Source organism: Pseudoalteromonas maris (assembly GCF_049257235.1).
Lineage (GTDB): Bacteria > Pseudomonadota > Gammaproteobacteria > Enterobacterales > Alteromonadaceae > Pseudoalteromonas.
Window position 1 is genome coordinate 115,344 of record NZ_JBMMUF010000006.1, and the last position, 57,671, is coordinate 173,014.

The 57,671-nt window shown below is 46.2% G+C and carries 48 protein-coding genes, 2 tRNA genes and 1 pseudogene (1 of these 51 only partly in view); 30 read left to right on the plus strand and 21 right to left on the minus strand.

All coding sequences use genetic code 11. From position 1 onward, the window contains the following. The 3 genes from AAEU32_RS10350 to AAEU32_RS10360 all read left to right on the plus strand — a co-directional run. Positions 1 to 727, plus strand: the 3' portion of a protein-coding gene (locus tag AAEU32_RS10350) for a type 1 glutamine amidotransferase domain-containing protein (RefSeq protein WP_421970446.1). It extends 122 nt beyond the left edge of the window; 727 of the gene's 849 nt are visible here — the last part of the coding sequence; its start codon lies off the left edge, out of view; its stop codon occupies positions 725 to 727. Between the two features lie 15 nt (positions 728 to 742). After that, complete coding sequence (locus AAEU32_RS10355; protein WP_421970447.1) at positions 743 to 1,897, plus strand: iron-containing alcohol dehydrogenase; 1,155 nt, start codon at positions 743 to 745, stop codon at positions 1,895 to 1,897. Positions 1,898 to 1,990: 93 nt separating this feature from the next. Further along, a complete protein-coding gene (locus AAEU32_RS10360) occupies positions 1,991 to 6,163 on the plus strand; it encodes a DEAD/DEAH box helicase (RefSeq protein ID WP_421970448.1) in 4,173 nt (1,390 codons plus the stop codon). A gap of 56 nt (positions 6,164 to 6,219) precedes the next feature. On the opposite strand, the gene AAEU32_RS10365 is transcribed toward AAEU32_RS10360, so the two are convergent. From AAEU32_RS10365 to AAEU32_RS10375, 3 genes are all read right to left on the minus strand, one after another. Continuing rightward, entirely contained in the window at positions 6,220 to 7,620 is a 1,401-nt protein-coding gene (locus AAEU32_RS10365) for a fasciclin domain-containing protein (protein WP_421970449.1), read from the minus strand. A 254-nt stretch (positions 7,621 to 7,874) separates the two neighbouring features. Beyond that, positions 7,875 to 8,804 carry a prohibitin family protein gene (locus AAEU32_RS10370; RefSeq protein ID WP_421970450.1) on the minus strand — a complete coding sequence of 310 codons (930 nt, stop codon included), beginning with the start codon at positions 8,802 to 8,804 and terminating at the stop codon, positions 7,875 to 7,877. Between the two features lie 64 nt (positions 8,805 to 8,868). Further along, a complete protein-coding gene (locus AAEU32_RS10375) occupies positions 8,869 to 9,750 on the minus strand; it encodes an MBL fold metallo-hydrolase (protein WP_421970451.1) in 882 nt (293 codons plus the stop codon). Between the two features lie 202 nt (positions 9,751 to 9,952). Here AAEU32_RS10375 and AAEU32_RS10380 point away from each other — a divergent pair, with 202 nt between their 5' ends. Then, the gene (locus AAEU32_RS10380; RefSeq protein ID WP_421970452.1) at positions 9,953 to 11,041 is read left to right on the plus strand and encodes a GGDEF domain-containing protein; all 1,089 of its coding nucleotides are present in this window, start codon (positions 9,953 to 9,955) and stop codon (positions 11,039 to 11,041) included. On the opposite strand, the gene AAEU32_RS10385 is transcribed toward AAEU32_RS10380, so the two are convergent. Further along, complete coding sequence (locus tag AAEU32_RS10385; protein ID WP_421970453.1) at positions 11,034 to 13,289, minus strand: penicillin acylase family protein; 2,256 nt, start codon at positions 13,287 to 13,289, stop codon at positions 11,034 to 11,036. The two genes, AAEU32_RS10380 and AAEU32_RS10385, sit on opposite strands and share 8 nt — an antisense overlap. A 337-nt stretch (positions 13,290 to 13,626) precedes the next feature. On the opposite strand from AAEU32_RS10385, the gene AAEU32_RS10390 reads away from it, so the two are divergent. From AAEU32_RS10390 to folX, 5 genes are all read left to right on the plus strand, one after another. After that, entirely contained in the window at positions 13,627 to 18,030 is a 4,404-nt protein-coding gene (locus AAEU32_RS10390; RefSeq protein WP_421970454.1) for an ATP-binding protein, read from the plus strand. An 86-nt stretch (positions 18,031 to 18,116) separates the two neighbouring features. Then, positions 18,117 to 18,947: an NAD(+) synthase gene (nadE, locus tag AAEU32_RS10395; protein ID WP_421970455.1), complete on the plus strand. Its 831-nt coding sequence runs from the start codon at positions 18,117 to 18,119 to the stop codon at positions 18,945 to 18,947. 162 nt (positions 18,948 to 19,109) lie between these two features. Further along, positions 19,110 to 19,817: a dihydromonapterin reductase gene (gene folM, locus AAEU32_RS10400; RefSeq protein WP_421970456.1), complete on the plus strand. Its 708-nt coding sequence runs from the start codon at positions 19,110 to 19,112 to the stop codon at positions 19,815 to 19,817. A gap of 11 nt (positions 19,818 to 19,828) precedes the next feature. Further along, on the plus strand, positions 19,829 to 20,383 hold the full coding sequence (gene folE / locus AAEU32_RS10405) for a GTP cyclohydrolase I FolE (protein WP_421970457.1): 555 nt from the start codon (positions 19,829 to 19,831) through the stop codon (positions 20,381 to 20,383). 9 nt (positions 20,384 to 20,392) lie between these two features. Continuing rightward, entirely contained in the window at positions 20,393 to 20,755 is a 363-nt protein-coding gene (gene folX, locus AAEU32_RS10410; RefSeq protein WP_421970458.1) for a dihydroneopterin triphosphate 2'-epimerase, read from the plus strand. Positions 20,756 to 20,765: 10 nt separating this feature from the next. Here folX and AAEU32_RS10415 read toward each other — a convergent pair whose 3' ends face one another. Both AAEU32_RS10415 and AAEU32_RS10420 read right to left on the minus strand, forming a co-directional pair. Further along, entirely contained in the window at positions 20,766 to 21,203 is a 438-nt protein-coding gene (locus tag AAEU32_RS10415; RefSeq protein ID WP_421970459.1) for a YqaA family protein, read from the minus strand. Positions 21,204 to 21,245: 42 nt separating this feature from the next. Next, entirely contained in the window at positions 21,246 to 21,611 is a 366-nt protein-coding gene (locus AAEU32_RS10420) for a DUF4870 domain-containing protein (RefSeq protein ID WP_421970460.1), read from the minus strand. A 140-nt stretch (positions 21,612 to 21,751) separates the two neighbouring features. Here AAEU32_RS10420 and AAEU32_RS10425 point away from each other — a divergent pair, with 140 nt between their 5' ends. Further along, the gene (locus tag AAEU32_RS10425) at positions 21,752 to 22,222 is read left to right on the plus strand and encodes a DUF2721 domain-containing protein (RefSeq protein WP_421970461.1); all 471 of its coding nucleotides are present in this window, start codon (positions 21,752 to 21,754) and stop codon (positions 22,220 to 22,222) included. A gap of 79 nt (positions 22,223 to 22,301) precedes the next feature. Further along, a complete protein-coding gene (locus AAEU32_RS10430) occupies positions 22,302 to 22,754 on the plus strand; it encodes a c-type cytochrome (protein WP_421970462.1) in 453 nt (150 codons plus the stop codon). Positions 22,755 to 22,820: 66 nt separating this feature from the next. On the opposite strand, the gene AAEU32_RS10435 is transcribed toward AAEU32_RS10430, so the two are convergent. Together AAEU32_RS10435 and AAEU32_RS10440 are read right to left on the minus strand one after the other, a co-directional pair. Continuing rightward, positions 22,821 to 26,201 carry a S8 family serine peptidase gene (locus AAEU32_RS10435; protein WP_421970463.1) on the minus strand — a complete coding sequence of 1,127 codons (3,381 nt, stop codon included), beginning with the start codon at positions 26,199 to 26,201 and terminating at the stop codon, positions 22,821 to 22,823. Between the two features lie 185 nt (positions 26,202 to 26,386). Continuing rightward, complete coding sequence (locus AAEU32_RS10440; RefSeq protein WP_421970464.1) at positions 26,387 to 27,022, minus strand: cytochrome b/b6 domain-containing protein; 636 nt, start codon at positions 27,020 to 27,022, stop codon at positions 26,387 to 26,389. Positions 27,023 to 27,102: 80 nt separating this feature from the next. Between AAEU32_RS10440 and AAEU32_RS10445 the strand changes: the two genes are divergently transcribed. Further along, positions 27,103 to 27,822: an AzlC family ABC transporter permease gene (locus tag AAEU32_RS10445; RefSeq protein ID WP_421970465.1), complete on the plus strand. Its 720-nt coding sequence runs from the start codon at positions 27,103 to 27,105 to the stop codon at positions 27,820 to 27,822. Continuing rightward, positions 27,819 to 28,118 (plus strand): AzlD domain-containing protein, encoded by a 300-nt coding sequence (locus AAEU32_RS10450; RefSeq protein ID WP_421970466.1) that lies wholly within the window; start codon positions 27,819 to 27,821, stop codon positions 28,116 to 28,118. Before AAEU32_RS10445 ends, AAEU32_RS10450 begins: the two co-directional genes overlap by 4 nt. Positions 28,119 to 28,145: 27 nt before the next feature. On the opposite strand, the gene AAEU32_RS10455 is transcribed toward AAEU32_RS10450, so the two are convergent. Continuing rightward, positions 28,146 to 28,337, minus strand: a complete 192-nt coding sequence (locus AAEU32_RS10455; RefSeq protein ID WP_421970467.1) for a PA3496 family putative envelope integrity protein — start codon at positions 28,335 to 28,337, stop codon at positions 28,146 to 28,148. 374 nt (positions 28,338 to 28,711) lie between these two features. Between AAEU32_RS10455 and AAEU32_RS10460 the strand changes: the two genes are divergently transcribed. Beyond that, complete coding sequence (locus tag AAEU32_RS10460; protein WP_421970468.1) at positions 28,712 to 29,494, plus strand: YggN family protein; 783 nt, start codon at positions 28,712 to 28,714, stop codon at positions 29,492 to 29,494. Here the strand turns inward: AAEU32_RS10460 and AAEU32_RS10465 are convergent. Beyond that, positions 29,491 to 30,939, minus strand: a complete 1,449-nt coding sequence (locus AAEU32_RS10465; RefSeq protein WP_421970469.1) for an aminotransferase-like domain-containing protein — start codon at positions 30,937 to 30,939, stop codon at positions 29,491 to 29,493. The two genes, AAEU32_RS10460 and AAEU32_RS10465, sit on opposite strands and share 4 nt — an antisense overlap. A 94-nt stretch (positions 30,940 to 31,033) precedes the next feature. Here AAEU32_RS10465 and AAEU32_RS10470 point away from each other — a divergent pair, with 94 nt between their 5' ends. Continuing rightward, entirely contained in the window at positions 31,034 to 31,975 is a 942-nt protein-coding gene (locus AAEU32_RS10470; RefSeq protein WP_421970470.1) for a DMT family transporter, read from the plus strand. On the opposite strand, the gene AAEU32_RS10475 is transcribed toward AAEU32_RS10470, so the two are convergent. Further along, on the minus strand, positions 31,972 to 32,847 hold the full coding sequence (locus tag AAEU32_RS10475; protein ID WP_421970471.1) for a diacylglycerol/lipid kinase family protein: 876 nt from the start codon (positions 32,845 to 32,847) through the stop codon (positions 31,972 to 31,974). The genes AAEU32_RS10470 and AAEU32_RS10475 overlap by 4 nt on opposite strands. A gap of 280 nt (positions 32,848 to 33,127) precedes the next feature. On the opposite strand from AAEU32_RS10475, the gene AAEU32_RS10480 reads away from it, so the two are divergent. The 4 genes from AAEU32_RS10480 (at position 33,128) to AAEU32_RS10495 (ending at position 34,722) form a co-directional block, all read left to right on the plus strand. Next, complete coding sequence (locus AAEU32_RS10480; protein ID WP_421970472.1) at positions 33,128 to 33,268, plus strand: hypothetical protein; 141 nt, start codon at positions 33,128 to 33,130, stop codon at positions 33,266 to 33,268. Between the two features lie 159 nt (positions 33,269 to 33,427). Next, a tRNA-Ser gene (locus tag AAEU32_RS10485) sits at positions 33,428 to 33,518 on the plus strand. Positions 33,519 to 33,541: 23 nt separating this feature from the next. Further along, positions 33,542 to 33,634 (plus strand) — tRNA-Ser (locus AAEU32_RS10490). A gap of 602 nt (positions 33,635 to 34,236) precedes the next feature. Next, entirely contained in the window at positions 34,237 to 34,722 is a 486-nt protein-coding gene (locus AAEU32_RS10495; protein WP_421970473.1) for a DUF4124 domain-containing protein, read from the plus strand. Here the strand turns inward: AAEU32_RS10495 and AAEU32_RS10500 are convergent. Both AAEU32_RS10500 and AAEU32_RS10505 read right to left on the minus strand, forming a co-directional pair. Continuing rightward, the gene (locus tag AAEU32_RS10500; RefSeq protein WP_421970474.1) at positions 34,714 to 35,823 is read right to left on the minus strand and encodes an aminotransferase class V-fold PLP-dependent enzyme; all 1,110 of its coding nucleotides are present in this window, start codon (positions 35,821 to 35,823) and stop codon (positions 34,714 to 34,716) included. The genes AAEU32_RS10495 and AAEU32_RS10500 overlap by 9 nt on opposite strands. Positions 35,824 to 35,826: 3 nt before the next feature. Further along, positions 35,827 to 36,999, minus strand: a complete 1,173-nt coding sequence (locus AAEU32_RS10505) for a PrnB family protein (RefSeq protein ID WP_421970475.1) — start codon at positions 36,997 to 36,999, stop codon at positions 35,827 to 35,829. Between the two features lie 122 nt (positions 37,000 to 37,121). On the opposite strand from AAEU32_RS10505, the gene AAEU32_RS10510 reads away from it, so the two are divergent. The 3 genes from AAEU32_RS10510 (at position 37,122) to AAEU32_RS10520 (ending at position 40,167) form a co-directional block, all read left to right on the plus strand. Next, a complete protein-coding gene (locus tag AAEU32_RS10510) occupies positions 37,122 to 37,604 on the plus strand; it encodes an Lrp/AsnC family transcriptional regulator (protein ID WP_421970476.1) in 483 nt (160 codons plus the stop codon). A gap of 64 nt (positions 37,605 to 37,668) precedes the next feature. Beyond that, complete coding sequence (locus AAEU32_RS10515) at positions 37,669 to 39,006, plus strand: alpha/beta hydrolase (protein WP_421970477.1); 1,338 nt, start codon at positions 37,669 to 37,671, stop codon at positions 39,004 to 39,006. Positions 39,007 to 39,012: 6 nt separating this feature from the next. Beyond that, complete coding sequence (locus tag AAEU32_RS10520) at positions 39,013 to 40,167, plus strand: GNAT family N-acetyltransferase (protein ID WP_421970478.1); 1,155 nt, start codon at positions 39,013 to 39,015, stop codon at positions 40,165 to 40,167. Here AAEU32_RS10520 and AAEU32_RS10525 read toward each other — a convergent pair. The 6 genes from AAEU32_RS10525 to AAEU32_RS10550 form a co-directional block, all read right to left on the minus strand. Beyond that, positions 40,144 to 40,737, minus strand: coding sequence for a DUF938 domain-containing protein (locus AAEU32_RS10525; protein WP_421970479.1), 594 nt, complete (start codon positions 40,735 to 40,737; stop codon positions 40,144 to 40,146). The genes AAEU32_RS10520 and AAEU32_RS10525 overlap by 24 nt on opposite strands. Next, positions 40,727 to 42,793: a S9 family peptidase gene (locus tag AAEU32_RS10530; RefSeq protein WP_421970480.1), complete on the minus strand. Its 2,067-nt coding sequence runs from the start codon at positions 42,791 to 42,793 to the stop codon at positions 40,727 to 40,729. The genes AAEU32_RS10525 and AAEU32_RS10530 overlap by 11 nt, the downstream gene beginning before the upstream one ends. 58 nt (positions 42,794 to 42,851) lie before the next feature. Continuing rightward, positions 42,852 to 43,457: a chitin-binding protein gene (locus AAEU32_RS10535; RefSeq protein WP_421970481.1), complete on the minus strand. Its 606-nt coding sequence runs from the start codon at positions 43,455 to 43,457 to the stop codon at positions 42,852 to 42,854. 155 nt (positions 43,458 to 43,612) lie between these two features. Then, positions 43,613 to 46,759: an efflux RND transporter permease subunit gene (locus tag AAEU32_RS10540; protein ID WP_421970482.1), complete on the minus strand. Its 3,147-nt coding sequence runs from the start codon at positions 46,757 to 46,759 to the stop codon at positions 43,613 to 43,615. A gap of 9 nt (positions 46,760 to 46,768) precedes the next feature. Continuing rightward, positions 46,769 to 47,926 (minus strand): efflux RND transporter periplasmic adaptor subunit, encoded by a 1,158-nt coding sequence (locus AAEU32_RS10545; RefSeq protein WP_421970483.1) that lies wholly within the window; start codon positions 47,924 to 47,926, stop codon positions 46,769 to 46,771. A 232-nt stretch (positions 47,927 to 48,158) separates the two neighbouring features. After that, positions 48,159 to 48,773 carry a PQ-loop domain-containing transporter gene (locus tag AAEU32_RS10550; protein WP_421970484.1) on the minus strand — a complete coding sequence of 205 codons (615 nt, stop codon included), beginning with the start codon at positions 48,771 to 48,773 and terminating at the stop codon, positions 48,159 to 48,161. Between the two features lie 305 nt (positions 48,774 to 49,078). Between AAEU32_RS10550 and AAEU32_RS10555 the strand changes: the two genes are divergently transcribed. Beyond that, a complete protein-coding gene (locus tag AAEU32_RS10555; RefSeq protein ID WP_421970485.1) occupies positions 49,079 to 50,227 on the plus strand; it encodes a tetratricopeptide repeat protein in 1,149 nt (382 codons plus the stop codon). Between the two features lie 52 nt (positions 50,228 to 50,279). On the opposite strand, the gene AAEU32_RS10560 is transcribed toward AAEU32_RS10555, so the two are convergent. Next, positions 50,280 to 51,134, minus strand: coding sequence for a D-hexose-6-phosphate mutarotase (locus AAEU32_RS10560; protein WP_421970486.1), 855 nt, complete (start codon positions 51,132 to 51,134; stop codon positions 50,280 to 50,282). Between the two features lie 259 nt (positions 51,135 to 51,393). Here AAEU32_RS10560 and AAEU32_RS10565 point away from each other — a divergent pair, with 259 nt between their 5' ends. From AAEU32_RS10565 to AAEU32_RS10595, 7 genes and pseudogenes are all read left to right on the plus strand, one after another. Further along, the gene (locus tag AAEU32_RS10565) at positions 51,394 to 51,882 is read left to right on the plus strand and encodes a MarR family winged helix-turn-helix transcriptional regulator (protein WP_421970487.1); all 489 of its coding nucleotides are present in this window, start codon (positions 51,394 to 51,396) and stop codon (positions 51,880 to 51,882) included. Between the two features lie 186 nt (positions 51,883 to 52,068). Beyond that, positions 52,069 to 53,385 (plus strand): porin, encoded by a 1,317-nt coding sequence (locus AAEU32_RS10570; RefSeq protein WP_421970488.1) that lies wholly within the window; start codon positions 52,069 to 52,071, stop codon positions 53,383 to 53,385. Between the two features lie 166 nt (positions 53,386 to 53,551). Further along, positions 53,552 to 53,890: pseudogene (locus AAEU32_RS10575) on the plus strand (YbaN family protein); the annotation flags it as partial. Between the two features lie 378 nt (positions 53,891 to 54,268). Further along, on the plus strand, positions 54,269 to 54,694 hold the full coding sequence (locus AAEU32_RS10580) for a DoxX family protein (RefSeq protein WP_421970489.1): 426 nt from the start codon (positions 54,269 to 54,271) through the stop codon (positions 54,692 to 54,694). Positions 54,695 to 54,815: 121 nt separating this feature from the next. Beyond that, positions 54,816 to 55,688 (plus strand): LysR family transcriptional regulator, encoded by an 873-nt coding sequence (locus AAEU32_RS10585; RefSeq protein WP_421970490.1) that lies wholly within the window; start codon positions 54,816 to 54,818, stop codon positions 55,686 to 55,688. Between the two features lie 114 nt (positions 55,689 to 55,802). Next, positions 55,803 to 56,492: a pirin family protein gene (locus AAEU32_RS10590; protein ID WP_421970491.1), complete on the plus strand. Its 690-nt coding sequence runs from the start codon at positions 55,803 to 55,805 to the stop codon at positions 56,490 to 56,492. Continuing rightward, complete coding sequence (locus AAEU32_RS10595) at positions 56,489 to 57,232, plus strand: sulfite exporter TauE/SafE family protein (RefSeq protein ID WP_421970492.1); 744 nt, start codon at positions 56,489 to 56,491, stop codon at positions 57,230 to 57,232. Before AAEU32_RS10590 ends, AAEU32_RS10595 begins: the two co-directional genes overlap by 4 nt. Here the strand turns inward: AAEU32_RS10595 and AAEU32_RS10600 are convergent. Then, on the minus strand, positions 57,182 to 57,616 hold the full coding sequence (locus AAEU32_RS10600; protein WP_421970493.1) for a DUF3703 domain-containing protein: 435 nt from the start codon (positions 57,614 to 57,616) through the stop codon (positions 57,182 to 57,184). The two genes, AAEU32_RS10595 and AAEU32_RS10600, sit on opposite strands and share 51 nt — an antisense overlap. Positions 57,617 to 57,671: the final 55 nt, after the last annotated feature.

Below are 57,671 nucleotides of genomic sequence, written 5' to 3' on the forward strand. Positions count from 1 at the left end.
TGGTGATGGCAGCACCTATGAAACAGGCTATTACCTCAATGAATTTGGCGTTCCCGCTGATGAACTACAAAAGGCGGGCTATGAGTTAGTGCTAGCAACACCAAAAGGCAACGCACCTGCTGTGGATAAAAACTCAGTGCAAGCCATGTATTTCGGTGGAGATGAAGCTGAAATGGCCCGCATCCAAAAGGTGATTGCAGCACTTGATGGCATTGACGATACCCATACTCTTAGTGAGGTGATCGCTAATGGCTTAGATGACTATGCAGGTGTCTTTATCCCTGGCGGCCATGCCCCTTTGATTGATTTAGCCAATAACGCCGACGTTCGTACCATATTGCAACATTTTCATGAGCAAAGTAAGCCAACTGCGGCTATTTGCCATGGTCCAATAGCACTACTTTCAGCCCAGAAAAATCCGGTAGAGTTTGAGCAAAACATAGCTCAAGGTGCCAATGCTCAAGCAGCTGACTGGTTATATAGTGGTTATAACATGACTATTTTCTCAAACCCTGAAGAAGCTATTTTTGAAGGCTCATTAAACGGCAAGAAACTACGTTATTACCCAGCAGAAGCCATGGCAGCTGCGGGTGGCAATATGGAGTTTGCTGAGCAGTGGCAACCGAATGTTGTGGTAGATCGTGAACTCATTACAGGGCAAAACCCGTTTTCAGACAAACAACTTGCAAAAGAGTTAATCTCGGCACTTGAACAACGTAGCCAATAATCAGTAGGAATAACGATGTTAAATTTTGAATTTAAAAACACCACAGAAATTCTCTTTGGCGAAGGCCAAATCAAGCAAATTAAAGAACGCTTAAAGCCAACTGACACCATTTTATTTTTGTATGGCGGCGGATCAATCAAGAAAAATGGTGTGTACGATGATGTGATCAACGCGCTAGATGGCTTCAACTATGTTGAGTTTGCCGGTGTGGAGCCGAACCCAACATACGAAACACTGAGCGAAGCGCTGAGTGTGGTTAAAGAACGCAATGTTACCTTTATCCTCGCAGTTGGCGGTGGCAGTGTAATCGATGGCGCTAAGTATATCGCAGCAGCTGCGCACTATGACGGCGAAGGTTGGGACATTCTTGTCGAAGGTGCACAAGTGAAAAGTGCACTGCCTATCGGTGCAGTGCTCACTCTGCCAGCAACGGGGTCTGAAAGTAATGGCAACTCGGTGGTAACGAAAAAAGCAACTCAGCAAAAGCGTGCGTTTAGCTCCGAGCTTGTACAACCGCAATTTGCGGTACTTGACCCAACTTACACCTATTCACTACCACAGCGCCAAGTTGCCAATGGTGTGGTTGATGCGTTTGTGCATGTGATTGAGCAATACCTAACCTATGGAGTTAATGCGCCATTGCAGGACCGCTTTGCAGAGGGCATTTTATCGACCCTGATCGAAGAAGGCCCTAAGGCATTGGTGGATGCACAAAATTACGATGTGCGCGCAAATGTGATGTGGTCAGCTACCATGGCGCTCAACGGATTAATTGGCAAAGGTGTACCACAAGACTGGGCCACCCATATGATAGGCCACGAACTCACAGCGCTTTACCAGCTTGATCATGCACAAACCTTGGCGATTGTATTACCTGCGTTGATGTTCGAGAAAAAAGCGCAAAAACGCGAGAAAATAATACAACTGGGTCGAAATGTATTCGCCTTGGATAAGGCTGACGAGGATGCGCTTATTGATGCCACAATCAAAGCAGTTCAAGACTTTTTCGAGCAAATGGGTGTAAAAACACGCTTAGGTGATTATGAGCTTGGTGCTGAGGCTGTCGAGGAGGCCATCGCCAGCTTGACCAATAATGGCTTTACTGCCCTTGGGGAGCATGGCGATATTACCCCAGACGTTGCCAAGAATATCCTTACACTGGCACTGTAGTACCCAATCTAAAGGCCGCCTCGCGGCCTTTTCCCTTGCCCATCTCAACGTGCTTTGATAGCGTGTGCCTACTTATTTTAGCTCTCCTTCACCATGCATTTTATTACTGTCACGGCACAAATAAGCGATACCATCGCAGCGCTGCTGCATCGTTTCAATGAATGTACAGCGAAACATCAGCTTGTTGCTCACGTATTAGCGGTGATCTATAAGCCGATAGAGCAACATGCGCTCAACCGTATTCTGGAGCTAGATGAACTGTGCGACCTCGCCACTATCAGTAATAAAGAATTAACTCACCTGCTCGCTGAGTTAGTTGCGTTGGAGGTAGTTCAAAAGAGCCGCCATGGATTCATCATCAACAGAGCGCTCGCCAATACGCTGGTGAAACAATGCATCGCCCAAAATCGCTTTGTTACCCTGCTCACTGCTGCTGAAAAAATAGCACCCGTGTTGAGCAGTTATCAATGGGAAGACAACACTGCCGACAAACGTCGCCTGCTGCGCGACATGTACTTTCTTGGTGAACACAAAAGAGTGGTTGAGTTACTCAACTTACCCAAAAACCCACTGCTGTTAGATTGGCAACAAACACCTGCATTGTGCAGCGTCGTGTTTTATCCGTTTAACCTTGATGAATTCACACAACTGGATGGGCGCTTACAATACCAAGCTTTTGCCACTTTGCTTGCGGCGCATCGTCAGCAAGGCCAAAGTACTGTGCAACTTTTGCAGTGGTTACACCAAGCATGTGATGCATTACCCAACAATACGTGGCTTCGCTACTTAAAAGCGGAGCAATACCTGCTCGCAGGGGAGCTCGATAAACTCGCAGATGAACTCGATGCTACAGACAAATCTGTGTATAGCCTATTGCTACAAGCCAGCAATGCCTTTTTTAATCAACACCTTGCCAACGCGAAGAAGCTGTTTGAACAAGCAATAGAGGCCAAAGGCCGCTATCAAAAGCGTAAAAAGCCTTACCTTGAAGGTATATACGGCATTTTTTACCAACTGACTTTATTAAGCATGGGCAAAGGGCAAGACAAATCATCATGGCAGACATTACTTGATGAGCTAGATAATCAACAGCAAGACAAGCGCAAAGGCGACTTCGCGGTATCAATTGAACTGGTTTTCAGACGCATTTTATTGCACTTGCAAGGTAGTGGAAGCTTTGCATTTCGCCACGATTACTTGAGCTATTGTGAGCGTGGCGAGCTCAATTATTATCTCTATGTGTGCTTTGCGCTCGGCGCATACAGTTGGAGTGTACGTACACCTGAGCCTTGGTTACTGGCATTAAAAGCAGAGGCTATCCGATTTTTTGATCACACCCAACTTTCGCTTTTTTCAAACTTTTTAAAGCAAATAGACGGTGAATCGACCCATTTTCCGTTGAATATTACACATTTACTGAGTGCCAAAGAAAGCTGGGATATCGCCCTTGAACAGTTATTAGCGCTGGACTCACCACAACCAGTGCAGGCACAAGAACCAAGTCGCGTCGTGTGGCAACTTGAGGTTGGCCGCTTTGATGCCCACCTAAAACCCAAAGAACAAAAGCGCACAAAGCATGGATGGAGCAAGGGCAAAGCGTTGAGTTTGAAACGTTTAGTATCCGCGCCAGAGGAATTTCAGTTAAGCGACACAGACAGAGCAATATGCGCTCACATCGACACCATTACTGGCACAGATTACTATCGCACAAAAGAGTATCGCCTCAACCTGAGCCTCGCTCTTCGCGCGGCTATCGGCGCTGATAATATTGTTGATAGCGAAGGGCAACCATTAGCGTTAATCCAGCGAGAGCCAAGCATTCGCATCGTGGCTCATGGTGAAGATTTAAGCGTTAGTATCGCCAACTTACCACCATTGACGAGCCAATCTGAGCCGCCCATTGTGAGCATAAAACACGTACGCGGCGCTTTAGCAGAGTTTTGTATTTTCAATGCAAATCACCTCAAGGTTGCGAAAATTGTTGGTGAATCAGGTTTGATTATTCCACCCCATGCCAAACAAAAGGCGATTGATAGCATTAAAGCCATTGCCCCGCTGATCAATATTGAATCGGATATTGAAGGCATCGGTGAAAGCCTTACACAAACCGAGCCTGATAAGCATCTAGTTATCAATGTGACTCCCCATAAAACAGGACTCAATTTTGACTGTGTGGTAATGCCATTTGGTGAGCAGGGGCCAGCTATGAAACCTAGCCTCGGCAGCCGCCATATCAGCGCTCATATCGATGGCAAACGCGTAGCACTTGAGCGCGATCTTGCATATGAGCAACGCTTATTAGAGCAATTAGACAGCATCTGCCCTGACTTTACAGCCATGCGAGACACGCGCTTAGTGCAAAGTGATTGGCAAAGTGCGCTGGCGACACTTGAACAACTGCAAATGGCAGTGCAGCACCCACATACTGAGTTGCCATTGAAACTTCGATGGCCTCGGGGCAAAGCTATCCACATTTCTAAACAATTGAAAAGTGAGCATATTCAACTAAGCATCACTCAGCGCAACGAGTGGTTTGATATAAGCGGTAGCGCTGAGCTGGATGATGGCAAAATCATGGAGTTAAGGCTGTTACTTGAAGCTATGGCAACAAGTGGCGGGCGTTTTATCACCCTCGAAGACAATCGAATACTGGCGCTCAGTGAACAACTTAAAGAGCAATTAGATGTACTCAGTGGCGCGGCAGACAAGGGCTTGTATCACCCAATGAGTAGCCGCCTCATTCGCGACCATACCACAGGTATGCGCATGCAAACCGTGCCAGGGTGGGAGCAATTACATCAACGCATGAGTGAAGCCAACACGCTCAACGTCGCTATACCCAATACCTTGCAGGCACAACTTCGTGACTACCAAGCAGATGGTTTTGACTGGGCTATGCGCTTAGCGCATTGGGGCGCAGGCGGGTGCTTGGCTGATGACATGGGGTTAGGTAAAACGCTGCAGGCGCTGGCTGTGATAGTGGCTCGCGCTACCAAGGGGCCAACTCTCATCATCGCCCCTACTTCCGTGTGTTTTAACTGGAAGAACGAAGCAGCAAAGTTTGCACCAACACTAAAAATGACCCTTTTTAGCGAGTGTAAGACGCGTGATGAACAACTCGCAGCCATCTCGCAGTGCTCTGCATTTGATTGCTTAGTGATCAGCTACCAGCAGATGCAGCGTCATATTGAAAGTCTAGAACGAGTGCATTGGCACAGTATTGTCGCCGACGAAGCACAAGCATTAAAAAACCCACTAGCAAAACGCACTCGTGCTGCATACGCCCTCAAAGGTGACTTTCGCTTGATCACCACAGGCACACCAATTGAAAACAATCTTACCGAGCTTTGGAGTTTATTCAGATTCGTAAATCCCGGGTTATTGGGTAACTTGAAACGTTTTGCCCAACGCTTTGTAGTGCCCATCGATAATCATGAGCAAGAACCCGCTAAAGCGCTCAAGGCCAAGCGCGCACTCAAAGAGTTAATCAAGCCCTTTATCCTGCGCCGCCTCAAGTCTGAAGTATTGACCGAACTTCCACCGCGAACAGACATAGATCACGTGATCACCTTAAGTGATGATGAGCAACATCTCTATGAAGCCCTGCGCCAAAATGCACTTGCTGAGATCAGCGCACTGCAGCAATTAGATAACCCCGGCGAGCAGCGTATCGCGTTGCTGGCACAGTTAACTAAATTGCGCCAAGCCTGTTGTCACCCGCAATTAGTCAGCGCTAACAGCATAGCCACCAGCAGCAAATTGCAAGCCCTTGGGTACCTGCTCGCTGAGTTAGGCAATAACAAGCATAAAGCGCTTATTTTTAGTCAATTTGTCGGACACTTACACCTTATCAGAGCCTATTTAGAGCAACAGGGGATAAGCTATCAGTATCTCGATGGCGCAACACCAGCATCAGCACGCCAAGCTCGTATTGACGCATTTCAAGCTGGTCACGGTGAGGTATTCTTGATCAGCCTAAAAGCCGGTGGCTCAGGGCTTAACCTGACCGCGGCCGATTATGTCATTCACATGGACCCATGGTGGAACCCTGCGGTTGAACAACAGGCTTCTGATAGAGCCCATCGTATAGGTCAAACACGCCCTGTAACTGTGTATCGACTCATTGCCAAAGGCACCATTGAAGAGAAAATTCTTGCGTTGCATCACAACAAACGCGCCTTAGCACAGAGCCTATTAAGTGACTATGACACGCCACAATCCTTATCTGTTGAGGAAATGATGGCTACTTTGAAAGAGGTATTCTAAACACGAAAAAGCCCGCTGCTAAGCGGGCTTGGTGGTTGGAGTAAAAATGCCGCACATTATTGCATTGGCATCATTACTGTATCGATTACGTGGATCACACCATTATCTGCTGCTACGTTTGCAGTTGTTACTTGCGATTGATCGATATACAGCATGTTATCTTGTATAGACAAGGTCGCCATATCGCCATTAGCCATAGTAATAGTTGGCGTGTCAGAGTTTGCTACTGAAATAGCTGCGTCTGATTGCACTGTTGTATCCGGCAGTACGTGGTATAGCAGTACATTTGATAGCGCATCTGCATCGGCGAACAGGGCATCTACTGTTGCTTGATCCAATTTCTCAAACGCCGCGTCCGTTGGAGCGAATACGGTGAACTCGCGCTCCATGTCAGCCAACACCTCATCTAAGCCGGTGGTTTGCAGTGCCGATACTAAGGTAGTAAAGCTACCATTGCCCACCGCCACATCAACAATTGACATCGCAGGCGCTGGAACTTGAACATCACCTACAACCACAGTATCAAGTACATGAATGATGCCGTTAGTGGTTTGAATGTCAGTGACCGTAACAGTTGCATCACCGAACTTCAGTGTGTCCGCTTCTGTGTCGATCATGATATCAATCATATTGCCAGACAAAGTAGTTGCTTGAGCGCCATTTAGGCTGTAGGCAGTGACAGAGTCAACCGCACCACTCACTACGTGCTGTAGTAGAATTTCAGATAGAACATCGGTGTTTGCAAGCAATGTATCTATCGTCTCTTGACCTAAGGCAGCGAACGCATCGTCTGTAGGTGCGAACACGGTGTAGGTTTCGCTCTCGTCACTCAAGGCTGAGATCAGATTCGCTGCCTCTAGCGCTGCCGCTAATGTTGTAAAGTTACCTGCTGCTACAGCGGTCTCTACAATGTTCATTGTTGGCATCTCTTCGCTTTGAGCCGGTGGCATCAACACCGCGTCGATAACGTGAATAACGCCGTTTGTTGCGTAGATATCTGTTGTTATCACCGTCGCTGTGTTCACTAGCAGAGCGTCACCTGCCAATGACAAACCAATTGATGCGCCGTTTACGGTTTCAACTGTGGAGCCCGCCGCAGATACCGCTGCGCCTGACTCAACACGTGAATCGAGAACATGATAAGTAAGAATAGACGCAAGCGTATCGGGGTCTTCAAGTAGCGCATTTATCGTATCCTCGCCTAAAAGCGCAAACGCGTCGTCTGTTGGTGCGAACACGGTGAACTGGGCATCCATGTTGCTAAGTGTTGCATCTAAACCCGTTGCTTCAAGTGCAGCTACGAGCGTATCGAAATCATCGGAACCAGAAGCTACATCAACCACCGTGGTCAACGGCATTTGGGGTGGTTCAGTTGTCGCTTTATCATCGTCGTCGGTACAAGCAGTAGTAAGTACCAACAAACTGGGTAGGAGCAGAGCTTTCAGTAAACTTTTCACTTTGTAATCCCTCATTTGAGTATCAAGATAGCTTGGTTAACTACGAGGGTGGTGTTAGTAAAAGATCAAAAAATGTTTATTTTTTCTACTTTTGGAACATTTTTGGGGTGCGTATTGCGCTGTGAACGCTTAGAACTGCACTATATGAAGGAGTAAGTGCACGATGGAATAGACTCGAGTGTGCAAGCGATGCTGCTATTTAAGGTGGTGCGCACTGCTCAATTTAGCGAGCAGTGCGTACCTGACTGCCTAGCTTACTTCTCTTTCATGTTCCACAAAATACCTTGGTCTGATCCCATCACTGTTGATGGCATCTGGCCGTTCCATTGCTGTGCACGAATATATTCCACCAAGGTGCCGTTATTTTTAATAGCCTCTGCTTTTTTCTGCATCGCTTCGGCTTCTGCCAAGCCTTTTAAACGGATAGCCTCCGCTTCTGCCTCGGCTTCAATTTTAATGGCATATGCCTGGCCGTCAGCTTTCGCTTTCGCTGCATCGCGCTGAGCCATAGCGGTATTTACTTCACGTTGTGCTTCAAGTTTTTGTCGCTCAAGACGGTGCTTTTCTGCTGCGGCAAGGTTTTTCTCTGTTTGCTTCGTCTCAATTGATTGAATGTACTTTTGTGGTAGCACCAAATCTTCAATTTGAGCCGAATCCAGCTTTACCGGATAGTCTTTCATTTCATCTAACAGCAACTCTTCAATGCGGGCAATCACTTGCGAGCGGTTTTGAATGAGTTCCTCTGCTTTGTAGCGCGCCAGTGCATCTTTGGTTGCTGAGCGAAGTTTTGGATCTAAGATGCGACTTTCGAACTGGGTTAAGCCACCATAACTCTTGAATAGGTCAAATGCCTCTTCTCGGTTAACTGTCCAGTTGATGCTTACTTCTGCGGTAAGCGGCATTTGCTCATGCGTTGCAGCGCGCAGCTTTTCCACATTTTTGCGGGTGCGGATCTCTAGCATTTCGACAGTGTCGACAAAGGGGATTTTGGTGTGTAGACCAGGATTCACTTGTTCAGTCGCTTCACCGAAGCGCTTGATGATACCAACGTGACCTTCGTCCACTGTGTACATACTTTTGAGTAAAACCACAAGCAGCACCAAAACTGCGATGATGACCCCTATCAGTCCTTTCTTTTTACCGACCGTGGCCGAGATGTTGGGTAAACTATTGTTGTTATTCATACTCGTTGTTCCTTTTACAACTCCTTTTTTGGAGCAACGAGTATAAATGAAACAGGTACGTAAGTTAATTAATCTCCCCAGTTAAACTGCGGTAAAACAAGGTTGTCACTCGTTCCTTTGGCAACCATCCGGCATACTCTATCTCTAGTGGACCGAGTGGATCAGCTTCAAGTACCGCTTCGAGCGTTTTGTGCTGTTTGATGGCATCAAGCATCATGCCTTTGGCTTTAGTGATGAGTGCATGGTAAGTTTTCAAGCCCGCTTTATTGCTCATTGGGCCATGTCCTGGGATCACTTGAGTGTCATCGCCAATGCTGTCAATAACACTCTGTACTGCGTTTAGCACGCCATCAACGCTGCCACCGCCATCAACATCGACGAATGGCAATCCACCTAAATTGAAATAAATATCACCCATGTGCACGATATTCGCATCATCAAAAAATACCACGGCGTCACCATCGGTGTGCGCATGAGCAAAATGCACCAAACGCGCATGCTCACCATTGAAGTGTAAGGTCATGTCTTGACCAAAGCTTAAACGCGGCAAAAAGTCAGAGCCTTCGCCATGCTTTTCCTGCAAACGTTTGTGCACATTGTGGTGAGCTATTACGTGAGCACCTGCTTGCGCAAAGACTTCGTTACCACCGGTATGATCACCATGATAATGAGTGTTAATCACAAACTCCGCGGCATTGGGGTTAAGCTCCTTAAGAGCCGCTTTTATTTGCGGCGCCAATTTGGCGAATTGGTCATCGATAATATACGTGCCTTGCTCACCGACATGCGCAGCAATGTTGCCACCGCGACCAAAAAGTACGTATATATTGTCATCTAATTTTTGCGTTTTGATTTGCACTTCTTCTGCATGCAAGGTTGCCGAACTCAGCGCCACAAGCACGCTCGAAGCAAGTGCTGCGAGTCGTGATGTCCTGTTGTTTATCATTGTATTTCATCCTCGTTCAATATTATTCACCAGAGCATTACGCTTGAACGCTCAGTGTAGTTCAAATGCTTTATTTTTCCTTTATTAAACAAATACTCTTAAGCAAGTGCACGTACTTAAGAGGAAAACTTAGTGCCCTTTAGTTCCTTAATTGAAAACGGCTGACTATAATATACACCTGAGCCAATGGAGTGAGTCTCACGTGCAGCAATATATCGAGAATGAAACCGCCGAGAGCCTCTTTACTAGAGTAGAGGTGCTAAAGTTTGCTGTGATCATCAAGGTCGCCTCTTTTGCCGCATTAATCCACCTGCTGCTCATACCCATTTTTTATTACATCGGCGCCAAAGAACTCGCGTTTTTTAACATATTTAGTGCCCTTGCTTGGTTTTATGGGGTATGGCTCATCAACTACAAATCCCCGCGCTGGGGACTGCGCATTTTTACTTTTGAAGTGATCCTGCATTCCATCGCCTGTTGTTATTACCTTGGTACTGAGGCGGGTTTCCAGTTTTATTTGTGGAGCATCTCCTGCATCTTATTAGTCGACTATCGCATGAAAATGAAAAGCGCGATGCTCTACTCAGGGCTGCTCATCATCACCTTTGCACTGATGTATGTGTACTTTGCCGACGTCCATTACCTATACAAATTTTATGATTATATTCAGTATATTGAGGTAGTTAATATTCTCATTGCTGGACTCCCCATGATTTACACGCTGGCGCTCATTCGCAAAATAGCTTTGGAGCAGCGCAGCACCCTCGCGCAAATGGCTACCCGTGATTACCTCACTAATTTATACAATCGTCGTTTTGCCAAGGAGTTAATTTATCGCGCGCAACAACGTTGCTTCGCGCAAGGTGAGAACGTATGTATCGCCATTGGCGATGTGGATCACTTTAAGCAAATCAATGATAAATACGGGCACGAAATAGGCGATGCTGTGCTCAAAGAACTCAGTTCTTTATTACTTCACAATACTCGCCCCGCAGACATTGTGGCTCGCTGGGGTGGGGAAGAGTTTATTATTGTTTTACCCGGCATTTCACTTTCGCAGGCGCATAAACGGATTGAAAAAATCAGAGACCAAGTAAAGCAATTGCGCATCACTCAGTCACCACTGCCAATGACTATCTCCGCGAGCTTTGGTATTACTCAATGGCAATCACAAGATACACTCACCAGTGCGCTTGCCAGAGCCGACGCGGCCTTATATCTGAGTAAAAATAACGGCCGAGACCAAACAACCGTGAAAACGACCAATCTCATTCCAAGCTCTGCTAAATAGCAGGGCGGATCTCAATTCGATGCAAGGCTTGTGACGGCAACAAAGGCGTACCTTGGTGCTGCGCAAACTGCTCAAAACCCGCACGATAGAAAGGCGATAATGGATGCGCAGACTGCCCGCCCGGTAAGGTCATTATCGCGTGTTCTAATCGCCCTGGTTGCGCAATAAAACGCTGCGACGCACCAAATTCTGGTCGCTGTACCGCTGGCATAAAACTATCACCAAAGCCTTGAGTTATCGGCATGTTGAGCCAGTGTGCCAATTGCGGTATTTGTTTCGCAAAAGGGTGTTTCAACGCCATCGCATTGACTTTACCCCACTGCCAATTCTGTACATCGTTGCCATGTTGTTGCTGCAACCTCGCCAATGCCAAATTAAAGCCCTTGAATAACACCTCTTCTTTGTCAGTGAATCCCCAAGCGCTTGGGTCTTCAAGCAACTGCCAAGTGGCAGGCTCCAAATTGCGCTTTATCGGTGCTAAAGACAAACCATGTTCAGATAGTTGATTTTCAATCGGCGCAAACAAGATATCCATTACCGCACTTCTGAAGTAACGCACCAAAGTGTACCCTACAGAATCAGCACACGCACAGCCCTGCCATTGCTCAACCGCTTCAAGGTGTTGATTACCCCGCTGTTTAAGTGAGTTTGCTAATAGCGCCTGCCACTGAGACAAAAATCGCGCTTCATTGTCGAGTTGCAGTGCTAAAAATGCAGACTCATCAAATTGCTTCTGTGCAAATAAGCGATCGCGAATTTGTAGCTGCCTTGCCCCCAAGGCATAGCCTCCATCGCCAAATTTTGCGAGCTCTTGCGCTGAAATAACACGCGCATTGGCGGTCCATAATCGTCCAGAACGCGGATTCATGACCTGTGGTCGCTGTGGCTCATTATCATGCCAGCCCTGCTGAAATTCTCTCGCATCAATTGCGACATCACTGGGGTTAGTGCGTGCAGCAATCGCCCCCATTGGTTGCCAACCAATTTGCCCTTGGCTATCAACAACCATCAAGTTCTGAACAGGCATACCCGCGTTGTTGGCGATTGCAAATGCCTCTGGTACCGAGTGCGCTGTGGCTAACTTCATTAAGTCTAAATTGACCGCATAATCGTAGTGACCGACCCAACTTAATGCATAGCGCTGACCATTTACTTCCCGCACTGGGCCGAAATCACTCATCACTAACTCGTAGGCAAAGTCAGGCTTGCCTTTGATCTGTATTTTTTGGGTGATTGATGTCGTTTTGGACGCGGCGTCTAGGCGCACCCAATCCGAGGTATCCACATACGCATTGGTGAACCCCCATGCTATGTGATTATTGGTGCCAACAACGATGGCAGGAGCACCAGGTAAAGACACTCCTGTAATTTGCATATCGCCCACATTTAATTGCGCGCGATACCAAATAACCGGCACGGCCAGACCTAGATGCATATCATCGGCCACCATAGGATAACCACTGGCGGTTAACTCTCCTGACACCGCCCAGTTGTTACTGCCCACCTCTAAAGTAGGCGTGATTTCGGTGATACCAGCGCTGACTTGCGGCACACTTAACTGCGGGATAGGAAGCGATTGCAGCGCAATTTCGCTGCCATCTAATGCAGATTGGTAGGAACTCGGCTGAGTTAAAAATGCCCGCATAGGTTGACTATACAACTGCTCAATTTGTTCCAGCACCATGTCACGCTCAAATGTGCCCGCTTGTAGATCGAGGTACATGCTGTAGATAACCAGCAAACTATCTTCCTGTCGCCATGGTGTAACGGGCGCCCCCGTCAGCAAGTACTCAAAACTTTTCATTGATTGCGCTTGCAATGCATCGTTGACTCCTTTTGCATACAGGGTCAACAGCTGCTGTTGTTGCTTCGGTAGGGTGGCGTAAATACGCTCACTGCGCATTCGCAGTTGATGAAAACGCATTTTCTTATCAAGGCCTAGAGCTGCCTCTCCAAATAACTCACTGAGCTCACCTGCGGAATTTCGACGCAACAAATCCATCTGGAAGAATCTGTCCTGTGCGTGGGCAAAGCCCAGCGCATAAGCAGCGTCTGTCATACTTTGAGCCGCAATGATTGCCTGACCTAAAGCGTCGCGTTTAATCGTAACCGTTTTTTCAATAGCGTCACTGCGCCCTTGCCCGTCAAGCGCTGGCAGGCTCAAAGAGAGTACAGCATAAACAATGGCCGTTATCGCCAGTAGCATAATCATTGCGCCACCAACTAGGCGCTTTCCCCACTTAAGCATATCGCTCATACCCATCATATATATTGTTGTTATTGTGCCCCGCAGTGTATGACATTTTCATGTGCTCACGCGAAACATTGATATTTTTACTTTAATTTACAGTGAATTATAAGAAATTGCAGCATCGCTAGATGATTGAACTGTGATTTATGATTTGAAAAAGCTATCGCAAGCAACACCCATTTAAGGTACAAATAGGTTTGCGTGCCCATCACTAATTGGCATCTTCTTGGGTATAAATGCATGAAGAAATCAGCAAGTTATATGTTGGCACGAGTAGACAACAAAGAACCGTACACTATATTTTAGAAAGCTAGGATTATTAAAAAACTAATTAATGAGTGCGACACCGCGACAAGGTATTTACGCTATCATCTTCTATTCCTTGGTGCTGGTCACCATAGGTATTTCCGTGGCTATCGATCAAGTCATTTATCAACAAGCTACGCAAAAGTATCGTCAAGATGTCACCACAGAAGCACAGCAATATCGCGCTCAATTACAAGCATTAATGACTGCCAATGTGCAGTTGGTGAGAGGATTAATTCCAGCCATCGCTGCCCAACCTGATTTAAACCAAGACCAGTTTTCATCTATCGCGCGCAGCCTTTTTTCAAGCTCCAACGAACTTCGTAATATAGGCCTAGCACCGGATTTGGTGATCACCATGATTTACCCTTTGCAAGGCAATCAAGGTGCCCTAGGCTTAGATTTTACAACCAGCGAAGTCGATAAAGAGCTAATACAGCAATCTAAATTAACTGGCGAAATAAGTATTATTGGCCCCGTAAATTTAATACAAGGCGGCAAAGGCATTATTGCCCGCCTTCCTGTGTATATAGACGATCAGAAAAAGCCTTTTTGGGGGGTGATATCTGTTGTCCTCGATGCCGATAAAGTATTTAAAAACAGCGGTTTACTTAAGCTATCTAAAAAGTACAACGCGGCGCTTTATCGCACCCTCAGCGACGGTACAAAGCAGTTATTATTCGGTAATGATGCTGCTCTGTCTAACGATGCACAATCTCTGTCTGTTACGGTGCCCTCTCAAGAGTGGCAGTTAGCGGTTATCCCCAAGCAAGGGTGGCAACCACCACAACATCACTACTTTTATTCACGCATTGCCACTATAGGTTCGGCGTGCTTGATTATTTTATTTTTGTTTTGGGTTAAGCGCTTACTCGAGCAATTGCTTGTTAATGAAGATCGATTGCAAGCACTCTATGATTTATCGCCATTGGGGATCGCCTTATGTGATGCGAAAAGTGGCCAGTTTATTCATGCCAACTCAGCCTTACTAGGCAGTGTAGATATCTCCTTAGAACAATTACAAAACCAAAAAATACACCAAACATTTGTACTTAATTCCGGCGAAAAATTGGTTATTGAGAGTCTCAAACATGGTGAGCGCCTCACTCCACAAGAGGGCGCGTGGCGAATGCGCACTGGCCATGCAGTGCAAATATCGGGTGTGCGATTTAATAAATCGTCTAATCGCCGTTACTTTTGGCTTTTGGTAGAAGATCTCCAAGAGAAAAAAGCCACAGAAGCCTCACTGATGGAGAAGTCACAGCGACTCTCCTTGGTAAACGACACCATAGGCGTTGCTATTTGGGACTGGCACATTCAACGAGACGAAATCAAAGTCAATGAGCGCTGGGCCGAAATCATTGGCTATGAGTTAGCTGACATTCAACCTTTTAGCTTCCGCGCTTGGCAACAATACATGCATCCTGACGACGCTAAAGTGTGTCAAATTCACCTGCAAAAACACTGGCATGGTGAAGAGTCTCTGTTTATTTGTGAGTCTCGCCTGATGCATAAGCACGGTCATTGGGTCTGGGTGTTAGACACGGGGCGAGTGATTGAATGGGATGACAATGGCAATGCGCTGCGCATGATAGGCACTCACATTGATATTAGCGCCAAAAAAGCGACCGAATTGGCGCTGATCCAAGCCAAACAAGAAACCGAGAGCTTCTTTGAGCTAAACGCGAACTTCATGGCCATTTTAAATGCAACAGGGGCAATTGAACGTATCAATAATAGTATGTTCAAATGCTTGGGCTACGAAAAAGAAGAGGTGCTTGATAACCCACTGCTCAATTTAGTACACAAGCGAGACAAAGATGCCCTCAGCGCGCACCTTGAAGGCCTTGGGCAGCAATACACAGAAGTCGAATTCAAAGGACGCCTAAGAAAATGTGATGGCCAGCTCATATTGTGCCTATTTAACCTCGCACTAGACCCTAACCGTGAGAAGATTTACCTCGTTGCCAGCGATATTACCCAGCAACAACAAATCAGTGAACAGCTTATAAATCACAAGCATATGCTAGAGGCTATGAGCCAGCAAGCTAACATCGGTGCATGGGAGCTGAACATGCGCAATAACACCGCATTTTGGTCTGCCGTGGGTAGAGAAATACACGGTGTTGGCCAAGACTATAACGTGACTGCTGACAACCTGTTCGACTTGTATACACCCGCATCCCAAGCGCAAATCAGCACCTTGATTCACAAAGCCATTGAAAATCGCACTGAATTTGACTCAGAGCTACAAATAAAAACCTCGGACGCGGGGGTGAAATGGGTCAGAGTAAGAGGTGAGGCTCAGTTTATGGACTCCGAATGCGTACGCATTTTTGGCTCCATTCAAGATATAGACGATGAAAAGCGTGGGCAACTGGCGCAATTCTACATGGCGCAGAGGAACAGCGCATTGGCGGCATTATCTCTTAATGAAGCGGTCATTACCGGTGATTTAGCAAAAGCACGCCACCTCATCACCCAAGTAGTATGTAAAACCTTGCGTGTAGATAGAGCTGCGATTTGGTTATTTGGCGATGACGCCAGCGAGCTCACCTTGTTGTCTTTATTTGATTTTAATACTAACAGCCACAGCGATGGCACCACCTTTGACGCAAACAATTACCCCACTTACTTCAACGCCATTAAAAAACGCGCTGTTCTCAATATTTCTCATGCACAAGAGGATGCTGTCACTGTTGAACTCAGAGACGACTACATTATTCCTACTAATGTGCACGCCATGCTCGATTGCGGTATCCCTGGGCGCGACGGCATTATTGGTGTGGTAAGCGCTGAAAACTGTAACGAACCGCGCATGTGGAGTGAGAGTGACGAAAACTTCATGCTGGCAATAGCCAGTATTGTTGGTGGTGTATTTGCAAACCATGAGCGCCAACTTACCGAAGTGGCACTGCGCAAAGCAAAAGATGATGCCGAGTATGCGGCCAAAGTAAAAAGTGAATTCCTTGCCAGCATGAGTCACGAAATACGCACGCCAATGAATGGTGTACTCGGGATGATGGAGCTGCTCAGCCACAGCGAACTTAACGATACACAGCAACATCAGCTAGAGCTAGCTCGCTCATCAGCAACTGCCTTACTGAGTATTATTAATGACATACTAGACTTCTCCAAAGGAGAGGCTGGTAAGGTAACGCTTGAGCACATTGAATTTGATATTCACCACTTGCTTAGCCAAGCGGTGGAGTCAATGGCACTCAAAGCGCAGCAAAAAGGCAACCTACTGTTACTCGATACCCAAGCAATCGACATGCAAAAAGTATTTGGCGATCCCAATAGAATTAGGCAAATTGTCGCCAACTTGCTTGGTAATGCTATTAAATTCACTGAAAATGGCAGCATCACCGTACGCGCAAAATTAAGTGCTCAAGGGCACTTCACGTGCAGTATTCAAGACTCAGGCATAGGTATCAGCGACGAAGCACAACAGCAGCTGTTTGAAGCATTCACCCAAGCCGATAGTTCCACCACTCGAAAATACGGTGGTACAGGTTTGGGTCTGGCAATCGTCAAGCAGCTTTGTGAATTGATGGGGGGCAGTGTTTGGGTTGAAAGTGAGCTAGGTAAAGGCAGTACTTTTACCTTTATGATAAATCTGAGCATTGAACATGACTCACCCATGAGTGCAGTGCTGGCAAACCAACAGGTGTATATTATTGGCCAGAATCAAGCTCAAGCACAGCTCACTTTTGAACATTGCCAGGCCATGGGAGCCACTCCTTTTGTATTCGAGCAACCGCAAGCCTTATTGGATAAGTTGCAAACGAGCGAACCCATCCACCTGATTATCGATACAGATACACTTTTGGCAGATGACAAGTCGCTACTGAATGAATTGCAAAAGCAACTTCACCCACAAAGCGAGGTGCTGGTCGTTACACACTTTGAACAGGCAAAGCAGGTGAACGAACAAATCAACTTTAGTCATTATCGCTTGGCCTTTTTCCCACTCACTGCTTACGATATTTACAACCGCTCACCGCGTAATGACGAGCGTCCTATAACCACTCACCACCCCTTGTCTGAAGTCCGTTGTTTGCTTGTTGAGGACAACAAGATCAACCAAATAGTGGCGACGTCCCTGCTCGACAAACAGCATTGTCAGTATGTGGTAGCCAACAATGGTCAAGAAGCGATAGACATCCTTAATGACCCTGAGCATGAGCTTTTTGATGTAATTTTGATGGACTGCCAAATGCCGGTGCTGGATGGTTATCAAGCATCACAACAAATCCGCGCAGGGGCTGCGGGAGATTATTATCGCTCAGTGGTGATCATTGCCCTCACTGCCAACGCCATGGATGGAGACAAGGAAAAGTGTTTAAGTGCCGGTATGAATGATTACCTGACCAAACCGCTGACTCCCGATAGCCTCATCGACAAGCTCATTCAATGGGGCACAGCGTAAATACATTAAAAGTCGCCGTGGCGCTTTAACTTTGCCCTAAATGCTTTCATAATATCCGCTTACTATCTGACTCAAATGGGGGAGTTATGCGAGCCGACATCGTTGCCGAAATGAAGGTGCAACCAACTATTGATATCGACCATGAAATTGCGCGCCGTGTGGCATTTATCAAACATACACTGCAGCAAGCGCATTGCCACTCTTTAGTATTGGGGATCAGTGGTGGTGTAGATTCCTCCACGTGTGGTCGTTTATGTCAATTGGCTGTTGATGAACTCAATGCTGAGCATGACACCCAGCAGTATCAATTTATTGCAGTTCGTTTGCCCTATGGTGTGCAAGCGGATGAAGACGAAGCCCAGCTTGCGCTAGACTTTATCAAACCAAGTCAACGTGTAACCGTAAACATTAAACCCGCTGCCGATCACATGCACGAACAAGTGTTGATGGGCCTTGCAGAAACTCAATTAGCGTTGCCTGCGCAAGCTCAAGTCGATTTCGTCAAAGGCAATGTAAAGGCTCGTCAACGCATGATTGCCCAATATGAAATTGCTGGCCTCACTCAAGGTTTAGTTGTTGGTACCGACCACAGTGCTGAGAATATCACTGGCTTCTACACAAAATTTGGTGACGGTGCGTGCGATCTGGCCCCATTATTTGGTTTATCAAAGCGCCAAGTACGCGCGCTTGCTAAGGCGCTGGGCGCTCCGCAAACACTGGTGCAAAAAACGCCTACTGCCGACTTAGAGTGTGACCGCCCAGGTCTTGCTGATGAAGATGCACTGGGGCTGAGCTATGACCAAATAGATGACTTCTTAGAGGGCAAAACTCTCAGCCAAGACGTTGAAGATAAAATCATTGGCATTTATTTACGCACACAGCACAAGCGTAAGCCAATCCCAACTATCTACGACTAAACCTCACCTCATATTAAGGGCAACGCCAGCTTCACTTGCACGGCGTTACCCTTAATATTGTTACCCTCGCACTGATCCTCCGTGTATTTATCTGCGTAAACACTGCAATCCTTTCATCATTTGTTTATAGTTAGTGTTAATTAGCCTAACTAACAGGAAGTTATGTCCTTTCCTATATTGATAACCGGAGCAGGCCAGCGCATAGGGCTTGCCCTAGCAAAACACTTCGCCAATCTAGACCATGAGGTCATCATTACCTACCGCACTCGCCACAGCGCCGTGGACGAGTTAGCGAGTATGGGTGTCACGTGTATTGAAGCGCACTTCGATAGTGATCAGAGCATCAAAGCATTTATCGATGAGCTCAAGCAGTGCACCCCTAAGCTCAGAGCAATTATTCACAATGCGTCAAGCTGGGATTGCGAGGCTAATAACCGTGACTACGCGCAGTTATTCGACAACATGATGCGTATCCATGCCAAAGTGCCCTATTTAATCAATCAATACTGCGAAGACATGTTACACCTTGAAGATGGCCCCGCTGATGTGATCCATCTCACTGATTACGTAGTAGAAAAGGGCAGCCCCAAACATTTGGCATATGCAGCCTCTAAAGCAGCATTAGATAACTTTACCAAATCATTCGCAGCGAAATGGGCTCCCCATGTAAAAGTCAATGCAATTGCACCGTCTTTGATTATCTTCAATGATGATGATGATGCCAGCTACAGAGAAAAAACGCTGCGCAAATCACTCATGGGGATAGAGCCTGGTTGCCAAGAAATTATCGCCGCCGTTGAGTTGTTACTTAACAGCAACTACATCACTGGACGCAGCCTCGCTGTTGATGGCGGCCGTCATTTAAAATAAACGAGAACACTATGCACGACGAATTGAAAAATAGTTACAAAGAAATCATTTCAGCCGTTGGCGAAGACCCGCAACGCGAGGGCTTGCTTGATACGCCAAAGCGCGCAGCCAAAGCCATGGAATATCTCACCAAAGGCTATCGCCAAACACTGGACGAGATCACCAATAATGCGGTGTTTACCTCAGACGCTGACGACATGGTATTGATTCAAGATATTGAGCTTTACTCAATGTGTGAACATCACCTACTGCCTTTTGTAGGTAGAGCACATATCGCCTACATTCCAAATGGAAAAGTGCTGGGTTTGTCTAAGTTTGCTCGCATCGTGGATATGTACGCTCGCCGCTTCCAAATTCAAGAACAACTGACGCACCAAATAGCGCATGCGGTTGAACAAGTCACAGGTGCCAAAGGTGTTGGTGTAATTGTTGAAGCCAAACACATGTGTATGATGATGCGTGGAGTTGAAAAGCAAAACTCCAAAATGCGCACGTCGGTCATGTTAGGCAACTTCCGCACTGATTCAAAAACCCGAAATGAGTTCTTGCAGCTAGTCAAAAATTAAGGGAAGCCGATGACCAATGCCATCATTAATGTCACCAATTTACGCTTGCGTACATTTATCGGGTTTAACCCCGAGGAGCGTGAAAAAAAGCAGGATGTGGTGATCAATATTGAGATTCACTACCCAGCAGACAAAGCCTGTGAACAAGATGCTGTAAACGAAGCGCTGAATTATAAAACCGTAACCAAAGCGGTTATCAGCCTTGTTGAGCAAGGGCAGTTTTTGTTGCTCGAAAAGCTCGTGGCTGAAATTTTAGCGCTGTGTCACACCCACCCAAGCGTGCACTATGCTAAGGTGCGTGTTGATAAACCACATGCGTTACGCTTTGCAGACTCGGTGTCGTTAACACTCGATTGGCATCGCCCAGAATAATGCTCTGGCGCTACGCAAGTAGCGCCTCTAATCCCAAAGCCATGGCAATGACGACAGCGTATCGCAACCCCTTGCCTATGGTCACTAACACCAAGAACAAGGTAAAACGCACCCGAAATACCCCGCCTATTAAGGTTAGTGGATCGCCCACCACTGGCAACCATGCAAACAACAGGCTGTAAACGCCATAGCGGTTGAACTGCTGCTGCGCTTTGTGCAGTGCTTTGGGCGAAACCGGAAACCATTTTCTATCGGCAAAGCGCGTGACCTGAGTGCCCAACACATAATTCACGCAACTACCTAAGACATTGCCAACAGTGGCGCTGAGCCACAGTAGCCACAAAGAATATTCCCCAGTGACAATCAGGGTACTTAGCACCACCTCCGAAGAACTCGGAAATAAGGTTGCAGAGATGAATGCGCTTAACAATAAGCTCCAATATGCCATGGTAGAACATTCACCTTATACACTTTTCAAAACGTCGCTATTTTACAGAAATTTTATACTCAGAGGATAAGAAAACTCTTTTCCTTCATAAGCCTTAATCGACGCAATGACCACCATAATCAACGAAAATAACGCCACAATAGGCAGCAAAATAACGCCGATCACCACAAACACTAAAATAAAGCTCACCACATACGCAATGAGCATGGTCAACTGAAAGTTCAAAGAGTCACGCCCGTGACGGTCCACAATGGGCATTTCGTCTTTTTTGACCAACCACACAATAAGCGGGCCTAATACAGCTCCTAGGGGCACAATAAAACCAGCCAAGGCAGACAGGTGGCACAACATCGCCATGGTGTTTTCATCACCTTGTTTATTATTATTCTCGGGTAGTACCGGTTCCATGCTAATTCCTTTAAAAATTAATCGAGCTTTCAGGATTACCGCTTTAGAATCATTTGTCTAGCATTCGCATCAAACATTCCTATGCGAGTCATCACCTTAGCGATACACTTAAGCATCCACTCATTAGATAAGGAGCCTTTGTGAGCACTGACGTTGTCAACATTCTTACTATGGCAAAAGTAATACAAACAGCCGTTGCGCCTGTATTTCTTATTACTGGCATCGCAGCTACTTTGGGCGTTCTGTCTAATCGACTCGCGCGCGTGACAGACCGAGCTCGCACCTTGGAGCGCAAACTCAAAGTCAGTACTGATGATGAGCTGAATCACTCTTTAACGACCGAACTGCGAGCGCTGTTAAAGCGTGCTCGTTGTATTCATATCGCTTTTAGTTTGAGCGTACTGAGCGCAACCCTCGTGAGCGCCGTAGTAATGTTGCTGTTTATGGCGAACATCCAGTCGATTAACTTAGGTACTGCCATCGCTGTGTGCTTTATGATAGCCATGTTGTTGCTAATATTGGCATTTATCTCGTTGCTAGCCGAGGTATTCTTGGCAACACGCAGCATGCGCAGAGGGATGATCTTTGCTGATGTAGACGTAGGCGAATAGCCTGTTCATCTGTATTAGCTTGTTTTCACAATGCCGCTTAGGTAAAAAGGGCATACATTAATAATAAAGGGCAAATGGAATGAAACTTCACGCAATCATTACAGCAGTGGCACTAAGCGCTGCTTCATCAACAGTTCTTGCAGACTCAGTGTTTGAAAAACCAGAGGACGCAATCGATTATCGCCAATCTGCTTTTTCAATTATTCGCGTACAAATCGGGGATATGGGCGACATGCTCAAAGGTAAAGTACCTTTCGATGCTGAGCGCTTCGCGCAACGTGCAAATAATGCCGCAGCATTGTCGCAAATGCCGTGGGAAGCATTCGTAGCAGGTACTGATCAAGGTGATACCGCAGCACTCCCTGCAATTTGGGAAGACCGAGCAACATTTGATGCCAAGGCAAATGCTTTTGCACAATACGCACAAGAGCTCGCCGTTGCAGCACAAACGGGTGACAAAGAACAGATCGTCCCGGCATTTCAAAACTGGGCGAAAGGCTGTAAAGACTGCCACAAGTCATTTAAAGACTAACAGGCAAACACACCTGCAATAAAAAACGGCGCTATTTAGCGCCGTTTGTATTTCCAACTAGATATATTAGCCCTTACGGCGACGTAGCCATAATGCTGGTGCGAGTAACAATGTGAACCAACCCCATGTGCCTGAGCTAAGATCATTCTTAGGTGACACGATAGGTTGTGGCTGTTCAGACGCCTCATCACGCAGGTTATTCACTTTAACAACAACATGCGCTTCATTTGAGATGTTACCTGTTGAGTCAGTTGCAACAACGGTGAAGTCAACTTGCTCTAAGCCATTATCAAAATCTAACTGCTCTGAATTAGCAACTACCACATCACCATTATCGCTGATGCTAATCGCTGTAGATGTCGAGCTTGTCACGATGAACTCTGAAATAGCTCCTGCTAGCGGCGCATTTCGCATGGCTGCTAGTGAACCAATCACCGTACCATTTGCTGTATTCTCATCAACTGAGAACTCAGCGTCAGCTAGGCTTGGTGCTACAGTCATGTCCTCACGAGGGTTTGTCACTACCGCAGCAGAGCCAGATGTAGACAATACTGTAAAGTTCGCATCAGCAAACAAGAATTGCGCGCTCTCACCTGGCGCTAGGCTAGTTACTTCATCACCTTGGGCATCAACAGCCATTGCGACGATACGCGCAGGACTGAAGTCATAGCTACCGGTCGCGCTATCAACTGCACCCATGCCAGTGCTATCGTAATAACCTTCACCCACACGGAAGCGCACAGTTGCATTCACTGCACCTAAATCTGAAGCGGCAAGACCGAAGTCCTCAATACAGTTTTGTAGAGTTACAAAGTTAGTGCCGGCATCAAAGTATAAATTATTCAATGTGTTTGCTGGCACTGAGTAAGTTACTGGGTATGGAGGAACACCACTACCTGCAAATGAACGATAGCTCAGAGAGTGCGAGCGTGCATCCCATTGGCCATCACTGTCTAAGTCATAATCCGCCGCAAAGTTACCGATAAAGTTCGAAGTAATTGCTTGGTTTAAGACAATCGTCGTGAATACACCATAGCCAGAGCCACAGAATGATGTGGGTACTTGTAGTGTCTCCACACTACCCGCCACAATATCCAGACGCTCAGCATCACCAGCTTCATCTGTTGCTGTGTTTTCAACAATCACAGGAACAAAGTCAGTTGCGCCTTCGTTTGTTACGGTGTAAACCACGCCGTCTTCTGTTTTCTCGGCGCCGAATACAGGCTTTGCAGCAGCACGCGGTAATACATGATAAACCATATGCAATGCATGCTCACCGCCTTCGTTGAATACAAGCGCGCCATCAAGCTCAGAGCTTGTTAGTAATGCACCCGCATCGCTCGACCACGAATTGCTGAAGTCAACTTGCCACTGCGGCAAATTAGCCGGGTCGATGGTTACTGTCACGTCAAACTCAATTGTTTGGCCTGCAGGAACGGTCACTGACGATGGGAATTGCGCTGAAATAGCCCCTGATTCGGCATCATCATCAAAGCGGTGCTGCCATGCCAAATCATATGTTTTCGCTGAGTTAGAGAAGTTTTTCACCTGCACTGTTTTAGTCATGGTGGTCACTTCACTTAGGCTCTGCAAACCGAATGATAATGCAGCTTGGCGCGTGTCTTTCGCCCATGCAGCAACAGGTAAGTTAGCCGCTTTTTCTACATCCACTAGACCCGAGCCAATCAAGCTGATTGGTGCAAGCTCTGCATTTTCATCCAATGCGCGCGGAGTCAAAGTAACGTCTAGGTTTGCCGCATTCATGATAGTGGCTTTTAGCTCAAGCGCGTTACGCTCTGGCAATGCCTCTTTTAGAATACTCATCGCACCTGCTGTAATAGGGCCAGAGAAAGAAGTCCCTGATGCACCGGTTAAAGCAGTTCCGGTACCCGGTGAAGCCGTCATAATGTTCACACCCGGAGCTGTGATTTCAGGCTTAAGAAGGCCACTTACAGAAGGGCCTCGTGAAGAGAAGCCTGCTACCGCACCAGATGTTACAACCGGCTCAATGCTCACACTGAAGCTCGCACCGTCTTTAATCTGCATGCCCGTTGCGTAGCTGACGCCCACAGATGGAATGGTTACATTACTGTCAAAACCGCCCATAGGTGCTGGTGTGCCATCGTCATTGTTATTAGCAATGATCACAAATGCCGCGCCCTTGTCTTGCGCTGCAAGTACTTTTTGGGTGAATGCACAGCCGCCACGGTCAATAATTACTGCTTTACCGGTAAAGTCGATGCCATCAGCAAACGCAGCACACGCTGTTTGGTTTGCATCTGGATAAACCACTTCTGTGTCATCGCTGTTAAAGCTGAACGCGTCCATTGGGCCAAAGCTCGCCGCTTGGAAAGTTGCCTCTTCTGAGTTTACAGTACCAGTCGCGTTTAATACTTCATCGGTTGGGTGAGTCATTGCGCCAACAGATAAAGCATGCTCAGTGGTACTTGGACCACCAACGATAAAAGGAATGTCGTTGTCATTACCCGCAGAGATCACGAGGTTTGTGCCAAGCGCAACAGCACGGTTGATAAATAGACCTACCGCAGTTTCTGCGATATCGCCATAGTCTCCACCAAGAGACATATTCACTACATCTACGCGATCAGAAATATCTAAATCGCCATTAGGGTCCATGGCCGCCTCAAGCGCACTTAATTGCGCAGCACCTGAACAGAATTGCGCACATACAGAGTACACGTAGAGGTCCACATCAGGTGCGATACCAGATACAGAGTGAGATACGTGCGTGCCGTGGCTTGTGCCGTTATCAATTGGATCTGGGTCCATGTTAACGAAGTCATAACCACCTTGCACAATACCTTGAGGCCACGTTACAGACTCATCAGCAATCGCTGCTGCATAAGCCGCGGCTGTACCCTCACCACCGAACGCTGCGTGAGTGTAGTCAATACCCGTATCAAGTACGGCGACTTTAACGCCGCTTCCGCTTGCTATGCCATTAGCAACCAACGGCGTCGCTTTTACATAATCAGCACTATCTGCAACACCTAGCTCGTAGTTGTACACAGGGTAGATGGCTTTCACATCTTCGTGTTGTTCAAGCTGACGGATTTCATTTTCATCACCATCAACAACAAGCGCATTAGCCAACTTTGAAGTACGGAACAAAACATTAACGTTTAAGTCCATGTTTTGCATGTCGTTCATTACGCGCTGCTGAAGATCATTAATTTCTGAACTTGCAGCCGCCTGCTGAGGCTTGCTCACGCTGTATAGGTGCTGGCCGTTTAACTCTACGAGCCAGGCTTCAGCCTGCTTTTGTTGTTCTTTAAATTCAGCAACTTGCCTTTCTACTAGAGGCTTATTTTGTGGGTCGAATAGTTTGGTTTGTTCACCTAGGGTTGCACTGGCTGCTTGGGCGCTTACCAATGCAGATGAGATGCCCAACGCGAGTGCGCTAAGACGAATATTGTTGTTATTCATGTTTCACTTCCTAACTAGTTGTTCCATTTTTGTTTTATCCCACGTGTACTATAAACAAAAACAAAATCGTGACAACATGACACACATGTAAACAGGGAGTTAAATACCGTTCAGCACCATGAAAACTAATTAAAAAGCATTAATATCATAAGCTTATAGATTTGTAACAAATCTTTACAAACGAGCTAAAACAATGCGATGAACGGTTGATAGCCCCATGTGAACATAATGAGTGCAAAAATAGCAACAAAGATAACAAATGCAGGCCAGCTTGGTTTAATTACAACCTTTTGATTTATTTGGCTATTACGCCCAGTAACCATGGCAGGTACCAGCTTCTTCCCGCGCAGAGCATAAAATACAATCGCCGCAATATGCAGACCGATAGCAATCAGTAGCAGATCAAAATTCTGTTTATGCCAAGACGATGCCCACTCTACCCATGCGTAAGGCACATATTGCACCAGCGGTCCATCAGTGAGGATATCGTCGGTAGTCATAAATCCCGTCGTTACCTGCACTAAAACAAGCACAAAGAACAGCAATACCATATAACCACCAGCAGCATTATGACCTGCGTTCACATCACTCGAACGTAATGCCTGCACCACCGCTTTTGGACCATTAAGTAATGCCGATAAACGCGCTGTGTCACTACCAAATACGCCCCAAACAAGCCGTGTAACCAGTAATGCGGTGGTTGTATAGCCAAGTACAAAGTGCAGCTCCATTAACCCTTGCTCAGCAGAGACATATAGCCCCGCTAGGCATGCCACTAACGCCCAATGAAAAAACCGTACAAACCCATCCCAAACTTTCATAGTCACTCCGTCTCTTTTTAAACGCCACTGATTATGCCAAAATCTGGGAACAGAGCGAAATATACGCGGTCAGTTTTTATATGTCTCACAATAATAATGGCAAGAACCAACGCACGCTGCATCGCGCCGCGTTTATAAAGGGACAGCTCGATATGATGCCGCTCAATTTAGCCGTATTACCTTGGGGTATTTTGTGTGGCTCTTTGGCGATGCAAAATGGCTTTAGCGCACTCGAAGCCCAACTTATGTCCTTACTGGTTTTTGCAGGTTCAGCACAGCTGGTAGCAATTGAACTCATAGCCAACAACACGCCATTGCTCACCATTGCTATTACCACATTCATCATCAGCTCACGGCATTTTTTATATGGCCTCGCGGTAAGACAAAAAGTCATCGCACAGCCGCTGAGGTGGCGGCTCCCTGTTAGCTTTGTGCTTACCGATGAACTCTTTGCTTTTTCCCACCACCGCAAAGCGTACCAAAATAAAACGCGCCTTATTTATGCACTGAGCGCGGGCTTTAGCTTCTATGTTTTTTGGAATATCTGGACATTGCTAGGCATAGTGGCAGGTTCACTGTTGCCTGATTTAACTGATTTAGGTCTCGACTTCGCCATTGCGACCACCTTCATTGCATTGGTGATCCCATCCATTAAAAATAAAGCGACCTTAGCGTGTGTCATTGTCTCGGGCGTGTGCGCCGCAACCTTAAAGTTTTTAGGGGTAGACATGTGGCTGGTGTTCAGCGCTTTGTTGGGAATGAGCTGCGGCTACGTTTTATCTAAAGGTGCATCATCATGATCACTACCATTTTGATGATGGCCGTCATTACCTTCTCTAGTCGTTATCTATTTCTGCATCGCTCATTGGGCTTTAGTGTTGGCCCAAAGCTGCAGCGGTTTTTAAGTTTTAGCGCCCCAGCCGTACTCACTGCTATTTGGGTGCCTATTGTATTGTTGCCTGATGGTCAATGGCACCTCAGCTATACCAATCCCTATCTCATAGCGGCAACAATAGCGATTATTACCGCTTATAAAACAAAAAGTATCTATGCCACAACCATACTGGCTATGGCAGTGTTTTTCGTGCTGCGTTAACGGAAAAAGGGGCATAAAGCCCCTTTTTTATTCTTCATTCAGATAGTCGTCAAAATCATCATCGCCGAGATTCTTTCTGAGCCTGCGCTGCTCTAAATAATCATCAAGCTTTTTTTTCACTTTGCGCTTACGACGGTCGTTTTGATTGCGTCCCATCGCTTCGTATTCATCTTCAACAAACTCGTCTTCAAACGCATCATAGGAATAAGTTTTACCCACAATACACTCCAATAAATCAAAACAGAGATCAATGCAGCTACGGTGTAGCGCACCGAATACAGGGCATCGCCCTATCGAGTGAATTAATAGCTGTTAAAGATAAATGTTGAAAGTGAGATCTTTTTATCGTTTCCATAAAATTTTTCGATGAAACGATAGCGTTTATCTTCTTTTCGGACATATCCACGAATATAAAGCCCAACGACAGCCGTAACCAATAAGTGAAATTTTGACTAAATATTAGCTAATTTAACTAAGTTCACAAACTGCACTTACCCGACAAAAATCATAAATCGCTGAAATAAAACAAATAAATTAATTGGCACCGAAATTGAATTGTCTAGCTCGTCAATACTTCAACAGGAATTTTAACAATGAAAACGACCACATTAGCTGTTATCTCTGCATTGAGTGTTTCTGGCGCAGCATTTGCCAAAGATGATAATTCAATTTCTTTTGGCTCAGAACAATGCAGTATCGAATTTACCAATGACGTTCGCATCGAGCCTCAACGCCTACAAATCACCAACGCCAATAACCAGCACCTAGTCTTTGAAAATGGTCAGTTGGAAATTGATGGCGAAATAATGAACCTGACCTCAGAGCAACAAGAAGCGGTTGCAAACTACGTTGATAGTGTGCGCACGCAAATGCCGGAAGTAGCTCAAATTGCCCTTGATGGCGTGAAAATCGCGGGCGTAGCCATTGAAGAAGTTGGCGCAGCGTTTGGCATTCAGCACAACGACGCACTAACAGAGCTCGTCGATCAAATTGGTGTAAACATTGAAGACACTTTTTATCAAAACGGCGCCTTTGTTATGGGCAAACAAAGTTTTGAGCAACTCGGTAATGATATTGAAAACCAGTTCGATGAAGACTTTGAACAAGCCATGGAGCAAGCTGTATTGCAATCTATCGGTGGCATTCTCGTATCACTTGGCACACAAATGATTGGTGCCGGTGGTGATATGGATGAATTCGAGCAACGTATGGAGCGTCTTGGTGAGCAAGTTGAGCAGCGTGTTGAACTGCAAGCTGCAAACATTGAAAAGCGTGCCGACGCCCTATGCATTACCTTCACTGAGCTAGCCGCACAAGAACAACAGCTGATCACCATGATCCCTGAACTTAAGAGCTATCAGCTGCTTAGTAACTAATTACCCTTTCGCACTTGCTGGCAGAGCGCGCCCAACCGCGCTACTGCCTTTTCTACTTCATCACTCCAAACCAAACCAAAGCTTAACCGCATGCATTGGCGGTATTTATCAGTGGCACTGAATATAGCACCCGGCGTGATACTAATGCCGTTATCCAAAGCAACATGAAATAGCTCAACCACATCAAACTGTGTAGGTAACTGTAGCCACAGCACACAACCGCCCTGCGGATTAGTCATGCGTGTACCTTCAGGAAAATGTTTTTGCACCAAAGCCCTCATGCGCTCTTTGTTAAGTGCTAAGCGCTGGCGCAATACTTTAAGATTTTTGTCATAGTCGCCGCTGTTAAGAAATTCACTTAATGTCCATTGGTTCATGAGCGACGATGAGCAGCTCATTGCTCGCTTCAGTCGCCTTGCCTTAGGTGCATATTTGCTCGCGATAAGCCAACCTATACGGTAACTTGGAGCAGCCGTTTTAGAAAACGAAGAGCAGGTAATCACATTTCCCGTACTTGAGTAATATTGAGCTGGTTTAAGGTCGTGATTCTCATACGCCAATTCACCGTATACATCATCTTCAATGAGTACTGCTCCATGACTTTCGATTACCCGCACTAATTGCTGTCGTCGCTCATCATTCATTCTTGAACCGAGCGGATTGCTGATCGCCGTGGATACAATACATGCTTTGATGTCATGTTGGGCGAATGCGCGCTCTAAGTCCTCTACACACATACCTTCTTGCGGGCACAATGGGATCTCAATCACTTTTACACCTAAACTTTCCAACATTTCGACAATGCCGAAGTAGCAAGGTGATTCGATAGCTACGATATCGCCCGGTGAAGTCACACAACGAATCGCAATATGTAACGCTTCTTGAGCACCGTTAGTAATGATCAATTCGTCACTATTGACGCCTAGGGCACAATCCAAGTAGCGATTAATGATCTGCTTTTTTAAGGCACCAAAACCGTCGGAGGGGCCATAATTTATCGCTTTGTGCCCTGCCAAATTCATTACTTTGCGCATGGTGCGACTAAGCACTTTATCAGTGGGGCTGGCTGCAACTGGATTAGCAATACCTAGCGGCACGACACCGGGTCGATGCAACCCCTCAAACACCTGCTCAATCAAGGCTTGCTTGTTTACTTCAACCGGACTCTTAGTCACTGAGGTGCGCCGAGGCTGACTGCAGGCCTTATCCAACGCATTAAGGTAAAAGCCCGACTTTTCGCGGGCACTGATCACACCTTGGCGTTCCAGTTCTTGGTAAGCTTGCTGCACAGTAGGAATACTGACAGAAAGTTTTTGTGCCATATTGCGCAAAGATGGCAGCTTTTCTCCTGCACTTAGCGTTCCATGCAATTGCATATCTTTTATTAAATCAATTACTTGCTGATAAAGGTAGGTTGCGCGTTGTTTGTTGACGATCCGTGACATAACAATCTGTATAGGTATAAATAGTTAAATTCTGTTTATGTACAGTATACAAAATAGTCGTAGAATACCAGCTTTAAACATGTGGAATAGCGCCATGAAAAATGCCTTACTCTATTTTTTTACTGTCTTAATTTGGGGTTCAACATGGCTCGCCATTGAATTTCAACTTGGGGATATCGACGTTCAAGTGTCTTTATTTCTGCGTTTTGCGATAGCGGCTTTGATCATGTGGGCATTTGTTTTAGTAAAGCGATTACCAATGAAATATAGCGCTCAAGATCATGGCTTTTTTGCTCTGTTAGCCTTGTGTAACTTTGGTGCGAACTATCTCATTTTGTACTGGGCGCAACATTATTTAACCTCAGCAATGAGCTCTATTGCATTTAGCACCTTGTTGCTGATGAATATCCTCAATACCCGCTTGTTCTTCAAAAAGCCCATCGCAAAACGTATCTACTTTGGCGCACTAATGGGTATTGGTGGCATCGTGATCCTTTTTTGGCCTGCCATTGCAACATTGGATTTAAACAACGAGATACTACTTGGTCTGTTGTTGTGCCTAGGTGGTACTTTGGTTGCGTCAATCGGCAATATGGTCAGCGTACGTAACTCACGCGCACACGTTGGCATCTTACAAGGCAATGCCTGGGGGATGTTCTACAGCACATTGGGCTTGCTAGCGTTTGTACTATTTAGCGGCGTAAGCTGGAACCTTGATAGCGCGCCAACAAGTTATTGGATATCACTATTGTACTTAAGCACCTTCGGTACAGTGATAGCGTTTGCTTGTTATTTTGTCTTGTTGAAGAACATAGGACCAGAAAGGGCTAGCTATGTGATTGTCCTATTCCCGCTCGTTGCAGTCGTACTCAGCACCCTATTTGAAGGGTTCGTATGGCAACTTAACACAGTATATGGCTTTGCATTGGTGTTACTAGGAAACGCCATAGTCTTAACGCCATTTGATGAAATAGCCGCATTTTTTGCACGCTATAAAGCAACCAGAGCGGTACCTCGTGCAACCACCGCCCCTTAGGGCGTGCTGACTTTAGGTATTACAAAACGTAGCGCGTGTTTATGTAACTTAAAGGCGGCTGGAGATAGACCAACATATTCTCCATCCGCCTCTATGCCTATGTTCGGTGTACTCACCACCACTTCGTGCGCGCTAAACTGCTCAATATGAGATAAGTTGACATGCTTGCCTGCATAGCTCAAAAGCAGTGCATACACTTGTTGCCAAAACGACGCTTTGCCAACATGAATACCACTTAATTGCTCACCTTGAATATGCGCTTGAGGGGCAATGTGCATACCTGCACCAAAGAATTGCCCATTGGCAATACACAGCATCAAAGACTCTCGCCTATGCGCTTTATCATCCATGGTAAAATTAACCACTGGCGGTACATAGCGATATAAGTGCCTCAATCCCTTGATGGTATAACTCAAATGCGCGAAGAGTCCGCTTTTTGCCTCACTATGCTTTACAACCTCGGCATCATAGCCAACCCCAGCAATATTAATAAAATAGCGCTCATTCACCTGAGCCACGTTAATTGGCGTACTTTTTTCACTCAACGCAGCCGCGATCCATTGCTGTGGTGAGCAACGCCATTGGCGGGCAAAATCGTTGCCACTACCACATGGAACCAGCGCCAGCTCAACATCAGTATGCGCGAGTGCATTTACAGCTAAATTCAGCGTACCATCGCCGCCCAGCACAATAACGCGATGCACTCGCGACAAGTGGTGTCGCAAACTGTGTACATCAGCCAAAAAGTCGCCACTGGTAGCCATGTCAATATATTCCCGATTGACCTTTTCGAGCTGTGTCCGTGTTGCTCTTAGAGCCGCATTAGCCTGTAAAGGGTGATATAACAACAGACAGACATCTTTTTGCGCCACTAAAGCCACCTTAATAACAAATTTGATTCATGTGAATAGATATGCAGACTATGTCATATAAATCCGCAACTCAAGACAAAAACTCTCTATGAATAAGGCTCTAAGGCTATTCATTGATATCATATTCATGCAATTCACGTTTCGATAAAAAGTTAACAATACATTAATCGCATTAGATAAATTAATTCGAATGGGCCAGTTTTTATCGTTTTATTTTTAACCAAATCGGTTGCAAAATAGCCTTGTTTTCAACCACGGGCACAAACGAGAGTAGGCAACCATGAAACCAGTAAACACATTAGATCAAACAGTCGCACACCAAGTCGCAGTAAAGCCAAGCAAACGCAAAGCGAAGATGATGGCAAAATTGAACCGTTTTGGTAAAGAACTCGCCTTGAGCGGTGTAGTTCGTTACAAGTAATTAGTTTCACTAATGTTACTTTGTGGTGCTAAGACGCAACCAGCTTGGCACCAAATCCTGCAAATTTTTCTCCTTGGCCGCTGAAATAGCACAAAAATACAGCAAACGATTCATTTCCTATTTACACCAGCAGCTCGCCTCAGTATTATCCTACCCCATGGAGAGATGGCTGAGTGGTTGAAAGCACCGGTCTTGAAAACCGGCATACGTTAATAGCGTATCTAGGGTTCAAATCCCTATCTCTCCGCCAAATTTAACAAACTGATTCGCGCCGGAGAGGTGGCCGAGTGGCTGAAGGCGCTCCCCTGCTAAGGGAGTATAGGGTTTGTAGCCCTATCGAGGGTTCGAATCCCTCCTTCTCCGCCATTAGTCATAAAAGAACCCCCTTAATGGCGGTTTTTTTATGACTAAATTACGAGTAGGCGGACTTGGTTTGGACCCTCCGTTCGACAAAATGTCAGGAACATTTTGAGCCGCGCAGGCGCCCGCAGGGGCGAGTGCTAGGATGCACGAGCGCTTATCCCGAATCGAAGCCATTAGTTATGATAAAAAACCGCGCTTAGACGCGGTTTTTTGCTTTTCGGCGTTCAGTCGCAAGCGTCCGGCCTTCGGCGTCTCAAAACTGCGAAGTTGCACTTCGGTTTTTTCGACCCTTCTCCGCCATTAGTTTTAAAAGAACCGCCTTTGTGGCGGTTTTTTTATGGCTAAATTACGGGTAGGCGGACTTGGTTTGAACCCTCCGTTCGACAAAATGTCAGGAACATTTTGAGCCGCGCAGGCGCCCGCGAAGGTGAATGCGGCTGCAAGTGCGGCTGCAAGCACGAACTCATCGGCCACTCTCGGTGATTGATTTGCCAAAGATTTTTTTGCCTAACTCATTCAACCACTTAGATATTTTCCAAGTCCAGTATTGCTTTTGGGCCTCAAGCTTCTAGAATCGTATTAAGTGATCCCTACGGACAGGATATATGAAAAACTTTTCTTTGGTCATCGCACTCACAGCTTTGGTATCAATTCCAAGCTATGCGGCGGTGTACAAATGCACCATCAATGGCGTGGCTACATTCAGCCAGCTCCCATGCGGCAAAGACGCTCAAGTTATCAATGTAAGAGCGAGCAAAGCGCCTGCTAGTGATGAGCAAGAAAAGCCTGATGATCCAAACAGCGAGGTTGATACATATATCACCAAGCGCAATATTGATCGTCGCATTGCTATGCATGAACACAATATCAAAAGCTTTGAAGAGCGGATGAGAAGTGACTTAGACAATATTGATGGTATTAATCAAGCGACGGCCAATTATCTTGGCGCAAACTCTATTGATGAGGCGAAAAAGAAACAGGCGGATGTGATCCGCAGCAACTACTCATCACTCATAGAACGTGAACAAAAAGTCATTCAACAGCTCAAAGATGAGAAAGCGAAAATAGACGAAGCGGCTAAATCAAACTAGCCGCTGCAGTAAAGAGTTCAGACGCTCCACATCATCCATATCGTTATATATGTGAAATGAAATGCGTGCTCCCAAATGGCGTTGGTCGGCACTAATATTGTGAGCCTGAAGCTGTGCCATCAATGCTTCTTGTTTGTCTCCTGCATGCACGATGACTGTTCCACTGCGCTCATGAGCAGCAATTGGTGAGACGACAAATTGCGGATGCGCATCAATCAATGCCTGTTGCAACGCCAAATTGTGCTCACGCACCTTATCTACACCAAATTCATTGAACCACGCAATGCTGTGAGCGGCGAGGATGTATGGCTCAACACTGGGTGTACCACCCCAAAAGCGCAGCGCACTATCATGATAGGCAAAGTGATGAATATCGAACTCAAATGGATTTTGATGCGAAAACCACCCTACGTCTTTAGGCTCACACAGACCAAGCTGCTGTTCATTCACCCACAAATATGCAGCACCGGGGCCGCCACACAACCACTTAACGCTTGAACCAATCATAAAGTCAGGCTGCAAATGCGATAGGTCAATATCGATAATACCTGCAGCTTGCGCCACATCAACAAGGCTCAATACACCTTGGCGCTTTGCCAAACCGATAATATCCGCGCTCGGTGCTTGCTTGCCTGAATTTGAATACACTTGAGAAATAAACACCAAATCAATCTCTGGTGTTAAATAACGCTCCCATACATTGGCGTCACATACATCTACGCTGGCTGGGATAAACACAAACTCACTGCGTTCTGCGAGTGACTTTTGCAGCGCAAAGCCCATGCTTGGAAAGTCTTGCTCAGACATCAGTACTTTGCACTTAGCTTTGTTCAGCCGAGGGTGAGCGTGCACAAGCTTAGTTAGCGCACTTGATAAGTTAACCTGAGGACAAAACAGTTTAGCTTCGCTATTAAACAGGGTTGCGAGTTGCTGTGTGAAAGCATCCACACCGCCAAGCCACTGCTGCCAAGGCTCAGTTTTCCCTTGCTCCCATGGCGCAAAAAAAGCATCGCTGAAGTGTTGCTTTGCGCTGTGCAATGGACGGCCAACTGAGTGACTCAGTAAATAGGTGCTATCGGGTAAGATAAATTGCTCTTTCATACTCTAGTCCAACAACTCTGTTAAGCGCGTAATATCATTGTAGCGTGTGAATATATCATCTCTTGGTCGCGCTGCACGACGATCTCGTAACTTCTCGAGCTGGGCGAGCAATACCGGCAGCGGCGGACCACTGGCTGTTACTTTTTCTTGATGCGATGTGCCTAAGTCTTGATTTGGAATGCGGATGTACTTTTCAACCAATTGATTATGGTGCTGAATGGCAGTTTGCCCATGCAGCTTGCACACTTTTAAGAAGGCACGCAGGTTCTCTTGGAACCACGATGATGTGTGATGTTCTTCGCCGACCTGTAAGAACTCATCCATAAATGAGGGCAAACGCATACAGTGGCGCAGCACTTGTTGGTCTTCTGGCATCATGTAGAGGAACTTATCTACCAACATTTGCGAATAGCTAGTCTCGTTTGCTTGGCACAGACCTAACAACATATCTATAACGTTAATACCTGCAAAATCACCGGCGTTAGCACCTCGATAAACCTCTTTACCTACACGATATGGCTTGTAGTAAGGACGAACACAATAGAAGAAACGATCGGTATCAAGGTTTTGGAAGAGGTAATTATTACTTTGCATCACATCTTTGAGCGCCTGTTCTACCACAGCCAGAAGATCAGCTGCGATAGGATGTGAAATACCCAGCGGCTGTAGTCGCAATAACGCATCAGCGGCGCGCTTATAAGCAAGAATACCTTTGGTATTGTAATCCACAAACAGCTTTTCATCTTCAAGGTCAGTAAAGCGTTTATAGAGACCATTTACAGCACTGTTATGCGTACAAAGGTGTGCGGTTGCAAAGCGTGGTGTCACACCGATAGACGCGCCAATATGCATTGCTAGTGTGGATGCATCAAGCAAAGGTGAGTGCGTTTCGCGCGATGGTTCAGTAATTTCATGACGGCGGCATGCCGCCATAAACAAACCTACATTACCCAGCAAATCAAATGCATGGTCAAAGCCTTCGTCAGTGTTGCCCTCAGCAACCAAATGCTTAATCAACGCATTCCCTTCATCTACGAGTTGCTGCTTTAGCGCATCGCCAACACCCTCGACGTTTGCTCTGTCTTCTTGCTGCCAATAGATGTCTTCAAGTTGGTTGTTGATCTCAACAAAGTCATTGCGCATCCAGGTATCAAATGCTCGGCTATGGGTTGTCATGTCTTTACTCTATAAAAGCCCAATAATGGCAATAAAATAACACAGGGTGACAAGTGGAATTACTTAACTTTCATCTTAAAACAAGGCTATAGTTAGTGAAATACTGCAATAAATTTAATTTTATGAGTGATGATAGCCAAAAAATAAAAATTGATAGCAAAGATCTGCAACTCTTAGCGCTTTTACAGCAAGATGGACGCATGCCGGTTAGTGAACTTGCACAACAGATTAACCTATCGGACACCCCCGTGATCCGCCGTATTAATAAGCTGCAACAAGCAGGATATATTCAGGGTTATCACGCACGATTAAACACACAACTACTTGATTACACTATCTGTGTATATGCCTTGGTGAAGCTCACACAAAACTCCGCTGCAGCGGCCAATCGTTTTGAAGATCACGTAGCAGGCTTTGTACAAATACAAGAGTGCTCGGTGATCACTGGGGAATATGATTATTTGCTAAAAATAATTGCTCGTGACTTAGCCAGCTATGAGCTATTTGTTAAGCACTCACTTGGAGCATGTGGGGATATCGGCGCGATTGAGTCAACCGTAGTACTAAAACAGACATTTTCTCGCTGGCAAGTACCATTGGATTAACCACTAGTCGACACTCTCGCCCTTTGTTATTGTCATTACTATAAACGCCATGAGGATCAGCGTGATGCGCTTATTTTTATTTATCTTTTTGAGCTCTTTGAGTACCACCAGTTGGGCGCAAAACTGTTTAACCCATATCAGTGACGTTGACTTTATTATGGCGTCGAAAAAAGCAGGAAGTTATCGCTGGGTACAGGACAACACAGTCGATAAGTTTGATTTAACAAGCCTGCCTGAGTTTAGCCGTTACCTCGCTTACGCTCGCCAAGTCATCAATGCTCGCAATCCACGCGCGAGCTGGTTATGCCCCATCAACACACGCACAGTGCGTTTATTGCAAACGCAAAATCAGCTTGGCGATACATTGCAAGTCGTTGATTTACTGAGCCCATTTGAATTAAAACGCGCCGACTCGAACAAGGTTGCTCTACTATTTCATGGCTTAACCGATTCGCCTTTTAGTTATCATTCACTTGCAGCCTTTTTCTATGAGCAAGGATATAACGTGCGCACTGTGCTGTTACCAGGCCACGGTACGGCGGCAAGTGATCTACAAGAAACTGATTTTGAGCAATGGCAGGCAATCACTCACTATGCTATTTCCCGCACCAGCAAAGACTACGACGAGATTGTTGTGGGCGGTTATTCTACTGGAGCAGCACTAGCAATTGCTCACCTTGCAGAAAACCCCGTGCCCAAACAGGTAAAGGCGATGATGTTATGGTCGCCAGCAACAGAGCCTCACAATAAAAATGGTTGGCTTTCTAAATGGGTTGACCTGATCCCATTTGTAAATTGGATAGACGAAGATGCTGACATCGACTTTGCCAAGTATGAGTCTTTTGCATTCGCGGCTGCAACATTAGCTCATGAGGCTATGCGCCGCATAAAAGCAGACAAACTTGCGAAGAAAACACTGCCTAACATCCCGTTATTTATCGCGCAAAGTGATGTAGACACAACGATAGATGCAACCGCGACCCTAGCGCTTGCAGGCGCTTGGTATAACCCAGAGAAAAGACCCAAAACACGCAATAATTTACTCGTTTATTACGGTGACAAACGCACCGCCACACAAGCACTCAGTGAACACTATCCCATCGTTAACTATCAGTGTCAGCAGGGTATACCGCCGTGTAATAACATCATTGATTTGTCACACATCAGTGTGATCAATTCCCCACAACATCCGTATTATGGTGAGTTAGGGCAATATCGTAACTGCGGTTCGTATCTAGATGATGATGCGCTGTACAAACGGTGTAAAACCGCCCCTCATGTATTAGTCGGCGAACGCACTGCGGCTAACTTAGATAAGGGTGTGCTAAAGCGCCTTACCTACAACCCTTTCTTTAGTGAACTAGAGCAGGACATGCGTCGCTTTTTAGCGCAACTAGAGTAATCATCTATGCAACAAATGACGGCGCAGTTTTTCACCAGTGCACAGCAGGTTGGCAAAGACCTATGGTGCTCTGTGTTCGACGCTAAGAGCGACCCTTTTTCACGCTACGAGTTTATTCATGCTCTCGAGGAAAGTGGCTGTGTGAGTGCGAAAACGGGCTGGCAGCCGTATCATCTAGGCTTGTATAGACAAGATACATTGGTGGCGTTGTGTATTGGTTACATCAAAAGCCATTCCTATGGCGAATACGTATTCGACTGGGCGATTGCGCAAGCCTATGAAGATCATGGGTTTGATTATTACCCAAAATGGATTTGTGCCATCCCTTTTACTCCTGTAACCGGACAGCGTATTGCAATCGCCGATGGCATTGATAGCCAGCAAGCACTCCATGGCATCAAAGCAGCGCTTGAACATCAAGGTGCTCAGCAGGGATGGTCTGGGTGGCATATTAACTTTTGCGAACCAGAGCTCGCTGATGCCCTAGAGCGATTGTCATGCAGTCGGCGCAAGACAGTGCAATTTCAGTGGCAAAATCACAATTACCAGAGCTTTGAAGATTTTTGCCAGCACCTTAAGTCACGTAAACGTAAAAGCATTATTAAGGAAAGACGAGCGGTTGCTGATGCTCATCTGCATATTGAAGTGCTATGCGCTGATGACATTACCAGTGAACACATGACGCTACTGAGCCGCTTTTATCAGCGCACTTACTTAAAACGTTCTGGCCATTTGGGTTATTTAAGCCCGCGATTCTTTACACTATTGTGGCAGTCTATGCGTAGCAATTTAGTGGTAATTTGCGCATCCAAAAGTGAAGACAGTACACCGGTTGCAGCGAGCTTATTTGTCCGCGATGACGATACTCTGTACGGGCGATACTGGGGATGCAGTGAACACTATGATCACTTACATTTTGAATTGTGTTATTACCAAGGTATTGATTATTGCATTAAACATCGGCTCAGCTACTTTAATGGCGGAGCCCAAGGTGAGCACAAAATAGCACGAGGCTTTACACCTCTATACACCCATTCTTGCCACTACTTTTTAGACAGCCCTTTCACTGAGGCTATCGACGACTTCTTTGCACGCGAAAACGCCCAACACAACTTGTATAGACAAGATTGCGAAAAGCTATCTCCTTACAAAATGGAGTAAGCGATTATTTGCCGGCATCGCTACATCTGCACATAACTCAAGTCCTTGCTGTTGCGCCAATGTCACTATCCATTGCTGATCTCGTAGCCCGCTGTGCGGATCTCGTGCACGTAAATTGGCATCAAACTGGGCGTTACTGACACTGGTATACTGGCCGTGGTAATTGAAAGGACCATAAATACACAGCACTCCGGACTTACTAAGGTGTTTTCCTACGCCTTGGAAAAATGCCCGCACGAGCTCCTCACTTACAATATGTAAGGTGTTAGCAGTGAAGATGCCATCAACTTGTTCAACGGGCCAAGGTGCTGCTAAATCAAGCGCTAAAGGCGGGAGGATATTATCGCTGTCAGCGAAGCGGATCACCTCTTCAATTAAGCCATGGTTATACGCTAAATCACTCGTTTGCCAGTGCAAATGTGTCAGCCGAGGGGCAAAATGTAAGGCATGCTGACCAGTACCAGAGCCAATCTCCAGAACATTTTTGACCTGTGCAAACATCTGCGTTAGCTGCTCCAAAATGGGCTGCTTGTTGTTCTCGCATGCCTGCGAGAGGCCACTAATCTTCATAGCCTAACGCACAAAGGAAAAAGTTAAACTCCAGCGCTTTTTCTTCTAGGCTTTTAAAGCGCCCAGACGCACCACCATGGCCACTGTCTAAATCAGTTTTAAATAACAGTAAATTATCATCGGTTTTGTATTCACGCATTTTCGCCACCCACTTCATCGGCTCCCAATATTGTACTTGAGAGTCGTGCAGGCCTGTGGTCACAAGGGTATGAGGATAGTCCTGAGCCTTGATGTTGTCATAAGGAGAATATGCAGCGATAGTGTGATAATCCTGCTCGTCATTAGGGTTGCCCCACTCGTCATACTCGTTAGTTGTAAGTGGAATTGACTCATCAAGCATCGTCGTGAGCACGTCTAAAAACGGCACATGACAGCCAATCGCGCGGTACAAATGAGGCGCTTGGTTCATTACCGCCCCCATCAGTAGCCCTCCGGCACTGCCGCCACTGGCGCACACTTTATCGGCTGCGCCATAGCCTTGTGCCACCAGGGCCTTGGTCACATCAATAAAGTCGTTAAAGGTATTTTGTTTATTTGCAAGTTTACCTGCCTCATACCACTGGCGGCCCAGCATTTCACTGCCGCGAATGTGGGCGATAACATACACAAATCCGCGATCTAACAGGCTTAAAATGCCACTCGAAAAGCTTGGGTCAATCGTGATGCCGTAGGCGCCATAGCCATATTGAAGTAATGGATTAGTGCCATCTTTTTTAAAGCTATCACGGCGATACACGAGTGACACTGGCACGTTAACGCCATCACGCGCAGTGATCATTAAGCGTTCACTTTGGTAGCTGCTTGCATCAAATTGACCTTGCACTTGTTGCTGTTTTAACAAGGTGCGCTCGCACGTTTGCAAATCAAATTCGTACAAACTGCCAGGGGTTGTCAGGCTGCTATAGTAAATGCGCGCAGTAGTAGAGTCTGGCTCAGGATTGATGCCAACACCGGCATAATAACACGGGTCATCAAACTCCAGCGTTTGCCCCTCACCACTTTGCACCGCGTTGTCATGAGGGTAAACAACAAAGCGTATTTGCCCTTGTTCACGCTCGGTCACCAGCCAAAAGCGATGGAATAATTCAACACCTTCAAGCAACACGTTATCACGATGAGCGATAAGCTCTTGCCATTTTTGTGGCTGCGCAATAGTGTGCTCAGTTGCCTGCATTAAGCGAAAGTTTTTAGCATTTAAATTACTGACGACATAGAAGTACTCACCCAACTTGTCGACATCATATAGATGAGAGATTGTGCGCGGCATAAGCTCAACAGCATGCGCTTTTGGGTCATTAGCGTCTAGCACAAAGGTATGGCTTGTCTCTGTCGCCTCTAAGTCGATAAAGATGAGGCTTTCATCACGACTTTTACCTAACCCCATGTAAAAACTACGGTCTTTCTCTTCGTAAACGAGCTCATCATGTGCTTGTTCTGTCCCCAAGCGATGACGAAATACCTGATACCCGAGTAAAGTTTGAGGGTCTTTGCGCACGTAGTACACGGTTTGATTATCGTTTGCCCATACAATTTGCCCTTCGCAATTATGCAGCTCGTCCTCGAGGTAATTACCCGATAGCAAATCTTTGAACTTCACTTGGTAAACACGACGCCCACTGACATCTTCACAGTAGGCTAGTAGTTGCTCATTCGGGCTGACTGCCATATCGCCAAGATCGTAAAACTCATAACCCTCGGCGAGCACATTTACATCCAGCAACAGCGTTTTATCTTGGCCATCAAAAGTGGATGCGCGAAAGTGCTTCGCGTACTCCAGATCGCCCGTTACTTCGCTGTGATACCAATATTTACCATCTCGCACAGGCACGGTGTTGTCATCTTTTTTAATGCGTGCTTTGAGCTCTTCAAACAGTGCATTTTGGCGAGCTGAAGTGGGGGCAAGTTGCGCATCGCAATAGGCATTCTCGGCTCGCAAGTGACTCAGTATTAACTCATCTTCGCGGTCATCATCACGCATCCAGTAATAGTCGTCTTGACGTCGATGGTTATGATTTTCTAAAAAATGGGGAATTTTCTTAGCAATGGGAGCGCGCACGAACAACCTCTGAACTCAAAAACTGAGCCGTCAGTGTATCATTTGTGCATTTAGCAGACTACGACTGTATTTCTTCCCAAGCGGTACGCCAATTCAAGCCAACACCCGGCTCATATTGGTCATGATTACTTGCGCCAAGCCGACAAAACTCAGTAAATGGCCAAGGTTTGCAGCGATACACCTTGCCTGTTGCCATGTGCAACACACGGTCACCAGCACGATAAGACTCATGATTCACAGGAAAGATATGGTCGTAACCATGCTCGCAGTGGGATGTTGATTTCTGTGGCTTTGCCACACAATTGAAGTTGAACGAGACTTCGGTGATGCCACTGCGCGCGCAAGCAAATATCTCGTTGCCTCGATACGCAACAATCAGTCCATGCTCGGTAATTTTACCTGCTTGCATCAGTGGAATATGGGTATTGATGTAATGGGCAACTTCGCGAGACCAATTCTGCGGCTCGCCTTGCAGGTCTGACTCAATGGCAAAAGAAAAGCTCAAATCTTTCACCAAGCCTTCAGAGTCGTACACTTCGACTTCAACAATATCGCCGCAAAATAGCTGCGTGTGGCCACTTAAAGAACCCACGCTAAGCCAACCGCTGCCCGACAGTGCTGTATTTTGTTCCGAGTAAACGTTTAGTTTGTCTGCCAATTGCATGTCACACCTACTCTTGAGTCCTGAGACTGAAAAGGTCCGTCATTTCACACCAACAATCATTGTAGTGACACCTTTGAAAATATAGCAACCTTTTCCTATAAGATGCCACTCAATTTAATACTTTGTGGTGATATGACGCGTAATTTACAGTCCTCTTACGCGTCCCTCACTTTTGCTGTACGGCCCTTTGGTACAAGCCCTTTAATGCGAGTCCATAACCATCTCAATGCACCACGAGTATCAGCCAGAATCAAGTACAAACAAGGCACTAAGATCAGCGTTAACAAGGTTGCGTACATTACCGCGAAGCCCAACGCGACCGCCATCGGGATAACAAACTTCGCCTGTAGGCTGGTCTCAAACATAATAGGTAAAACACCTGCAAAGGTTGTGATCGAGGTCAAAGTAATCGCCCTAAATCGGGCACACCCTGCTTCAACAACCGCATTTTTGATGCTGTGACCTTCTCTACGCGCTTGGTTCACATAGTCAGTCATCACCAAGGAGTCGTTGATCACCACCCCCGCAGCAGCGATTAAGCCAAAGAATGACATCGTACTTAAATCAAGACCGAACCAGAAGTGGCCCCACAGCGCCCCCGTTAAACTAAAGGGTATAACCGACATCACAATGAGCGGCTGGCTATAACTTTTCAGTGGCACGGCAAGCAAAATATAAACAATCATCATACCGGCGATAAAGAATAACACCTGCTCATTTGCTTGTGCTTGCTGCTCTTCAATCGAGCCACCCAATTCAGTCTTCACCGATGGGAATTGCTCTTTGAGCTGGGGCAGCAGCTCTTCTTTGATGCGCTTGACGACTTCAGTCGGCTCTACACGTTCTTCATCAATACTGCCAAATACATACACGGTGCGATAGCCACCTTCACGACGGATATAACTCACGCCCGGGCGCTCTTCTAATTCAACGACATCGCCGAGCAGTACTTCTTCACCTGCCGGTGTCATCACGACGGCATGTTTAAGTGACGCAAAGGCTTCGCGAGTAAGTTTTGGGTAACGCACCATCACTCGCACTTCTTCACCGTTGCGAATTACACGCTGCGCCTCGCCGCCATAAAAGCTAGCGCCAATTTGGCTAGCAATGCTCTGCAAGTCTAAGCCCAAATCATAAGCAACTGGCTTGAGGTTTAAGCGCACTTCTTTACTCGCAGGGTCAATGGTTGAACTGATATCAAATAGCCCTTCTTGTTGCTGCAACATAGCAATAAACTGACGACCCGCAGCATTAAGGGTGTCGATATCTGGACCAAACAGTAAGTAACCGAACTCACCGTCACCGCCCGGATTACCCACAACATCATCGTAAATGGTGAGTGACTTAACCCCTGCTATTTCCGGCATCGCTTCGCGCCATCTTCGCGATAGCTCAAAGGCATCGAACGGACGTAACTCTTCTTGCACAAGGGGCGCGAGTATTTGTGCCTCAGTGCGACCTTGGTTGAACACCAACATGTCGCGCACCATTTTTTGCCCGTATTCTTGCTCAATTTGCTTATCAACACTCAATACCATGCTTTCGATTTTCTGAATCGCAGTAATGGTTTGAATATCTGATGCGTTATCGTTCATCTCGATGCGTATTTGCGGAAAGTCATGAGGCACTTTAGGGGTTGGAATAGTGCGAATATGGTTGCTAGTGATCAGGGTTACGCTTACCGCTAACATGCCAATAAAGCCAAGTAGTACAACCCAGCGCCACTCAATGCATGTCTCAACGCTGCGGCGATATGGTCCATTTACAAATTTAAAGAAGCGATCGTTAAAGCGTGCCCTAAAGCCGCTGGAGCTAACAGGTCCAAATTTTGTGTGCGCGATGTGGGCTGGCAAAATGAGCTTGGATTCAATCAAACTAAACGCCAAACAAGCCATGACCACTACGGCAATTCCGAAGAAAGTAGCGCGCTCTGGACCACTAGACAGAGTAAATGGCGCAAACACAGCCATAGTGGTAAGCACACCAAACGTTGCTGGAGTGGCAACGCGCTTTGCCCCTCTCACCACGTTCTGCACACCACCACCGCTGCGCTCAATTTCGGTGTAGGCGCTCTCACCTATGACAATGGCATCGTCAACGACAATCCCCAGCACCATAATAAACGCGAATAATGAAACAATATTAATGCTAATACCAAATAACGGCATCATCATCAGTGCGCCCAAGAAGCACACGGGTAAACCTAACATCACCCAAAATGCCAGCTTAAAGCGCAAGAATAGGGTGAGCATCAAGGCCACAAGGATCGACCCTTGAAATAGGTTTTTCAGCATCATGTCCAGACGAGCATTAAGGTAATACGTCATGTCCATGATTGGCTCAAGGGTAACACCTGAAGGCAAGGACTCATTCTTTTGCTTGATATAGGCTTTCACCGACTCCGCAACAGGGATCATATTTTGTTCTTTGGTCGCTTTTACAGTGATGTAAACCGCGTTCTTACCATTGAACTTGAAGTAGCGCTCCCCCTCGGTAAAGCCGTCTTTAATTTCAGCAACGTCCTGCAGTAATACTTTTGCGCCATTACTGCCAATTTTGACTGGGATATTGCGAAAATCCTGACCTGTATACGATTGCGCCTCAACACGCACGGAAATAATACCCGCGTCAGTGCGTAACTGACCTGCTGAGAAATTTGCTGAGTAACGACGCACAGCACCGGCCACGTCATTGAGAGTCAGATTGTAACGGCGCAACATATCCGGCTTAATTTCAATCGCGATTTCATCAAGCGGCACGTCATTTCGCACCAAGGATACATTACTTAATTGCAGTAACTCATCTTCGATCTCATTCGCTATAGGCTTGAGCTCGGTGAGCGGCATGTCAGCAACCACAGACATACCGATAACATCTTGGCGAAACTCGACCTGACTAATAGTCACAGGCTCCATACCAGCAGGGAATGTGGCGATGCTATCGACCCTGAGCTTAACCTTATCAAGGACATCAGTGAGTTCTACATCTGGGTCTATCTCAAGCGTCGCGCGTCCTGAGTTACGAAACGCTCTGTACACGGCCTTTTCTATCTCCGTGACATCCTTAAGCGACTCTTCAATTTTTATGAGAATACTCTCTTCAATCTCTTGAGGGGATGCACCCGGATAGCTAGCAGTGACGTTGATGTAGTTAATCTCAAAGTTAGGGAACATCTGTCTTTGAATCGTTAAGTAACTCACTATCCCCATGATAATGATAAACACCATCATCAAATTCGCGGCAACGGGGTTATTTGCGAAGTAGGCGATAATGCCTGTTTGCGGTTGCTGTTGCGTTTGCATTTGGCTCTCCTACAGCTGATCTTTGCTGCTGTCGTTCGCTACTTGGCCTGCAATGCGCACTTCCATACCCTGTTGCGGATACTCAGGCAGGGTCAGTACCACCCTATCGCTGGTTGTAAGGCCATCACTGATTAAGAAGAACTCATTTTCTTCGCGAACTACTTGCACTTGGCGCGGTTCAAGTAAGTTGTCTTTGTTAACCACCCACACCGTTTTGTTATTTACTAGCTCTTGCGGTAGACGGAAGATCTCTTTCAACGTTTGCCCCGTGAACTGTACCTGCACGTAGCTGCCAAATTTTACTTTTGGCTGAGTGCTTCGCATACCGTATGGGTCATCTACACGCACAACCAAGTTACTCATTCGTGTGGCGCTATCAACAATGCCTAAATCTCTATCTATGGTTGCCTGGCGGGTGAAACCAGCTAACCCTTCTTGCGTGACTGTCGCGCTAATACCGCTCACATTTCTCGGTAAAAAAGCGCTATCGAATCCAGCGATGGGAACAATCACTTCTGCATGCTCCACATTGTTCAACTGACCGACTCGTGCTCCCGTGCTAACAAATTGGCCTTTACCAATTTCGCGCGAAACAATAAGCGCATCATACGGAGCTCGCACTTCACAGTTGTCTAAGTCACGTTGCGCTCGTTTCAACGCAGCTTCAGCTGATTTGACAGCAGCTTTGGCACTTAGCACCTGGGGCTCACGCAAAAACAACGGCGAGCGCTTCACGCCCGGAGTGCGAGCAGCTTCGTCTTTGGCTACCTGCTGTTGTGCCTGCTCTTCTATCAACGCAGCTTGCGCACGCGCGAGTTCCGCCTGCGCTTGCAACAAAGCAGCTTCATAATTGTCTTTTTCTATCGTGAACAGCAACTCGCCTCGCTCGACGATACCACCAGCCACAAAGCGCGGGTTCCAACTCACAACTTCACCAGTCACTTGCGCAGCCAGCATGGTGCTCTCTAGTGGACGAACCTCGCCGAAACTAGTGATTAACACCTGATGATCATTGGCTGCTAAAGACTCCACTTCGACGATCGGACGCGTGTCTACTTGCTTGGTTTCATCTGGCTTTTTGGCAGTCGCCATTATGCCAAAGCCCGCAACTCCTGTTGCACCTATGATTGCAACAGCAACCAGTATTTTTTTCCATGCGCTTTGCATCTAGTTTCACCCTGATAGTTTTTACCGAGCATATATTAACAATTTGCTGCAATTTGGTAAGAAATCATTTGTAAATATCTATTAATTTTAGCTACTCACGCAAAAACTGCTGAGCTCAGAGTGTTCAATACTCACATCCAAAAGGCTTAGATCACCAAACTTACAGTGAATAAGTACACGAGGCGCTGTGGATACAAAAAAGGCCACTAAATGTGGCCTTATTGACGATGCACTATGCCAAAGCGGGGCGCAGGCGGTAGTATTGAATGCACCCAAGCTGGGCGGCATTAGTGAGAAGAATCATCACAAACGTGAGGATATGGGAAACACTTGGCGTAGCCATTGATAACTCGGCTGCTAATCCACAACCACCGGCAACGAACTGGAGCATAAAATAGCGCGCACTCAAATTGGATACATCACCACTTTTGAGCGTCTTATAGGTTTGCGGCATAACACGGATAGAACTCATTACCAAACCTATGTATGTGAGTCCGCTAAGCAAATCAGCTTGGCTCACTAAATCACTAAAGAACAGCGCCAACGGTACAAAACTGCACCCTAATATACTGAATAGCTGCGTACGCTGCGCGTCATTGGCATCGTAACGTAGGAAGTAATAGAGAATAACTGAGCTAAAAAAGCCCGTAACTACAAATGGCAAAACCATGTAATAGCGTGCAAAAAAGAGATTAAACGCAATGAAGTAAATACTTTGCGCCACGCCAAAGCTCATCATTAGCAACGAAAGCCCTGCGACACTGCGATTCTTACGAATTTTACTCAGCATAGGTAAAAAGCTAAACAGAACAATAAATGCTGCAAGCAAGGGCAAATATTCGGCCAAAGCAACCTCTTATAGTAAGGAAAAAGTTAAACTCTATAAAATTGCGTTAAATTCAGACGACTTAATTGTAAACCAATGATTTTAAACAACTTTAAACGGGCGCGCATTGTATAGCGCGTACCTCAGGTTGCAACCATTACGGCTAAAATTTATACCAACTCATGTACATTTTTATGTACACGTAAAATCATAGAGTGACACGGTGGCAGATTTTATGAAACGTGTGGATTGCTTAAAAAACGAGCTTGCAATGTGTGTTAATAGTTTTTACTGTGCTGGGGCGTCTAGGTTTACAAGGATTAACCATGCACCGTTTGATACTTTTTTTAACCTCCATGCTTAGTGCGTGTGCAATTACCCCACCTCAAGTGGACGTTGTTACCCCTCCTCCATTGGTCAATGGCAGTGTATTTACTCCTATCGAGGTTGAACCTGAGTCGGATATATTCGCTCTCTCGTCACAGCAAAAAAGCCAATTTTTGGACTATATGCAAAAAGCCAAAGCAAACGGCATTCGCGATGACAAAGCACTGTACTCATACATCGAGCGCATGCTGGGTAACTTCACTTATGATGGCGCTACTTATACCGCAACGGAGTCTTTGCAATACAAGAAAGGAAACTGCATCACCCTAGCGGTGCTAGTTCAAGCATATGCAGATATTATTGGCCTCGACACTGATTACCAACTAATCACTGAAGCACCTGTTTTTGCAGGCCACAATGACGTGATCTTACTGTCTAGCCACTTTAGAACGAAGATTTACGCACCCAAAAATGAGGATAGCGAGGCGATTGTCATGCTGCGCTCGGGTATCATCATAGATTACTTCCCATCCAACTCCGGCGTTATTTCCGGCAGCGCAACTCGCAATGATTTGATTGCTAAATATTATGCCAACCACGGGGCAGACGCATTGCTCATTGGTGATATTGATGCTGGCTTAAGCTATGTTCAACAGGCATTGAGCTTCAATCCCACCAGCCTTGAGCTATTGAATACAGCTGCAGTGCTGCACAGGCGAGTTGGCGATTATGCAACTGCAAAGTCGATGTACGAATATATACTTAAAGAAAATGCTGAACACGCAGTGGCATTGAGCAACTTTGGAGTGTTAGCCAAAGCAATGGGCGATACCCCTTTGGCTGCTCGCATTGAAGCGCAGTTAAACACCATTAATTCAAATGATCCATTTCATCTGTTACACCTAGCGCAGAATTCAGCACAGCAAGGCAAGTTCAATAAAGCATCTGACTATATTTTACAAGCTAGAGAGATTGCGCCGTATCTACCTCAAACCTACGTTGAAATGGCGTTATTAAATTATGAAAGGGGAAGGCTTGAGCCTGCTATTAAAGAGCTACAAAGTGCTCTTGAGTTAACTCGAAGTCATCAAGACAGGCAGCGCTATGAGTCCAAATATAAGGCCCTTCAAGCGATGACGAAGCATTAAGATAACCGTATGGATGCACCTGTTAAGAAATCCAAACAGGTGCATACACGCGTTAACTCCAGCGAATTATCGTGCCAAGCGTATGACTCTGGTTCGGCGCCAGCGTTACTAAATCATCTAACACATTAGCCGCTTCCAAACACAACATGGTGTGATACTCGTCATCCGCAAAATTCGAAAGGCGTTTAGATTTATCAACCCAAGGATTCCATAGCACACATGACTTTGAGTTTTCCCGTGCTACTTCAATGGTGCCATCGGGTGTGCGAATACGTTGCAGTGCACTGGCACCGCTGTAGACCATATCTGTTTCGCGCCCAAAACGAATAATATCCTGTTGCTCAAACGGTCCTTTTCCGAACTCTATGTATTGCGCACCTTGCAGGCCATCAACTTCTGTTTGCGTTATATCAGAGGTTGGAAAATAGGTATGTAATGCCTGAGTCAACTGCACATCATGATCATCTAAATTAGTGTTAGTTAAGCGCACCTCTAGTTGCTTTGCGCTTAACACATACTCAACTGTCAACGACGTGTTATGTGCCCAGTAAGTCTCGTCTACTTGCAGCATAGGTAAGGATAAGCTGATACGGATTTCTTGCTCGGACTCTTTCACTTCTTGTGCCCGCCAAAGTGCTGTGCGTGCCACCCCGTGAGTAGGCCATTTGGGATTTTGATGCACGCCAAACCATGGCCAGCAAATAGGAATACCACCGCGAATGCTTTTGCCCACTTGAAAGTCTTCTTCTTTAGACACCCAAATAAGCGGTTTTTTACCTGCGGGCGTATACTGCGTTAGTTGCGCCCCTTGCAGGAATATTCTTGCCGTGCACAGTGGAGAGTCTACATTCAGGTACTCAAGTCCTGAGTCTGTATGGCTAATCGAAACGCTGGGTGAAAGCTGCATTTAAGGATCCTTTGTTGATATAACAAAATGCTGCTTCACCTTACCCAAATTACCCAGTGAAAGTAAACATGCCGCTGATATAATTGGTGATTTGTCTTGTGCGAACACATGTTTACATAGTTAAAACGCGCAGCGAGCCACGCATATAATGGCGTAATCACTCAGAGTCACTTTTATACCAAGGCGAGTCATTGAAAGCGTGTACTCGAAGGGAAATTTCGCGATATAATAAAAAGCGTATAAAAACGGGAGCTTGGACATGCAAAAATATGATGAGTTATTAATTGCCTTGCGCAAAGTGATCCGTGCGATCGATTTGCATTCCAAGCAACTTAACAAAACATCTGGTTTAACAGGCCCGCAACTCTTGATTATGCATGAGGTGGCACAAACCGATGGCATCACTGCCAGCCGTGTGGCACAAAACGTTAACCTCAGCCCTGCCACTGTTACAAATATCCTCGACCGCCTAGAAAGCCGTCAGCTGGTATGTCGTGTACGCAGCGAGTTGGACAAGCGCCGCGTCAGTCTGCATCTAACCGAGCAAGGAAAAGTGTTGCTAGAGAATGCACCACAACCTTTGCAAGAGCACTTTATTGAAAAGTTCAGTAGTCTCGCCGAGTGGGAGCAAACTCTTTTACTTTCATCAATGCAACGCATTGCTGCGATGATGGACGCTGAAAACATCGACGCTTCACCGCTTTTAGAAGTGGGCGCTATCACCAAAGTACCCGACGCAAACAAGTAAACCTTTATTGGGTACATTTACAGCAACCCTCTGCTTTTGTTACACTTAATAGCCTTATGTGTGCTTACCTACTTCCTGTTAGGTGTTCACATGTCAACTAGCAGTGTTCGATTACTGCGCATCAACTTCGAAAATATCAATAACTTAGTCTAGGCTAAGGGTTACGGATAAATACATAAGGCTAATATGATTAACTTAAAAAGCACGGCGGTGGCAGTGTCTTTGGCTTTAATTTCAAGCTCAGCACTGGCCAACCCAGACATGGAGGCAATGAAGAAGCAGCTCGAACAGTTGCAACAACAAATGCAACAACTGCAACAGCAATTGGCAGAAGCCGAACGCAAGTCAAAGCAGCAAGAGCAGCAGCAAGAACAAATTACTGATCGCATTGCTAAACAAGAGCAACAACTTGAGGAAACAGTCGCCAAAAGCGACGAGAAAAAAGACGGTATCCGCGTAGGCGGTGCTGTTCGTACCAACTTTAGTCACACATCTTATGATGACGATAGCAAAAATCGCGGCGGCGATTTCGACTTCGATATTTTCCGCGTTAACTTCGCTGGCGAAATAGGTGACGTATCACTGAATGCGGAAATCCGCTTCTTCGATTACATGACTGCAGTAAAATATGCCTATGTAGGCTATGACTTTGCTGAGGATTGGCAAGTACAAGCAGGTATCACAAAAGTACCATTTGGTAACTGGCCATATAACTCCCACAACTGGTTTTTCGGCACAACGTATTACATAGGCCTTGAAGACGACCACGATATGGGACTCTTATTTAAGCGTAAAATTGCCGACAATTGGCAGCTAGACCTTGGCTTCTTCAAAAACGACGAACTCGGTGGTGTCGACGGTTATGTTGATAATCGCAGCGATCGCTATTCCTACGATGTGGTCGGCTTTAGGACAGCTGACGAAGGTGTTTATGCTGAGCCTGTGAGCCAAATTGGCGAATACAACACGTTTTCTGCACGCTATGGCTACCACTTAGAGCATGAAGGTGGAACCACCGAGCTTGGTTTCTCAGCACTTGCTGGCGGCCTACATGATGGTGTTGATCGCGCTGGCGACTATAACGCATGGGCATTGCATTTAAATAGCAATATCGGCCGTTGGAACTTGCAGCTACAGCATGGCGAATATGACTACGACATCGACAATGTTAATCGCATGGCCGTTGGCGCATATTCTTTCTACGACACCATTGCAGCCCAAGCCACGATGACCAATGCCAATATCGCCTACAGCTTGCCTGTAGAGTGGGGCGCGGTGACTGGCCTGCAGTTCTACAACGACTACGGCATTATCTACGACAAATCAGATAATACCGAAGATACCTGGATGAACGTCACAGGGTTCTCTGTGGCAGCCGGTGGTCTATTTACTTACTTCGATTTAGTACACGCTAAAAACCAACCATTTGTGGGTGGCTCAATTGCTGGTGACAGCGACGAAACAGAACGCCGCTTTAACATCAACATTGGTTACTATTTTTAGGACGTATTGAAACTTGTATATAAAAAGGGCCTCCAGGCCCTTTTTTCATGCTAAAAGTTAGCAGGCTCTTAAGTCCTTTAGTAGACTTAAAAAATAAGGGCGAAAGGGGCCAACCGTGAATCAATCGCTAACATCAACAACTGCTTTACAACGCTACAAATGCCTAGTGCTGCAGCTGCTAGGATTGTGTTTTGTCGGCTTAGGTATTATCGGCGCAGCCCTTCCTGTTATGCCCAGCACCATATTCTTTATTGCGGCACTGGCTTGCTTTACACATTCTTCACCGCGCTTTGAGTCATGGCTTCTTAATCACCCAAGAGTCGGACCAACCTTAGTTGCATGGCGCACACATAAAGTGGTGCCAACCCGGGCAAAATGGTTTGCCGCCATTGGCATGAGTATTGGCTTATATGCCATGATGTTCTCAAGCGCGCCTAGCTACGCGGTAGTTTTAGTCGCGGCACTCGAAGCCTGCGTACTTGCCTACCTGATCCGCAGACCAAGTTGCACGCAATCACTTAACCAGAGCACCATGCTCGCGTGCTGCTCATTAAGCAGTGTTTTCTTTACCTATCACGTGTTAGTGATGTATTGGCTCAATGCAGCCTAAACATTCTTCTCATCCGAATGATTAATGCTGTTTTTACTAATTTTCATTCTCTTTAGCTGGAGCTACTATTTCCTTGTCAGCAAATACAGAACTAATACCAATCATCTTAAATATGTGATCAGGTATAGCGCTGGATAAATGAGGTGATAACAAGGCAAAGTTTTTCTTATGTAGTGGTTCTACATAGAAAAACTTTAACGCCGTGAGCACAATATTTAGCCCGCTAGCATGATTAGCTATTTGAGTTGATTGGTATAAATTGAGGAAATGAAAATGAACTTAACTAACCTAATTTCGAGCAACGACACTCTTTCTAACATCAGCACGCTACTTGCTCGCTTTGGTTTAAGCGCACTATTTGTACTTACAGGCTTAAGCAAAATTGAATACTACGATGCAACAGTGCAATACATGGCGTCGGTTGGTGTACCCGGCATGTTATTACCTTTGGTGATTTTGCTTGAAGTAGTAGGTGGCATTATGATTATTGCCGGGCTATTCACCCGATTAACAGCACTTGCTTTTGCCGGATTCAGCGTCGTAAGCGCCTTGTTGTTCCACTTCCAATTGGACGACCAAACTCAGTTTTTAATGTTTTATAAAAACATTGCCATTGCCGGTGGTTTCCTAGCATTAGCTGCATCCGGTGCGGGCAAATTCAGCGCAGACCAATGGTTACTTAATCGTAAATCTGCGTAATTAATAGCATTTCATACAGCGGCCTTGTCATTAAGGCCGCTTTTTTGCGTTTCTTTGTAAGCCAAGTACTTAGCGTTACACTAAAGCATACTGTCATCACATCACCACTAAGGAATATTGAATGCTGCGCATCACGTTAGAACAATGGCGAATGTTTAGAGCCGTAGTCGAATATGGTGGCTTTAATCAAGCGGCTCAGGGGGTGCATAAAAGCCAGTCGAGTATTCACAGTGCGGTTGCAAAAATTGAATCCTCTTTGGGCGTTAAACTATTCCATGTAGAGGGCAGAAAAACGCTACTCACAGAAGCTGGAGAAATGATGCTCAGACGCGCGGAGTATTTACTAGACGAAGCCGCAAAAATTGAAGCGATCGGCAATACCCTCAGCGAGGGAATTGAAACGCAATTGCGACTTGCTGTAGATAAAACATTCCCCAAGGCCCTGCTATACGACGTACTTGAAGCCACCAGCGCACAATATCCTCTTTTACGTATCGAACTACATGAAACAGTGCTCAAAGGGGCGAATGAACTCCTTAACGCTAATCAGGTAGAACTCGCTATTTCACCATTTGCCGGTGAGGGATTTAGCGAACAACTATGCAGCATTGACTTTATTGCCGTTGCGCACCCTGAGCATGCGCTTCACCATATGCAGCGCTCACTTAAGGCTGAGGATCTAAAAGCGCATCGACAAATTGTAGTCCGCGACTCAGCGCAGCACGATAAGCAGAATGCTGGTTGGTTAGGGGCCGATCAGCGTTGGACGGTAGGCCAACTCGATACCTCCATTGATATGATAGCCAATGGCCTAGGGTTTGCGTGGCTCCCAAAACACGCGATTGACACGCACATGGACTCGGGCTCGCTCAAAGCACTCCCTCTGGACTCTGGCGCTCAACGATCTCATTTCCTTTACCTTATTTTCAAAGATGGCGATAACCTTGGCCCAGCGGCGCGTACTTTACTGGGAGAATTACGCGCAAGGGTATGATAGCGCAAGGCCAATCATTCGTTTTAATCGATTAACTCGTACTTATTTTAATCATTTTGTTCTGTGGCAAAGGCCAATACACTTATTTCATCAAGAAAATATTGGAGCACTATTATGAAATACATTCGCAGAGCAAATGAACGAGGTCGTGTTGACTTAGGCTGGCTGCAAAGCAATCACAGTTTTTCATTTGGCCATTACTACGACCCTAAACACATGGGTGTCTCGGAGCTGAGAGTGATCAATGAAGACAGAGTTGCCGGTGGCACTGGCTTTGATACGCATGGCCATCGAGACATGGAGATAATCTCAGTGGTGTTAAGTGGCGCATTGAAACACAAAGACAGTCGCGGCAACGAATTTGTAGTCAAAGCCGGTGATGTGCAACGCATGAGCGCAGGTAGCGGCATTATGCACAGTGAATATAACGCGTCACAAAGCGAAGAGGCACACTTCCTACAAATTTGGATCCAGCCTAAATTCCGTGGCATTACGCCCAGTTATGAGCAAATGACTATAGCGCAAACAGGAGCGCTCACCCCGTTGGTAACCCCTAATGGGAAAGGCGACACCTTAAGCATAAATCAAGATGCAACGCTTTCTCGCGTGGTACTAGAGCAAGGGCAGCAACTTGATATTGGTGTAGCCTCAGGGACTGGCTATTTCCATATCATCAGCGGCTCTGTGTATACCGAGCAAGGTGACTTTCAAAGCGGTGATGCCTTTGCCACTGACGCTGAGGAGCGCGTTACATTGCACGCTACAGATCACTTAGTTGCTCTATGGTTTGAGCTACCATCATGAGTTTAACAACGCTCGCTGTAATTGCCTGTGTGGTTTTCCTCACAGGCATTTCAAAATCTGGCTTTGCCGGTGCATTAGGGGTCTTCGCCGTCCCCCTATTACTGCTCGTTATGCCAGCTATTGATGCCATTGCCTTAATGCTGCCTATTCTCATCATCGCCGATATATTCAGCCTAAAAAGCTATTGGCGACAATGGCGCAGTGATCTTGTGCGTTTACTCATGCCGGGGATCTTCATCGGCGTCATTATTGCGCAGTGGTTTATCAGCGTTATCTCCCCAACGGCGCTAACCGCGTTAGTGGCAAGCTTCAGTTTATTATTCGCCTTGCGCAGCCTCTTTTTCTCTCAAGCTCGCTCAGCGTTGCTTGCCACTGATTGGGGCGCGCGCGCAATGGCGACCATATCAGGAGTAGCGAGTACACTTGTACATGCCGGTGGCCCACCGTTAATAATCTACTTCAGTTCCAAACAGTTAAAACCACTGCATTATGTCGCTACCGCCGCCGTACTCTTTGCTTTTATGAATGCAATTAAGCTCATCGCATTCACGGCTCAAGGCTTCTTAACAGGGGACATTCTAATCACAGCACTGGCATTTACGCCGATTGCGTTTATGGGTAACTGGGTTGGTGTAAAAATACAACAGCGCTTCAAGACGCAAAAGTTTCTCAAAGCAATGAACTGGCTGTTAGTGATGTTGGCAATCACACTCTTTATCAAGCTGTTCGTGGCGTCCTAGGGTCCGTTTTTTAGCCTGTTCAATGGCCACTGCATGTTCAGGCGATAACTCCAAGGGTTTGAACGGGCTGATATTCGCACCACCTGTATTACCCGTCGGTAATAAGCCGACAGCCGTTTTACTCACAGCCCCTATAATTCTTATCACTTGGCCGGCCACTTCGTTATAAACACGGTGTTGCCAACCCCAACGCAACATCAGCCAGTGCGTATAAGTGTGCCAATAGGTTGATGCTTGTCCGAGCACATGGGCGTTTTCATAGTGTTTAAATTGCTGTTCAAAAGCCTGTTGTTGCCCAGCGTGTAGTGCTTTTACGAGTTCTCGCAGTACTGAGAGTTGAATTGCTTGTGTGAAATTCATCGTTGCCTCAAAGATGAATTTCACAGAGCATAAACCTTGGAGTTAACTTCAAGGCAAGCAATTAAAAAAAATAATGTGA

Coding starts and splice junctions, on each gene's coding strand:
- AAEU32_RS10355 (WP_421970447.1), top strand. CDS start 743: ATGTTAAATTTTGAATTTAAAAACACCACAGAAATTCTCTTTGGCGAA.
- AAEU32_RS10360 (WP_421970448.1), top strand. CDS start 1,991: ATGCATTTTATTACTGTCACGGCACAAATAAGCGATACCATCGCAGCG.
- AAEU32_RS10370 (WP_421970450.1), bottom strand. CDS start 8,804: ATGAATAACAACAATAGTTTACCCAACATCTCGGCCACGGTCGGTAAA.
- AAEU32_RS10375 (WP_421970451.1), bottom strand. CDS start 9,750: ATGATAAACAACAGGACATCACGACTCGCAGCACTTGCTTCGAGCGTG.
- AAEU32_RS10385 (WP_421970453.1), bottom strand. CDS start 13,289: ATGCTTAAGTGGGGAAAGCGCCTAGTTGGTGGCGCAATGATTATGCTA.
- AAEU32_RS10390 (WP_421970454.1), top strand. CDS start 13,627: ATGAGTGCGACACCGCGACAAGGTATTTACGCTATCATCTTCTATTCC.
- nadE (WP_421970455.1), top strand. CDS start 18,117: ATGCGAGCCGACATCGTTGCCGAAATGAAGGTGCAACCAACTATTGAT.
- folM (WP_421970456.1), top strand. CDS start 19,110: ATGTCCTTTCCTATATTGATAACCGGAGCAGGCCAGCGCATAGGGCTT.
- folE (WP_421970457.1), top strand. CDS start 19,829: ATGCACGACGAATTGAAAAATAGTTACAAAGAAATCATTTCAGCCGTT.
- folX (WP_421970458.1), top strand. CDS start 20,393: ATGACCAATGCCATCATTAATGTCACCAATTTACGCTTGCGTACATTT.
- AAEU32_RS10415 (WP_421970459.1), bottom strand. CDS start 21,203: ATGGCATATTGGAGCTTATTGTTAAGCGCATTCATCTCTGCAACCTTA.
- AAEU32_RS10420 (WP_421970460.1), bottom strand. CDS start 21,611: ATGGAACCGGTACTACCCGAGAATAATAATAAACAAGGTGATGAAAAC.
- AAEU32_RS10430 (WP_421970462.1), top strand. CDS start 22,302: ATGAAACTTCACGCAATCATTACAGCAGTGGCACTAAGCGCTGCTTCA.
- AAEU32_RS10435 (WP_421970463.1), bottom strand. CDS start 26,201: ATGAATAACAACAATATTCGTCTTAGCGCACTCGCGTTGGGCATCTCA.
- AAEU32_RS10440 (WP_421970464.1), bottom strand. CDS start 27,022: ATGAAAGTTTGGGATGGGTTTGTACGGTTTTTTCATTGGGCGTTAGTG.
- AAEU32_RS10445 (WP_421970465.1), top strand. CDS start 27,103: ATGTCTCACAATAATAATGGCAAGAACCAACGCACGCTGCATCGCGCC.
- AAEU32_RS10450 (WP_421970466.1), top strand. CDS start 27,819: ATGATCACTACCATTTTGATGATGGCCGTCATTACCTTCTCTAGTCGT.
- AAEU32_RS10460 (WP_421970468.1), top strand. CDS start 28,712: ATGAAAACGACCACATTAGCTGTTATCTCTGCATTGAGTGTTTCTGGC.
- AAEU32_RS10465 (WP_421970469.1), bottom strand. CDS start 30,939: ATGTCACGGATCGTCAACAAACAACGCGCAACCTACCTTTATCAGCAA.
- AAEU32_RS10470 (WP_421970470.1), top strand. CDS start 31,034: ATGAAAAATGCCTTACTCTATTTTTTTACTGTCTTAATTTGGGGTTCA.
- AAEU32_RS10480 (WP_421970472.1), top strand. CDS start 33,128: ATGAAACCAGTAAACACATTAGATCAAACAGTCGCACACCAAGTCGCA.
- AAEU32_RS10495 (WP_421970473.1), top strand. CDS start 34,237: ATGAAAAACTTTTCTTTGGTCATCGCACTCACAGCTTTGGTATCAATT.
- AAEU32_RS10500 (WP_421970474.1), bottom strand. CDS start 35,823: ATGAAAGAGCAATTTATCTTACCCGATAGCACCTATTTACTGAGTCAC.
- AAEU32_RS10505 (WP_421970475.1), bottom strand. CDS start 36,999: ATGACAACCCATAGCCGAGCATTTGATACCTGGATGCGCAATGACTTT.
- AAEU32_RS10510 (WP_421970476.1), top strand. CDS start 37,122: ATGAGTGATGATAGCCAAAAAATAAAAATTGATAGCAAAGATCTGCAA.
- AAEU32_RS10515 (WP_421970477.1), top strand. CDS start 37,669: ATGCGCTTATTTTTATTTATCTTTTTGAGCTCTTTGAGTACCACCAGT.
- AAEU32_RS10520 (WP_421970478.1), top strand. CDS start 39,013: ATGCAACAAATGACGGCGCAGTTTTTCACCAGTGCACAGCAGGTTGGC.
- AAEU32_RS10525 (WP_421970479.1), bottom strand. CDS start 40,737: ATGAAGATTAGTGGCCTCTCGCAGGCATGCGAGAACAACAAGCAGCCC.
- AAEU32_RS10535 (WP_421970481.1), bottom strand. CDS start 43,457: ATGCAATTGGCAGACAAACTAAACGTTTACTCGGAACAAAATACAGCA.
- AAEU32_RS10540 (WP_421970482.1), bottom strand. CDS start 46,759: ATGCAAACGCAACAGCAACCGCAAACAGGCATTATCGCCTACTTCGCA.
- AAEU32_RS10545 (WP_421970483.1), bottom strand. CDS start 47,926: ATGCAAAGCGCATGGAAAAAAATACTGGTTGCTGTTGCAATCATAGGT.
- AAEU32_RS10555 (WP_421970485.1), top strand. CDS start 49,079: ATGCACCGTTTGATACTTTTTTTAACCTCCATGCTTAGTGCGTGTGCA.
- AAEU32_RS10560 (WP_421970486.1), bottom strand. CDS start 51,134: ATGCAGCTTTCACCCAGCGTTTCGATTAGCCATACAGACTCAGGACTT.
- AAEU32_RS10565 (WP_421970487.1), top strand. CDS start 51,394: ATGCAAAAATATGATGAGTTATTAATTGCCTTGCGCAAAGTGATCCGT.
- AAEU32_RS10570 (WP_421970488.1), top strand. CDS start 52,069: ATGATTAACTTAAAAAGCACGGCGGTGGCAGTGTCTTTGGCTTTAATT.
- AAEU32_RS10580 (WP_421970489.1), top strand. CDS start 54,269: ATGAACTTAACTAACCTAATTTCGAGCAACGACACTCTTTCTAACATC.
- AAEU32_RS10585 (WP_421970490.1), top strand. CDS start 54,816: ATGCTGCGCATCACGTTAGAACAATGGCGAATGTTTAGAGCCGTAGTC.
- AAEU32_RS10590 (WP_421970491.1), top strand. CDS start 55,803: ATGAAATACATTCGCAGAGCAAATGAACGAGGTCGTGTTGACTTAGGC.
- AAEU32_RS10595 (WP_421970492.1), top strand. CDS start 56,489: ATGAGTTTAACAACGCTCGCTGTAATTGCCTGTGTGGTTTTCCTCACA.